Origin of the sequence: Pseudomonas sp. NPDC087612, assembly GCF_044743505.1 — a bacterium.
In the GTDB taxonomy this organism is placed as follows: Bacteria; Pseudomonadota; Gammaproteobacteria; order Pseudomonadales; family Pseudomonadaceae; genus Aquipseudomonas.
Map to the genome: position 1 here is coordinate 471,284 of NZ_JBIUWO010000004.1, position 45,332 is coordinate 516,615.

Here is a 45,332-nt window from a genome sequence, read left to right on the forward strand (position 1 = left end):
GGTGACCTCGGCGACTCTGACGGCACTGGGCAAGTTCGATCGTTTTCGCATGCGTGCCGGGCTGCCCAAGACCGCCGTTACCAGTGTTGTGCCGAGCCCCTTCCACCACGTTGACGCCGGCGTGCTGCGGGTGCCAGACCTGCGTGCCGACCCGCGCGATGCCGCCGCCCACACCGCGGCGATCATCCGCGACCTGCCGGAGCTGGTGGAAGGCTCGCGCGGTTCGCTGGTGCTGTTTTCCTCGCGCAAGCAGATGCAGGACGTGTTCGATGGCCTGGACCGCGACTGGCGCAAGCAGGTGTTCATCCAGGGCAACCTGTCCAAGCAGGAAACCCTCAACAAGCACAAGGCGCGGGTCGATGGCGGTGATTCCAGCGTGCTGTTCGGCCTCGCCAGCTTCGCCGAAGGCGTCGACCTGCCGGGCGCATATTGCGAGCACGTGGTGATCGCCAAGATTCCTTTCGCCGTGCCGGATGACCCGGTCGAAGCCGCCCTGGCCGAATGGATCGAGGCCCGTGGTGGCAACCCGTTCATGGAAATTGCCGTGCCGGACGCCTCGTTGCGGCTGATCCAGGCCTGCGGGCGGCTTCTGCGCACCGAAGAGGACCGCGGCACCATCACCCTGCTTGACCGGCGGGTGGTCACCCAGCGCTACGGCAAGGCTATTCTCAATGCGTTGCCACCGTTTCGCCGGGAAATTTCCTGAAAACCCGGAGCGCAATGCTCCGGGCGTTGTCTATCACTCAGTTCAAGGCCCCATGGGCCCTCAAGGAGAGCTCCAGCCCTATGATTCGCCGTACCTTGCCTGCCGTATTCGCACTGTTGTTCAGCACGCCGTTGCTGGCTGGGCAACAGACGCTGTTCAGCTTCGTTCGCCCGGCCGCCGTGGTCAATGTGCTGACCGAAGATGCCAGCCTGCCGCAGTACAATGCAGAGCAGACGGCCGAGGGCGAGGTGCTGCGCCGCGTGGTGTTCAACCCGGTGGCGCAGCCCAAGCTGCGCCTGACTCCGCAGGCCGGGGCCTGGGACTGGTCCAGCGCCACGGCCCTGACCTTGCGTCTGCAAAGCGCCATGGACTGGGCGCTGACCGTCGATGTCACGGTGCTAAGCAGCGACGGCAAGACCCTCACCAGCCGCATCGACCTGCCGGCGGGCCCGGCGCAAACCGTCTATGTACCGCTCAAGGCCAGTTCGCCGCTGAGCCAGGGCATGCGCGCCGGGCCGCCGATGCCTTGGGTGCACGAGGGCCAGCGGGTACTGCTGACCAGCAGCGCTGGCGAGGTCGATCTCAAGCAGGTGGTGTCGGTGACCTTGTCGATGAACAAGCCCAACGTCGCCCAGAGCATCCTCATCGAGCGCGTCGGCACCCAGGATGACGAGCAACTGCAAAAGGCCGTGTACACCGGCCTGATCGACGGCTATGGCCAGTCGACCCGCGGTCGCTGGCCGGAAAAGATCGTCAGCGATGACCAGCTCAAGGCCGCCGCCGGCCGCGAACAGCTGCAGCTCAAAGGCTGGCTGGGCGAACGCAGCAAGCTCAAGCTCGACAAGTTCGGTGGCATCAGCGAAGGCCCGGCGTTCGAGGCCAAGGGCTTCTTTCGCACCGAGAAACGCGAAGGTCGCTGGTACCTGGTGACCCCCGAAGGCCATCCGTTCTATTCCCTGGGCGTCAACACCGTGGCAGCCGACGGTGGCCGCACCTATGTGGCAGGGCGCGAGAGCATGTTCAGCGCACTGCCGCAAGCAGGTGAGGCGCTGGCGCAGTTCTACGGTGAAGGCAACAACAACGACGGCAATGGCTCGGCCCGTGGTCGCAACTTCAACCAGGGGCGCTGGTTCGACTTCTATGCCGCCAACATCGAGCGCAGCCACTCCACCCCATGCACGCCGGTGGCGGCCAGTGACAAAGGCGCGGCGGTGGACTGTCCACCCGCCAGCTTCGACAAGCAGCGCTGGCAGGGCCACACCCTCGACCGCCTGCAAGCCTGGGGCTTCAATACCCTGGGCAACTGGAGCGAGCCGACGCTTGGCCAGGCCAATCGCATGCCGTACACCTTGCCGCTGTCGATCGTTGGTGACTACACCAGCATCAGCACCGGCATGGACTGGTGGGGCGGCATGCCTGACCCGTTCGACCCGCGCTTTGCCATGGCCACCGAGCGTGCGGTGGCGATTGCCGCCCGCGATCACCGCGACGACCCCTGGCTGATCGGCTACTTTGCCGACAACGAGCTGGCCTGGGCCGCCCCCGGTGACGATCCCAAGGCCCGCTACGCCCTGGCCTACGGCACCTTGCGCCTGACCACCGATGTACCGGCCAAGCGTGCCTTCCTCAAGCAGTTGCGCGACAAGTACCGCAACCAGGCCGGCCTGTCCAAGGCCTGGGGCATCGATCTGCCCGCTTGGGAGCTGATGGAAGACCCAGGGTTCGAACCGCCGCTGCCAAGCCCTGAGCACCCGGAAATCGAGGCCGACTTCAAATACTTCCAGAAGGTCTTCGCCGAAACCTATTTCAAGACCATTTCCGACTCGCTGAAGTGGCATGCGCCCAATCATCTGTTGCTTGGCGGCCGTTATGCCGTGAGCACCCCGGAAGCAGTCGGCGCCTGTGCCGAGTACTGCGACGTCATCAGCTTCAATTTCTACACGCCCAAACCGCAGGACGGCTACGACTTCAACCAGCTCAAGGCGCTGGACAAGCCGGTGCTGGTCTCCGAGTTCCAGTTCGGTTCCCGCGACCGTGGCCCGTTCTGGCCGGGGCCGATGGAGGTGGCCAAGGAAGAGGGCAGGGCGCCGGCCTATGCCAGCTTCATCAAGGCCGCGCTGGATGAACCGTCAATCGTCGGTGTGCACTGGTTCCAGTACCTCGACCAACCTGCCAGCGGGCGCCTGCTCGATGGCGAGAACGGCCATTTCGGCCTGGTCGGCATTACCGATGTACCGTTCCAGGGCTTTGTCGACGGCGTGCGCAGGAGCAATCTGCAAACCCAGGAACAGTTCGGTAGAACCCTGGTGACCCCGGAAAAAGCGCCGAAGACTCCCTGACACCTGCTGCCGGGCATGCACCGCCCGGCTTCTGTCTGTTCCCAAATCGTGCGCAGGCTGAAACAATGCACAGCCATTTGATAAGCCGGTTTCGCGGGAGTTGCTGGGTGCAGATTCAGGGTCATTACGAGCTTAAGTTTGAAGCGGTACGTGAAGCCTTTGCGGCGCTGTTCGACGATCCTCAGGAGCGTGGCGCGGCGCTGTGCATCCAGGTTGGCGGCGAAACCGTCATCGACCTCTGGGCCGGCAGCGCCGATAAAGACGGCGCCGAGGCCTGGCACAGCGATACCATTGCCAACCTGTTCTCCTGCACCAAGATGTTCACCGCCGTGACCGCCCTGCAGCTGGTCGGCGAAGGCAAGCTGGCCCTGGATGCGCCGGTGGCGCGGTACTGGCCGGAGTTCGCCCAGGCCGACAAGCAATCGATCACCTTGCGGCAACTGCTCAGCCATCGCGCCGGTGTGCCGGCCCTGCGTGAGCTGATGCCGGCCGAAGCCCTCTACGACTGGCACGCCATGGTCCAGGCACTGGCTGGCGAATCACCGTGGTGGACCCCGGGTACGGCCCACGGCTATGCGGCCATTACCTTTGGCTGGTTGATCGGCGAACTGATTCGCCGTGCCGATGGCCGCGAGCCAGGCGAATCGATCGTTGCCCGCACGGCCAGGCCGCTGGGCCTGGACTTTCATATCGGCCTTGGCGAAGAAGACTTCCCCCGCGTTGCACATATCGCCCGCAGCAAAGGCAACATGGGCGACGAGGCGGCCCAGCGCCTGCTCCAGGTCACCCTGCGCGAGCCGCAAGCCCTGTCGACCCGGGCCTTTACCAATCCGCCGGGGATGCTTACCAGCGTCAACAAACCCGAGTGGCGGCGCATGCAGCAACCGGCGGCCAACGGCCACGGCAACGCCCGCAGCCTCGCCGGTTTCTACGCAGGCCTGCTCGATGGCAGTTTGTTGGAGTCGCAGCTGCTCGATGAGCTGACCCGCGAGCACAGCCTTGGCCAGGATCGGACTTTGCTGACCTCGACCCGTTTCGGTCTTGGCTGCATGCTTGACCAGCCGAGCGTCGCCAACGCGACCTTTGGTCTGGGCGCGCGCGCCTTCGGTCACCCGGGGGCGGGCGGTTCGGTGGGCTTTGCCGATCCGGAACACGATGTTTCCTTTGGTTTTGTTACCAATACCCTGGGCCCTTACGTGCTCATGGACCCTCGGGCGCAGAAGCTGGTGCGGGTATTGGCCAGCTGCCTTTGATCGGTTAACCCCCATGGGGCCTGAACCCTTTGGCTATTCTGAATTCCAAAGCCCTGCATTGCTGGGCCAAATTTCTTTCATTTTCATGGTGTATCGCTGATGTCTTCGCATAAATCCTTAGCTCTCGCCCTGTGCCTGGCCGTGACCGGCTGCGCGCAGCATCCTCAGAAAGATGGCGCCGCAGATGCCGGCTTCAACTGGTGGCCGTTTGGCTCGGACCAGGTCGTCGACAAGGAAGTTAAGGAAGTGGTCACCGAAAAAGTCGCCAAGGCCGACGCCAAGTCGGAAAGCGCCAGCCGCTGGTGGTGGCCGTTTGGTGACGACGCCAAGGGCAAGACCGCTGCCGTACCGAAAATCGACCACAAGGCCACCCAGGCCTGGCTGGACAGCTACGAGCCAAAGCTGCGCGAAGCGATCAAGGACAGCAAGTTCGAAGTCGAGCGCCGTGAAGACGTATTGGTCGTGACCGTGCCGGTCGACAGCTCCTACAACCCGGATCGCCCAGCGATGCTGCTGCCGGTCACCCTCGGCCCGATCACTCGCGTAGCCAAAGCCGTCGAGGCCGACAAGCAGACTGCCGTGCTGGTCCTGGGGCATGCCGACACCAGCGGTGTTGCCGCCGCCAACACCAAACTCAGCCAGGAGCGCGCCGGTTCCGTGGCGGCGATCTTCCGCCTCAGCGGCCTGGAGCGTGATCGCCTGATGCTGCGCGGCATGGGCTCGCAAATGCCGCGTGCCGCCAACGACAGCGTTGAAGGCCGCGCCTTGAACCGTCGCGTTGAACTGGTACTGACCCCGCAGAACACCATGGTTGCCCTGCTGGCCAAGTACAAGCAGCCAACCCCGAGCCCGGCCGAACTGGTTGCCGTACAGGATGCCAAGGCTCCGGCCAAGGCTGCTGCGAAACCGGCTGCCAAGCCTGCAGCCAAGGCCCCAGCGAAAAAGGCCACTGTGGCCAAGAAAGCCGCGCCGGCCAAGGCCGCTGCCAAGAAGCCTGCCGCCAAGCCTGCGGCGAAGAAGGCGGCGGCACCGGCGGCGAAAAAAGTCGCCGCCAACACCAGCCCTGCGAAGACTAACTGATCGTCAAGGAACGCAGTAATGACCCAGTCCCTGGCCGATATGCGCCGCGATTACACCCGCGATGGCCTGACCGAAGCCCAGGCTCCGGCGCAGCCGTTCGCGTTGTTTCGTCAATGGTTCGATGATGCCCTGAACACCGAGCAGCCGCCGGTTGAAGCCAACGCCATGACCCTGGCGACGGTGGATAGCGAAGGCCGCCCGCATTGCCGGATCGTCCTGCTCAAGGGCCTGGACGAGGAGGGTTTTACCTTCTTCACCAACTACGACAGCGCCAAGGGCCAGCAGTTGCTGGCCAACCCGTTCGCGGCCATGACCTTCTTCTGGCCGGCGCTGGAGCGTCAGGTGCGTATTGAGGGCCGGGTGGTCAAGGTCAGCCCGCAAGAATCGGACGAGTATTACCAGGTGCGCCCGCTGGGCAGCCGCCTGGGCGCCTGGGCCTCACCGCAGAGCCGGGTGATCGCTAACCGCGCCGAGCTCGAGGGCCTGGTCAAGGCCACCGAACAGCGCTTTAGCGACAACCAGCCACACTGCCCGGAGCACTGGGGTGGCTACCGCCTGCTACCCGAGCGCATCGAGTTCTGGCAGGGCCGCGCCAGCCGCCTGCACGACCGCCTCAACTATCGCTTGCAGCAAGGTAACTGGCTGCGTGAGCGCCTCGCGCCTTAATCGGCCTGGTAACCGGCGGCCTCGCGTTCCAGCCAGGCCGCCAGTTCACTGCGTTTGACCTTTTGCGCCTTGGCGCTGTCCAGACGTTGTAGCATGAAGGCTTTCTTGCCTTCGTCCTGGCCTGCCAGCGACAAGGCCAGGTCACGGTCCATCCAGCGCTTGATGCGAACGTAGATCCACCAGTGGAAGTACAAGCCTGCCACGGTGGTTATGACGACGATGAAGTAATCCATGTCTATCCTTGCGCTAGAAGTTTCTACAGGCTGCCCCGATAGCAACAGGCTGTACGGAAGCTGAATGGAAGCAATTTTACCCCGCATGTGTCGTGACAGTCGTCAATGCGCGGAGTCTAATGAGCATCTGTCTTACGGAGATCATCCAATGCGTAAATCTGTTCTGCTGGTGGCAAGCTTCACCACAATGTCGCTGCTGCTTGGTGGTTGTGCCTCGAGCCTGACCGGCGATTCGTACTCCCGTGATGAAGCGCGCCGTGTGCAGACCGTGCGCATGGGCACCATCGAGTCCCTGCGGCCGGTAAAAATCGAAGGGACCAAGACCCCGATCGGCGGCGGCGCCGGTGCCATCGTCGGCGGCGTCGCCGGCAGTGCGGTAGGTGGTGGCCGCGGCAGTATCGTTGCCGCCGTGATCGGCGCCGTGGCCGGTGGCCTGGCAGGCTCCGCCGCCGAAGAAGGCCTGACCCGCACCCAGGGCGTGGAAATCACCGTGCGTGAAGATGACGGCAGCATGCGTGCCTACGTGCAGGCCGTGCAGCAGAACGAGATCTTCCGCGTCGGCGAGCGTGTGCGGATCATGACCGTCGACGGCACCAGCCGCGTCACTCACTGAGTTTTGCACCACCCATTAAAAACCCCGACTCGGCAAAGCCGGTCGGGGTTTTTTATTGCCTTGAGACTCAGGCCGTGACGGGCTTGCGACTCGACAGCGCGGTGATGCCATAGCCGATCAGCGCGGCCAGAATGGAGCCGGTGAGAATGCCCATGCGGTCCATGCCGGCGTATTCGCTGCTACCCGGCACGAAGGCCAGGGAGCCGACAAACAGGCTCATGGTAAAGCCGATGCCGCAGAGAATCGCCACCCCCAGCACCTGGCCCCAGTTGGCACCCGCCGGCAAGGCGGCCATGCCTGCCTTGATCATCACCCAGGCGAAGCCGAACACGCCGAGGGTCTTGCCCACCAGCAAACCTACGGCAATGCCCATCGGCACGTGATGGGTGAAGCTTTCGAGGCTGACCCCGGCCAGTGACACACCGGCGTTGGCGAAGGCGAACAGCGGCAGGATGCCATAGGCAACCCAGGGGTGCAGGGCATGCTCCAGGCTCAGCAGCGGCGAAGGCTCGGCGTTCTTGGTGCGCAGCGGAATGCACAGCGCCAGGGTGACACCGGCCAGGGTGGCGTGCACACCGCTCTTGAGCACGCAGACCCAGAGGATCAGGCCGACCACCATGTACGGGCCAAGCTTGACCACGCCCATGCGGTTCATCGCGATCAGTACCAGCAGGCAAGCTGCCGCCAGGCCCAGCGACAGGCTCGACAGGGTACCCGAGTAGAACAGGGCGATGACGATGATCGCCCCCAGGTCGTCGATGATCGCCAGGGTCATCAGGAACAGCTTGAGCGAAACCGGTACGCGCTTGCCGAGCAAGGCCAGCACGCCGAGAGCGAAGGCGATGTCGGTGGCCATGGGGATTGCCCAGCCAGCCACGGCAGCCGGGTTGTCCTTGTTGAGGAACCAGTAGATCAGCGCCGGTACCACCATGCCGCCGATAGCGGCTGCGCCGGGCAAGACGATCTGCGAAGGCTTGGACAGATGCCCGTCGACCACCTCGCGCTTGACCTCCAGGCCAATCAGCAGAAAGAACAGGGCCATCAGCCCGTCGTTGATCCACAACAACAGGGGCTTGGCGATTTTCAGCGCGCCAATCTGGGCGACTACGGGAACATCCAGCAAGCCGTTGTACAGGTACGACAAGGGCGAGTTGTTGATGATCAAGGCCAGGGCAGCTGCAGCAATCAGTAATAGACCGCTGGCAGCTTCCAACTGAAAGAAACGAGTGAAAGTGCTACGCAGGGGCAAGGGCGCTCTCCATCCTGAAGGTTCTGATAGGGGCACACCCTACCCTGTGGTGATATTCTTTAAAACAAAAACTATATTCTTTTTTGTTATAAGCTGTAACCAACTCACGCCATGCAGCCTAGCAGTTGCAGTCGATAATTCACCGTGGCTGTATCTGTAGCAATTATCAGAATTTTCCTAACATGTTCTGCTGAACTTCGAACTTTTTGCCCGAGAATCGACCATGACCGATCACCGCCAGTGGGCCCGTGAAGCCATCCGCATCATCGAAGCGGACTTCCAGCGCAGCGCCGATACCCACCTGATCCCGCTGCCGCTGCCTGGGTTTCCTGAGGTCGAGCTGTATTTCAAGGATGAGTCGAGCCACCCCACCGGCAGCCTCAAGCACCGGCTCGCGCGTTCGTTGTTTCTTTATGCCCTGTGTAACGGCTGGTTGCGTCCGGGCGCGCCGGTGATCGAGGCGTCGAGCGGCTCGACGGCGATTTCCGAAGCCTACTTTGCGCGCTTGCTTGGGCTGCCCTTCATTGCCGTGGTACCGGCCAGTACCTCGCAGGAAAAGATCGCCCAGATCGCCTTCTATGGTGGCCAGAGCCACCTGGTGCAGGATCCGACGCAGATCTACGCCGAGTCCGAGCGTCTGGCCCGGGAAAGCGGCGGACACTTCATGGACCAGTTCACCTATGCCGAGCGCGCTACCGACTGGCGGGCCAACAACAACATCGCCGAGTCGATCTTTGCCCAGATGCGCTTCGAGCAATTCCCCGAACCGAGCTGGCTGATTTCCAGCCCCGGTACCGGTGGCACTACCGCGACCCTGGGTCGTTACGTGCGTTATCGCCAGCACGCCACCCGGGTGTTGTGCGCCGATGCCGAGCGCTCGGTATTTTTCGACTGCTACAAGACCGGTGACCGCTCGCTGCGCCTGGACTGTGGTTCGCGCATCGAAGGCATCGGCCGACCGCGGGTCGAGGCGTCGTTCCTGGCGCAGGTGATCGACGCCATGGTCAAGGTGCCGGACGCCCTGTCACTGGCGGCCATGCATTACCTGGCCCAGCGCCTGGGGCGGCGGGTCGGCGGCTCCAGCGGCACCAACCTGATCGGCGCCCTGGCGGCGGCGCAACACATGCGCGCGGCGGGGGAGGCCGGCTCGATCGTGGCGATCCTCTGCGACGGCGGCGATCGCTACGCCACTACCTACTATGACCAGGACTGGTTGAGCGGGCAGGGGTATCAGCTGGAGGGGATGATCGCGGCGGTGACGGCGTGTGTCGAGCGCGGTGAAGCGCTGCCGGCGTCGGTGTTGCGCGAGGGTGTTTGAAGGCGGGGCTGATTTACAGCCCATCGCCGGCAACGCCGGCGATGGCTTTATTGCGATATGAATCAGGCCTGCAGGCCCAGCATGCTGCGCGCCACCGCTTCAGCAATGCGAATCCCGTCGACACCTGCCGAAAGGATGCCGCCGGCATAACCAGCACCTTCACCCGCCGGGAACAGGCCCTTGAGGTTCAGGCTCTGCATGCTGGCATCACGGGTGATGCGCAGCGGCGATGAGGTGCGGGTTTCGATCCCGGTCAACACCGCGTCTGGCAGGTTGTAGCCCTTGATCTGCCGATCGAAGGCTGGCAATGCTTCGCGAATGGCTTCGATGGCAAAATCCGGCAGGCTTGGCGCCAGGTCGCCGAGGTTCACCCCCGGTTTGTAGGACGGCTCGACACTGCCGATGGCGGTGGACGGCCGCCCGGCAACGAAGTCACCGACCAGTTGCGCAGGTGCCTGGTAGTTGCTGCCGCCCAGCACGTAAGCGTGGGCTTCGAGTTTTTCCTGCAGCTCGATACCGGCCAGCGGGCCACCCGGGTAGTCCTGCTCGGGGGTAATGCCGACAACAATACCGGAGTTGGCATTGCGCTCGTTACGCGAGTACTGGCTCATGCCGTTGGTGACTACCCGGCCCGGCTCGCTGGTAGCGGCAACCACGGTGCCGCCCGGGCACATGCAGAAGCTGTAGACCGAACGGCCGTTCTTGGCGTGGTACACCAGCTTGTAATCGGCTGCACCGAGTTTCGGGTGGCCGGCATACTTGCCCAGGCGCGCCTGGTCGATCAGCGATTGCGGGTGCTCGATCCGAAAACCGATGGAGAACGGCTTGGCTTCCATGAACACGCCACGGGCGTGCAGCATGCGGAAGGTGTCACGGGCACTGTGGCCCAGGGCCAGGACGACGTGGCGCGAGTGCAGCTGTTCGCCACTTTCCAGGACTACGCCATTGAGCTGGCCGTCGTCCATCAACAGGTCGGTGACCTTCTGTTCGAAGCGTACTTCGCCGCCCAGCGCCTGAATTTCCTGACGCATGTTTTCGACCATGCCGGTCAAGCGGAAGGTACCGATGTGCGGCTTGCTGACGTAGAGGATCTCGTCCGGTGCACCGGCTCTGACGAACTCGTGCAATACCTTGCGGCCGTGGTGCTGCGGGTCCTTGATCTGGCTGTACAGCTTGCCGTCGGAGAAGGTCCCGGCGCCGCCTTCGCCGAACTGCACGTTCGACTCGGGATTGAGCACGCTTTTGCGCCACAGGCCCCAGGTGTCCTTGGTGCGCTGGCGAACTTCCTTGCCGCGCTCGAGGATGATCGGCTTGAAGCCCATCTGCGCCAGCAGCAGGCCGGCGAAAATCCCGCAGGGGCCGAAGCCAACCACAATGGGCCGCTCCTGCAGGTCGGCAGGTGCCTGGCCAACCACTTTGTAACTGACATCGGGGGCGACGTTGACGTTGTGATCGTCGGCGAACTTTTGCAGCAGTTCGGCTTCGTTGCTCGCCTGCAGGTCGATGGTGTAGATGAACAGCAGCTCGCTGTTCTTCTTGCGCGCATCGTAGCTGCGCTTGAACAGGGTGAAGTCCAGCAGTTGCTCGTCGCTGATCCCAAGGCGTTGCACGATGGCCTCGCGCAGGGCTTCATCAGGATGATCCAGCGGCAGCTTCAGTTCGGTGATTCGTAACATGGCAGGGTCCAGTATCCCGGCCATGAACGGCCGGCGGCTTTACACAAACCGCCAAGTATAAGCTGTTCGCCGCCTTTGCAGGCAGGTTAAACGCAGGCGCCGATGATCAGTCGTTGCGTGAGCCACCGTAGTAGGCGCAGCCGCGCAGGGTCTGGCCGTCCACCCGTAGCTCGGCGATCAGATGCTGGACACTGCCGGTGGCGCTGTCGACACAGCGTTGCGGAGCGACCCAGAGCTCGACTTTCTGGCCGTTGGCCTCGGTGTTGAGGCTGAAGCGCCCGTCGGGCAGCTGTTCTTCCAGGAAAGGGACCGCCAGCGTTGGCTGGCCGAGGCGTTCGAGGACCATGCCCTTGCCGCCGGCCTTGAGGTTCCAGTCCGGCTCGTGGCCACTGGCGCGCAGGGTCAGGCGCTTGAAGTTGGGGTCGCTGCAGGCGCTGCTGGAGTGTTCGATGCGGTACAGGCGTTGTACGTTCAACTGGCCGTCGTTGCCGGCCTTTGCGCTGGCCGACAAGGTACCGCGCACGTCGGCGAACAGGGTGCCGGGGGTGGCCGCCAGCGCGCTGGCTTCCTGCAGCAGGCCGGTGTTGCCGCTGTCGGTCACGGCAAAGCGGCGGGTCTCTTCACAGGGCTTGAACAGCAGTTGTCCGCCCTGGGCCGTCAGTTCGCCCTGCATGCGGGTCTGGCCGGCGGTAGAGGCGGCTTGCGGCTTTTCAGCCAGCATCTGGCAGCCGGCGAACAGCGGCAACAAGGCGACAAGCAACAGCGAAGGGGCGGCACGCATCAAGCAAACTCCAGCATCTCGAGCAAAAGGTGCCGCCACGTTACGCAGGCTGGTCGCCGATCACAAGGCCTTAGCCCACCTGGTAGGTCTGGCCGGTTTGCAAACCTTCGACGCTCTTGGCATAGGCCAGCGCCACGTCGGCGGCCGGAACGGGTTTGAAACCGCGAAAATATGGCGCATAGGCCGGCATGGCTTCGACCAGTACAGTGGGGCTGATGGTGTTGACCCGCAGGCCACGGGGCAATTCGATGGCGGCAGCCTTGACGAACGCATCGAGGGCGCCGTTAACCAGCGCGGCCGAGGCCCCGGTGCGAATCGGGTCGCGGTTGAGGATGCCGCTGGTAAAGGTGAACGAGCCGCCATCATTGATGAACTCGCGGCCGATCAGCAGCAGGTTGACCTGGCCCATGAGCTTGTCGTTCAGGCCCAGGGCGAAGTGCTCCGCGTTCATTTCATCGAGGGCGGCGAAGGTGACATTGCCGGCGGCGCAGACCAGGGCGTCGAAGCGGCCGGTTTGCTCGAACAGGCGCCGGATCGAGGCGCTGTCGCTGATGTCCACCTGATAGTCGCCGCTGCTGCGGCCGATGCGCAGCACTTCATGACGTTGCTCCAGCTCTTTGGCAACCGCCGAACCGATGGTACCGCTGGCGCCGATCAACAGGATTTTCATTGAGCCATTCCTCGTAGGGTGTGTAGACAAGGCTCAAGTCTAGGGTGGATTTTTCTGTAGATAAGCGTGCTAATAGGCAACCTTTGGTTTTCATATGGAAACAATCCATGAGCGACCTCGATGACCTGGCGGCCTTTGCCGTGCTGATGGATGCCGGCAGCTTTACCTTGGCCGCGCAACAACTGGGCTGGAGCAAGGGGCAACTGTCCAAGCGCATCAGCGCCCTTGAAGCTAGCCATTCGGTGAAGTTGCTGCACCGCACTACCCGGCGGCTGAGCCTGACCGCTGCCGGCGCCATGTTGCTGCCCCAGGCGCAGGCACTGGTGCGGCAAATGGAAGGGGCGCGGCAGACCCTGGCCATGCTCAAGGACGAACTGGCGGGACCGGTGCGTATCACCGTGCCGGTGTCGTTGGGCGAGACGTTTTTTGAAGGATTGCTGCTTGAGTTCGCCGCTCGCTACCCGGACCTGCAAGTGGAGCTTGAGCTCAATAACGGCTATCGCGACTTGTTGGGCGACGGCTATGACCTGGCGATTCGCACCGATGTCCAGGATGACGCGCGACTGGTTGCCCGCCCGGTGCTGGCCATGCAGGAGCTGACCTGCGCCAGCCCGGCCTACTTGCAGCGCTATGGCGAACCGATGGTGCCGGGCGAACTGAGCAGCCATCGCTGCCTGCTCAACAGCCATTACAGCGGCCGTGAAGAGTGGTTGTATCACCAGCAGCACGAACTGTTGCGGGTGCAGGTGGCGGGCAGCTTTGCCAGCAATCATTACAGTTTGCTGAAGAAGGCGGCGCTGCTGGGCGCCGGGGTCGCCCGTCTGCCGTCGTACATGCTCCATGCAGAACTGGCTGACGGCCGCTTGCAGTGGTTGCTGCGCGACTATCAGACGCGCAGCGTGCCGTTGTTCCTGGTGCACCCCTATCAAGGCGGGATGCCGAAGCGGGTCCAGGTGCTGGCTGATTACCTGCTGGCCTGGTTCAGGCGCAGCAGCCAGGCCTTGCGGACCCTGTAGGGGTTACATCTTGTCGTCGTGCATTTCGTTTTTCATCATCTTGTCGTTCTTGTCCATCTTCATGTCGTTGCTCATGTCCATCTTCTTGTCGTCGGCCATTTTCTTGTCCATTTTCATGTCTTTCTCCATGCTTGCTTCCTTGCTCATTTTCATGTCGTCGGCGGCGTGGACAACAGGCAGGAAGGCCAGGCTCGAGCCCAGGGAGAGGATAAGTGCGGCGGCGCTGAGGGACTTGTTCATGATGAGGCTCCAGTAGTAAGGGGAGGTTAGAGCCAGCGCTTCTGGCCCACCTGCAGCACTAGAGTCCGGTGCCCTGGAGGCGTTACAGCAGGCAAGAAAAAAGGCCCGAAGGCCTTTTTTCATTTGTGGCATACAGCGTCTGACATCAACCGCCCAGGTAGGCGTCGCGGACTTTCGGGTCGGTCAGCAGCGCTTCACCGGTGCCTTCCATCACCACCCGGCCGTTTTCCAGCACATAGGCACGGTCGGCGACTTTCAGCGCCTGGTTGGCGTTCTGTTCGACCAGGAACACCGTCACGCCATCACGGCGCAGTTGTTCGATGATGTCGAAGATCTGCTGGATGATGATCGGTGCCAGGCCCAGCGATGGCTCGTCGAGCAGCAGCAGCTTGGGTTTGCTCATCAGCGCCCGGCCGATGGCGAGCATCTGCTGCTCGCCGCCGGACATGGTGCCGCCACGCTGGCTGAAGCGCTCCTTCAGGCGCGGGAACAGTTGCAGGACCTTGTCCATCTGCTCCTGGTAATCGCCCTTGTCGGTGAAGAAACCGCCCATGGCCAGGTTTTCTTCCACGGTCAGGCGGGCGAACACGCGGCGGCCTTCAGGGACCACAGCGATGCTCTTGCGCATGATGTGCGAGGACGGCTGGCCGACCAGCTCTTCACCCAGGTAGCGGATGCTGCCGCTGCTCGCTTGCGGCGAGCCGCAGAGGGTCATCAGCAGGGTCGATTTGCCGGCACCGTTGGCACCGATCAGGGTGACGATCTCGCCCTGGCGGATCTCGACGTTGACGCTGTGCAGTGCCTGGATCTTGCCGTAAAAGGTGGAAACGTTTTCGAACTGCAGCATTTACGCTTCCCCCAGGTAGGCTTTGATCACTTCAGGGTTGTCGCGGATCTGTTCCGGCGTACCGTCGGCCAGGGGCGTGCCCTGGTTGATCACCACGATGTGGTCGGAGATGCTCATGACCAGTTTCATGTCGTGCTCGATCAGCAGCACGGTGACGTTGTGCTCTTCACGCAGCACGCTGATCAGCGCCTTGAGGTCTTCGGTCTCTTTCGGGTTGAGGCCGGCCGCCGGTTCGTCGAGCATGATGATCCGTGGACGGGTCATCATGCAGCGGGCGATTTCCAGGCGCCGTTGCTGGCCATAGGCAAGTGTACCGGCAGGGCGGTTGGCGAACTCGAGCAGGTCGACCTTCTCCAGCCAGTACCGTGCGTACTCTTTTGCTTCGAGCTCGCTGCGGCGGAAGGACGGGGTCTTGAGCAGGCCGGCGAAGAAGTTGGTGTTCAGGTGCCGGTGCTGGGCGATCAGCAGGTTTTCCAGGGCGGTCATCTCTTTGAACAGACGCACGTTCTGGAAGGTCCGCACCACACCCTTGCGGGCGATCTGATGGCCGGCCAGGCCCTGGATCGGCTGGCCGTCGAGCAGGATGCTGCCGGCGCTCGGCTTGTAGAAACCGGTCAGGCAATTGAACACCGTGGTCTTGCCGGCACCGTTCGGGCCGATCAACGCCACTACCTGTTTTTCCTTGACGGTCAGGGCCACGCCGTTGACCGCCAACAAGCCGCCGAAGCGCATGCTCAGGCCGCTGACTTGCAGAATTTCGCGGCTCATCGACGCAGCTCCATATGTGGACGTTGCATAGGCAGCAGGCCTTGCGGACGCCAGATCATCATCAACACCATCAGCGCACCGAACATCAACATGCGGTATTCGCTGAATTCACGCATCAGCTCAGGCAGCAGGATCATCACGATGGCCGCAAGGATCACGCCCAGTTGCGAGCCCATGCCGCCGAGCACGACGATGGCGAGGATGATGGCCGATTCGATGAAGGTGAACGACTCCGGTGTCACCAGACCCTGGCGTGCGGCGAAGAAGCTGCCGGCGAAACCGGCGAAGCAGGCACCCAGGGTGAACGCCGAGAGCTTGATGATGGTCGGGTTCAGGCCCAGTGCGCGGCAGGCGATTTCGTCTTCACGCAGGGCTTCCCAGGCGCGACCGATCGGCATGCGCAGCAGGCGGTTGATCACGAACAGCGCCAGCAACGCCAGCAGCAGCGCCACCAGGTAGAGGAAGATCACCTTGTTGATCGAGTTGTACTGCAGGCCGAAGAACTCGTGGAAGGTCTGCATGCCCTCGGCGGCCTTGCGTTCGAAGGTCAGGCCGAAGAAGGTTGGTTTCTCGATGTTGCTGATCCCGTTGGGGCCGCCGGTAAGACCGGTGAGGTTTCGCAGGAACAGGCGGATGATTTCACCGAAACCCAGGGTCACGATGGCCAGGTAGTCGCCGCGCAGACGCAATACCGGGAAGCCGAGCAGGAAGCCGAAGGTCGCCGCCATCAGGCCGGCAATCGGCAGGCAGATCCAGAAGCTCAGGCCGTAGTAGTGCGACAGCAGGGCGTAGCTGTAGGCGCCGACGGCATAGAAGCCGACGTAACCCAGGTCGAGCAGGCCAGCCAGGCCGACCACGATGTTCAGGCCAAGGCCCAGCAACACGTAGATCAGGATCAGGGTGGCGATGTCGACCGCGCCGCGTGAGCCGAAGAACGGCCACACCAGTGCAACCATGATCAGGCCGATGATGATCCAGCGCTGGGTCTTGGGCAGGGTCAGGAAGTTGCTCATGGCCTGCGAGATCAACTTACGGCCCGAACGGCGGCTGGTTGCCGCGCTCCATTGCTTGTCGAACAGCACGCGCAAGAACATCAGCACCGAACACACGGCGATGACCGTGAGGGTGAAAGGCCCTTGGCTGTGAACGATCAGGTTGATGCCGTCGATGCTGAGTTTCAGGCCCAGCACCGGGAAGGCGACAGCCCAGACCAGCAAGGCGCTGAAGAACGCCTGTTTAAGATTTTTGTTCATACTTTTTCAACCTCCGGACGGCCGAGGATGCCGGTCGGACGGAACAACAGCACCAGAACCAACAGGCCGAATGCCACGACGTCCTTGTACTGGTCACCGAAGATATCGGCGCCAAAGGCTTCAGCCACCCCCAGCACCAGCCCGCCGAGCATGGCGCCCGGAATGCTGCCGATGCCGCCCAGCACAGCCGCGGTAAAGGCCTTCAGGCCCACCAGGAAACCGGCGTTGGGGTTGATCACCCCGTACTGCATGCTCAGCAGCACGGCCGCCACGGCCGCCAGGGCGGCACCGATGACGAAGGTCAGGGCGATGATGTTGTTGGTGTTGATGCCAAGCAGGTTGGCCATCTTGATGTCTTCGGCACAGGCCCGGCAGGCCCGGCCCAGACGCGAGCGGGAGATGAACAGGGTCAAACCGGTCATGGCCACCAGGGTGACTACGAAAACCAGGATCTGCATGTAGGAGATCAGCACTTCCTCTGCGCCGCCCGGGCCGAAGGAGATACTCCCAGGGATCAGGTTGGGGATGGACTTGTCCTTGGAGTCCTGGGATAGCAATACGGTGTTTTGCAGGAAAATCGACATACCGATGGCAGAAATCAGCGGGATCAACCGGTTGCTGTTACGCAACGGACGGTAGGCGACCCGTTCGATACTGTAGCCATAGGCACTGGTAACGAAGATCGTGGCGACGAAGGCGACGGTCATCAATATCGGCAGTGAATCGATCCCCATCATGGCCAGGCCCGCAAGGGCGATGAAGGCCACGTAGGAACCGATCATGTACACCTCGCCATGGGCGAAGTTGATCATTCCAATGATGCCGTAAACCATTGTGTAGCCAATGGCTATCAAGGCATAGGTGCTGCCAATGGTCAGGCCATTAACCAGCTGTTGGAAGAAGTGATAGATCTCAGGCATTACAGCGCTCCTAAAAACCTGATACGCATTTCACTGGTGGGGATGCCCCCGGCCTGGTCTTGTGGTCTTGGCCACTTCGGCACAGGCAACTGCCAGCGAACCGCTGGTGACGGTTTTAAGATTTTCAGGTGAACCTGCTCCCGGATCGCGGGAATCAGGCCCATGAACCTCGTAAAACAAAGCCCACTGCTCGCACAGTGGGCTTGTAGTCATATAGTCAGACGGGATTACTGAGGGGAAACTTCGGTTTTAGGTTTGCCGAAATGCCATTCGTAGACCACGAATTTGAAGTCTTTCAGGTCGCCTTTGGCGTCGTACGAAAGGTCGCCGGTCGGGGTCTTGAAGGTGCCGGCATGGATGGCTGCAGCCACTTTGTCGGTGTCTTCGGACTTGGCCGCCTTGATGCCTTCGGCGATCAGCTCGACAGCCGAGTAGGCCGGGAACACGAACGGGCCGCTTGGGTCTTTGCCGTCAGCCTTGATGGCATCGGCGATGGCCTTGTTCGCAGGGTCGGCGTCGAAGGATTTCGGCAGGGTCACCAGCAGGCCTTCGGAAGCGCCTTGGGCGATCTGCGAGATGGAGTCATTACCGACACCTTCAGGGCCCATGAACTTGGCGTTCAGGCCTTTCTCTTTGGCTTGACGCAGGATCAGGCCCAGCTCTGGGTGGTAGCCGCCGTAGTAGACGAAGTCGACATTGGCTTGCTTGAGCTTCTGGATGATCGAGGAGAAGTCCTTGTCGCCGGCGTTCAGGCCTTCGAACACGGCAACCTTGACGCCTTTGCCTTCGAGGGTGGTTTTGACCGCGCTGGCGATGCCTTCACCGTACTGCTGTTTGTCGTGCAGTACCGCAACCACTTTCGGTTTCACATGGTCGGCAATGTAGTTGCCAGCCGCAGGGCCCTGGGCGCTGTCCAGGCCGATGGTGCGGAAGATCAGCTTGTAGCCGCGGGAGGTGATTTCCGGGCTGGTGGCAGCCGGGGTGATCATGATCACGCCTTCGTCTTCGTAGATGTCGGACGCAGGCTGGGTGGAGCTGGAGCACAGGTGGCCGACCACGTATTTGACGCCGTCGTTGACCACTTTGTTGGCGACTGCCACGGCCTGTTTAGGGTCGCAAGCGTCATCGTATTCTTTGGCTTCAAGCATCTTGCCGTCGACGCCGCCCTTGGCGTTGATGTCCTTGATGGCCTGTTTTGCACCGATGAACTGCATGTCGCCGTACTGAGTGACCGGGCCGGTTTTCGGGCCGGCGATGCCGATCTTGATGGTATCGGCTGCAAACGAATGGCTGGCAACCCCGGCCAGAACCATTGCGGCAAACAGTTTGGAAATCTGCTTAGTAGCCTTACTCATAGTGCTCCACTCATTCTGTTGTAATTTTTATAGTCCTGGCGGCCAGAGCTTGAGGACCGGATCAGGTTCCATGAGAGGCCACGCCTCGTCACGGACCCGGATAACCCCCGGAACGGCCCTGGCAACTGTACCGGTACAGTGTAGAGCGCTGCTTTGTCGCTTGAAAAGCAGGCCCGCCGGGGCAAAAACCAGGGGTGTCGCCTAATCGACAGAAAGTTATAGAAAAACGCCACTGGCTAGCCAGTTTTACTGGCCCATCCCGGGCATTTACCACCTTGTCGATCAATTACTTATTTTGAAACTGGGTTTTTCTGCAAAAATACCGACCTTTATCGCGGTCGAATTATTTCTGGTAGGAACCCATGACAGATCAACCAAGCACCCTCTATGCCAAATTGCTCGGCGAGACAGCAATAATCGAGTGGAAAGCGCTGGAGCGTTTTTGGGCCAAGGGTGACCTGATTTGGGTCGAGCCGACCCTGGACCTGATCGATGTTGCACAGGCAATGGCCGAAAACCGTAGCGAAAGCGTCGCTGCATGGCGTAATGCTGGCACTGTCGGAGCGGTCACTGCAGAGCAGGCACTAGACCTTCAGAGCCGCGATCCAGAGATCTGGGCTGTGGTGGTCTCGCCGTTTATTGTGATTCAGGAAAAGACCAACGGCTGATCACGCGCCAAAATGGTGCGTGAAAATGCACAGCAGGATGGTTTTGGTGCGCGGGACTGTTCAGCCGGGGTGGCTGTTGGTAACAGTTGGGTGTGCCAAGGCAGTGCGGTAACAGTCTGATCGCGGGGCAAGCCTGCTCCTACCGATGTAGGAGCAGGCTTGCCCCGCGATGCTTTCAATCAGTAATCCACTTTGCCGGTATGGCTGTTCAACGAGATCACCCGGGTCTTGCCGATGCGGTGACGGTAGATCTCACGCAGGTATTTCACCGCTTTCTTCACGCATTCGCGTGACAGCCGGATGTCATTGATCGAGACGAACTTGCTCTTGTCGTTGATCAGCTCGCGGTATTTCTTCTCATACATCGGTTTGATCGCGTACCAGTTGGTATCGAGGATCTTCGCCGGGTTCTCGAACTCGTTGAGCAGGTCATCGATACGGTCTTCATCGAAGGCATCGCTGGTGATGAACTCAAGGATGGCATTGTCCAGGGTATCGTCGAAGCGGTACGGGTTACGCGCAAAACAGCGCTTGATAAAGGCCACGATCAGGGTCAGGAAGTCGTCCGACAGGCACGGGCTCTTGGCGATCAGGGTGGTCAGCGACAGGTTCGCCGAGGCACCGATCACCAGCGCATAGCGCTTGAGCGTGGTGTTGGGGAACAGGCTGTTGAGGTGAGTCTTGAGCCGGTTCAGATCCATGTACGACAGCTTGTAGTCCTTGGGCAGCGACACGATCGACACCACCGACGAGCAGTTCTTGAAAAAATGCAGGTCGTGCAGCGCCGCCGCGTCGTAGCCGGAGGCCTGGTATTGCTCAAGGGCGGCGCGGTAGCGGCGGGATTCAATCGGCAGCAGGCTGATGCCTTCGATCGCCTGGGTCACCTTGTTGAAGTGCGGCAGGTCGATGGAGCGGAAGAACAGGTCGTCGATGTTCAGCCGCGGCTGCTCTTTCTCGAACACCTTGAATTTGTCCGAGCTGGGCGAGGGCTGTTCCGGCACTACCGATTCGGCGTAGGCGATGGCCACGGGGCCTGCCAGGCTCATGAACAGGTCGTTGGCATCCAGGCGGATGGTTTCGCCGATGTCGATGCCGGCACGACGGAAGTAGTTCTGGTCGTAGTCGGTGGTCACTGCCTGGGCGGTGAGGATGTTGAAGATCTGCTGGGAGATGTACTGGTTGGCGTGCTTCTCCATGGCGTTGACGTCGATGTTCTGGATGTTGCCGTCATCGTTCTCTTCGGCGTAGCGCATGATGTCGTTGGAGATCAGCATCATGGCGTTCCACGGGCGGATGCGGCCCATGACGCTGGCTTCACTGCTGTCTTCATTGTCGAAGTTGTACGAGAAGTCCCATTCCTCGGACAGGTACTTGCACAACAATCGGCCGGCGTTGATGTGCAGGGCTTCGGACATTTCGCTGCGGTGATCGGAAATATTCGGCAGCACGCAGATGCCGCTGGTGAAGATCGGCTCGAAGACGAACGAATGGCCGCTCTTGCCGTCATTCTCGTCGGCCGGCTTGGTGTCGAACGTCTTGTTCATGTACGAATATTGCTGGGCCAGGCCGAACTCCGAAGCCATGCCCGAGCCGGTACCGCCACCGGCGCTGAAGATGTAGAAATACAGGCGTGACTGGTTGGCCTTGATCCCGCAGGAGTCGATCAGGTACGAGTGGATCAGCTTCCAGTCGGCGCTGGAGAAGCGGTGGGTTTCCTTATTGAGGATGATCTTGGCCAGGTACTGGCCGAGGATCGGCGCGTTACCGGCGCCACCGGCATGGACTTCCGACAGGTCCATGATTTTCATCTTGCTGTAGTCGCGGATAAAACCGCTCTTCTCACCCTTGCGCGAAAAACGGATGCGCCCGGCGATGTCCTTGTCGAGGTCGCCGAGCATCACCAGCGGCTCTACCAGGAACACCGGCTTGGTGCCCTTGTTCTGCACCAGGCGCAGGTTGTTGCGAATCCAGCGCGCCGGGCTGTAGTTCGGTTCGCTGCCGGCGCGGTCTTCGTTGTTGAATTCGTTGAGGTAGAAGGTCCTGGCGTTGTATACAAGTTCTGCGACATCCAGGGCGATGTTCGAGCCACAACGGCCCAGGCCAATCAGGCACACCGAGGGGAACTGCTGGTCCAGGCGCAGCTGGGTGTCGTCTTCGACATGCACGCTGGGCGGGAACACCAGGTCACGCAGGCCATCGAGGTTGTCGAGGATGCGCTGGATATCGGTTTCGGTGAAGTACAGGTACTGCTGCGGGTTGAGCGCCCGCGGGCTGTAGTAGCTCGAGCCGGGAGCGCTGTACGCGGGAGTGGGTGATGTCAGCTCGGAAACCGCGTTGGCAGAAGTAGTCTTGGAGGTCATTTTGCGCCATTTGCCTGGGGGTGGGTGGCTGTTCTAGTAGGTAGCATAGAGCCATCACTGGATGAGGTTCGCGACTGTATCAGTGCGCATTTGGCGTGGGCGATAGGGGTTAACCCGATGCCTGTGTAGGAGTTTTCCTTGCCACGCCTGCAAACTGAATCGTCCGATCAGTCAACTTCTTTAATCTGTCTGGAGCTGTACATGAGCACTGCACGTCCTTCGTTGGGGTTTGCCGGTATCGGGCTGATGGGCTTGCCCATGTGTCGGCGGTTGCTGGCCGCGGGTTATCCGCTGACGGTGTGGAACCGCTCGGCGGACAAATGCGCCGAACTGGTCAAGGCCGGTGCCCGCCAGGTGGCGACTCCGGCCGAGCTGTGCCAGCACGCCGAGGTGCTGATGCTGTGCCTGGCCGACACGGCGGTGGTGCGCGAGGTGGTGTTTGGTGAGCAGGGCATTGCTGGCGCAGGCAAGGCCGGCCAGTTGCTGGTGGATTTCTCCAGCCTCGAGCCGACCGCTACCCGTGATATGGCCAGCGAACTGGCGGCGAAAACCGGCATGCACTGGCTCGACACCCCGGTCTCCGGCGGCACTCCAGGCGCCGAAGCCGGCACTTTGGCGATCATGGTCGGTGGTGAGGCGGCCGACCTTGAGCGCGTGCGCCCGCTGTTGTTGACCCTTGGTCAACGCGTGACCCACATGGGGCCGGTCGGGGCAGGGCAGGTAACCAAGGCCTGCAACCAGATGATCGTTGCCTGCAATGCGCTGGTGATTGCCGAGGTGGTGGCGCTGGCCGAGCAATCAGGCGTCGACGCCAGCCTGATCGCCGAGGCCCTGGCGGGTGGTTTCGCCGATTCAAGGCCGCTGCAGATCCTGGCCCCGCAAATGGCCGCCAGTCGCTTCGAGCCGGTGAAGTGGCACGTGCGCACCTTGCTCAAGGATCTGGATAGCGCGGTGAAATTTTCCCGCGAACAGGGTTCGTCGACCCCGATCAGCGGCCTGGCCGCCCAACTGATGCGCTTGCATGGTAGCCAGGGCTATCTGCAAAAAGATCCGGCGACACTGATTGATCTGTACCGGCGTAAGGATTGATGCTGCTCAGCGCCTGTTCATGGCGCTGGTTGAGTTCGCCCAGGATCGGCCGCAGTTCACCCAGTGGCACGGGCCGGCTGAGCAGGTAGCCCTGGAGGTAATCGCAGCCTTGCTGGGCGAGGAACTGGTACTGTTCGGTGGTTTCAACGCCTTCGGTGATCACCTGCAGGTGCAGGGTGTGGGCCATGACGATGATGGCCTGGACGATTTCCATGTCCTGGCGGCAACGCGGTACATCCTGAATGAACGAGCGATCGATCTTCAGGGTGTCCAGCGGCAAGCGCTTGAGGTAGGCCAGTGACGAGTAGCCGGTGCCAAAGTCATCGATCGACAGCGACACGCCCTGGGCGCGGATGCGCTTGAGCAGGGCGATGGTGTTGTGGATGTTGCCCATCAGCGCGTTTTCGGTGACTTCCAGCTCCAGCTGGCGCGCCGGAATGCCGGCCTGACGCAGGGCATCTTCGACTTCCTGGGCCAGTTCTTCGCGGGCCAGGGTCAACGCCGAGCAGTTGACGGTTACCTTGAGCCCGTCGTAACCGTGGCGGTTGAGCTGGGCCAGGTCTTCGCAGGCATGGCGCAACACCCATAGGTCGAGTTCGGCGATCAGGCCGTTGGCTTCGGCAATGCCGATGAAGCGGTCCGGGCTGAGCAGCCCGTGCTGTGGATGTTGCCAGCGCACCAGGGCCTCGAGCTTGGCCACCTGGCCGCTGTGAAGGTCGAAAATCGGTTGGTAGTGGATGCGCAGGCCACGTTCTTCGAGCAGGGCGATGCGCAGTTCTTCTTCCAGTTGCAGCTCGAGGGTGGCGCGGGTTTTCAGGTTGCTGTTGAAGAAGTTCAGGTTGTTACGCCCGCAACCCTTGGATTGATACAGGGCCAGGTCGGCGTTTTTCAACAGCTCGTCACAACTGCGGCCATCATCGGGGAACACGCTGATACCAATGCTGGTGGTCATGACCATGCGCCGACCGGCCAGGTCGATCGGCTCCTTCATCTTCTGCATGATGCGCTGGGCCAGGTGCCGGGCCTCATCGCGGCTGTGCAGGGCGGTGAGGATGCAGAACTCGTCGCCACCGAAACGGGCGACCACATCCTGGCTGCGGGTGGCGGTCTTGATGTGTGCGGCAATCACCTTGAGCAACTCGTCGCCAGCATCATGGCCGAGGCTGTCGTTGATGCGCTTGAAGTGATCGATGTCGAGGAACATCACCGCCAGCATGCCGTCATTGGCGGTTTGCTCGGCCAGGCGCTCGGCGAACACCTGGTTGAAGCCGCGGCGGTTGACCAGGTTGGTCAGGGCGTCGTAGTGGGCGGCCTGCTGCAAGGACACCCGGGCCTGGTCGAGCTGGCTGAGCAGCACGTTGACCCGGCGCAGGTCGTGCTCCTTGCTTTGCAGCTTCTTGTCCGAGAGCGCGGCGCTGATGCTGCTGGCGCTGATCAACAGGGTAATGAAGGCGATGGTCAGGCTCAGTTGCAGGCTGTTGTCGCTGACCGGCAGCGACAGCGCGGTGTCCGCGGGTAGTACCAGGGTCAAGGCGGCCATGCCCAGCAGATGGGTCGCGACAATGCCGCCGGCCATCAGCAGGCTGGCGCCGTATTTCATCAGTTGAAAGAGGGTGCCGCTGCCATTGCGCAAATAACGGGCGAACAGCAGCGCCGCGAGGCTGGTGGCGATGGCGGCAGCGACCGAGGCGGCGAACAGGTCGGGGCGATAGAACTGCTGGGCGCTGGAGCGCATGGCGGCCATGCCGGTGTAGTGCATGGCAATGATCCCCAGGCCGAAGCACACCGCCGCTTGCAGGTAGTGGCGCGGCAGCAGTTGCTGGCGGCTCAGGGTATTCATGGCCATCCAGCCGGCCAGCAGCATGATCAGCAGCGAGACCCCGGTCAGGGCCACATCGTAGTGAACCTCCAGCGGCGTTTGCAGGGCCAGCATGCTGATGAAGTGCATGGCCCAGATGCCGCCAGCCAGACAGCAGGCGCCGAGCAAGCGCCATTGCCGCTGGGCCGCGGGTTGCTCGACGTGGTTCAGGCGCTCGGCCATGTCGAGGGTGGCGAAGCTACCGGCACAGGCGATCAGAAAGGCAAGCAACACCAGGTAGGGGTTGTGCCTGCAATCGAGAAGGATCTGTCCGGTTGCCGGAAGTTCGGCGAGCATTTGTAGCCCCAGCCACTCCATAGCATGCCTCTTTTTCGAGTTGGCACTCGTCCCCCTATAGCCCGCTTGGAGACCGTTGTGCAGGAGTATAGGAACTCAGCATTAGTCCATCCTGAATAATGGCATATTGATTCCTACGATTTGGTCATTGAACCAATAGCGTCGGGTTCTAAAACCGCGAATGGTTACAATTACCCGGTATCAGTCCGGTCAATGGTGGCAGACAGATCGGCAAGTGCCCTCTAGATTCAGTTCGGCGTGCTGGAAAGCCCCGAACAATAATAACGAGGGACTGATCGATGCAGAGCTCCACTCAAGCGGCCAACGCCTGGCGAATCCTGTTCCTGCTGTTTCTGGCCAACCTGTTCAACTTCTTCGACCGCACCATTCCCGCCATCATCATCGAGCCGATCCGCCTGGAATGGCACCTGAGCGACTTTCAGATCGGCTTGATCGGTACCGCCTTCACCCTGGTCTATGCCATTGCCGGCCTGCCGCTGGGGCGCCTGGCCGACAACGGTTCACGCAGCAAACTGATGGGGTGGGGGCTGATGGCCTGGAGCGGGTTGACAGCTGTCAACGGCATGGTCGGCAGCTTCTGGAGCTTTTTGCTGGTGCGCATGGGCGTAGGCATCGGTGAGGCCAGCTATGCGCCAGCCGCCAACTCGCTGATCGGCGACCTGTTCCCCGCCGAGAAGCGCGCGCGGGCCATGGGCATTTTCATGCTCGGCCTGCCGTTGGGCCTGTTGCTGGCGTTCTTCACCATCGGTGCGATGGTGCAGGCCTTTGACAGCTGGCGGGCGCCGTTCTTTATCGCCGCAGTGCCCGGGTTGTTGCTGGCCCTGTTCATGTTCATGATCCGCGAGCCGGCGCGCGGCGCGGCGGAGTCGGTGGCGATCTCCCAGGCGCCCGTGGACCGGCCGTTGCGCCGGGTTCTGAGTGTGCCGACCTTCTGCTGGCTGGTGCTTGCGGGCCTTACCTTCAACTTCGCCACCTACGCCTGCAACTCGTTCATGGTGCCGATGCTACAGCGTTACTTTTTGCTCTCGCTGCAGCAGGCCGCGGTGGCCACCGGGGTCATTGTCGGCCTGACCGGGCTGGTTGGCCTGACCCTTGGCGGCTGGATTGCCGACAAGGTACACCAGCGCTTTGCCAACGGGCGCTTGTTGTTCGGTGCCCTGAGCATGCTGATCGCCACCCTGGCCACCGCCTGGGCGTTGCACGCCGGGCGGATCGAGATCGGCGTGTTCGTGGCGGTGTTCGGTGTCGGCTGGTTGTTTGCCTACAACTTCTATACCTGTGTCTACACCGCGATTCAGGATGTGGTGCAGCCGCGTCTGCGGGCCACGGCCATGGCGCTGTTCTTTGCCGGGCTTTACTTGCTCGGTGGCGGCCTGGGGCCGGTGGTGGTGGGGGCGCTTTCGGACCATTTTGCCGTGGCGGCCATGCAGGCAGCGGGGGCGGTGCAGATGAGCGAGGCATTCAAGGCTGAAGGCCTGCACGGGGCGATGTACCTGATACCGGTGGCGTTGATGTTGACGCTGGTGTTTCTGCTGCTGGCCTCGCGGTGCTTCAGCCGGGATGCGCAGAGGATGCGCGAGGGGATGGTGGCTGACAGCGAGGAGGCAGCGGGCAAGCTTGCACAAGCGTGAGGGGCCTCATCGCCAGCAAGGCTGGCTCCCACAGGGTTCGATCTCTGCCAAAAGATCCTGTGGGAGCTGGCTTTGCCAGCGATGAATACGACGCGGTTTATCCGGCGACCAGCACCCGAATCGCTTCCAGGCGCAGCGCCGCTTTATCAAGCATCGTCAGGCCTTGTTCACGCTGCTTGCGCAGGGCGTCGATTTCGCTGTCGCGAACGGTCGGGTTGACCGCTTGCAGGGCGATCAGGCGCGCCAGCTCTTCATCGGTTTGCGCCGCCAGCCGGCGTTGGGCTTCGGCGACACGTTCGGCATGGCGCGGCATGATCTTGGCTTCGCCGTCGTTGATCCGCGGCGCCAGCACGTCGCGCTGGGCCTGGATGAACTTGTTGGCGCTGGCCTTGGGCACGCTCTCGAGCTGGTCGTTGAGGGTCTCGAAGGACACCCGCGAAGCCAGGTCGTTGCCGTTGGCGTCGAGCAGGCAGCGCAGCGCGGCCGGCGGCAAGTACCGGCCCAGCTGCAGGGCGCGCGGAGCCACCACTTCACTGACGTACAGCAGCTCCAGCAGCACGGTGCCGGGCTTGAGCGCCTTGTTCTTGATCAGCGCCACCGAAGTGTTGCCCATCGAACCGGACAGCACCAGGTCCATGCCGCCCTGGACCATCGGGTGCTCCCAGGTGATGAACTGCATGTCTTCACGCGACAGCGCCTGGTTGCGGTCGTAGGTGATGGTCACGCCTTCGTCGTCGCCCAGCGGGAAGCTGGCGTCGAGCATTTTTTCGCTCGGCTTGAGGATCAGGGCGTTTTCCGAGTGGTCTTCACTGTCGATGCCAAACGCGTCGAACAGGGTTTCCATGTAGATCGGCAGGGCGAACTGGTCATCCTGCTCAAGGATCGCCTCGACCAGCTCCTGGCCTTCACCGGCGCCACCGGAGTTGAGCTCCAGCAAACGGTCGCGACCACTGTGCAGCTCGGCTTCGAGGCGCTCGCGTTCGGCACGGGCCTCGTCGACCAGCGCTTGCCACTCATCGTCATCGCCGCTTTCGAGCAGCGGCAGCAGGCGCGGGCCAAACTGGTGCTGCAGGGCGTTGCCGGTCGGGCAGGTGTTGAGGAAAGCGTTCAGGGCCTGGTTGTACCACTGGAACAGGCGCTCTTGCGGGCTGTTCTGCAGGTGCGGCACGTGCAGCTCGATGGTGTGCTTCTGGCCGATGCGGTCCAGGCGGCCGATACGCTGCTCGAGCAGGTCCGGGTGGGCTGGCAGGTCGAACAGCACCAGGTGGTGGGCGAACTGGAAGTTGCGGCCTTCACTGCCGATTTCCGAGCAGATCAGCACCTGGGCGCCGAATTCTTCGTCGGCGAAGTAGGCCGCAGCGCGGTCGCGCTCAAGAATGCTCATGCCTTCATGGAACACCGTCGCGGGGATACCGGAACGCACGCGCAGGGCGTCTTCCAGGTCCATGGCGGTTTCGGCGTGGGCGCAGATCACCAGGACCTTGACCCGCTTGAGCATCTTCAGGGTGTCGATCAGCCAGTCGACCCGAGGGTCGAAGCGCCACCAGCGCTCTTCTTCGCTGCCTTCGCTCTGGGACTGGAAAGCAACCTCAGGGTACAGCTCGGCGTGCTCGCCCAGCGGCAGCTCCATGTACTGGTCGGGGTTGGGCAGCGGGTAGGGGTGCAGGTTGCGCTCAGGGAAACCCTGGACCGCCGCGCGGGTGTTACGGAACAGCACGCGGCCGGTGCCGTGGCGGTCGAGCAACTCGCGAATCAGGCGGGCGCTGGCCTGGGTATCGCCATCGTTGACCGCAGCCAGCAGGGTTTCGCCTTCGGCACCGAGGAAACCCTCGATGGTGGCGTGGGCCTTGGGCGACAGGCGGCCTTCGTCGAGCAGCTCCTGGACCGCTTCGGCTACCGGGCGATAGTGCTCGCTTTCGGCGCGGAACGCGGCCAGGTCGTGGAATCGGTTCGGGTCGAGCAGGCGCAGGCGCGCGAAGTGGCTGTCCTGGCCCAGTTGCTCCGGGGTCGCGGTGAGCAGCAGCACGCCGGGGATGACCTCGGCCAGTTGCTCGACCAGGGCGTACTCGGGGCTGACCTGGTCTTCATGCCAGACCAGGTGGTGCGCCTCGTCGACCACCAGCAGGTCCCAGCCGGCGGCAAACAGCGCGTCCTGGGCCTTTTCGTCTTCAGTCAGCCATTCCAGGGCAACCAGCGCCAGCTGGGCATCCTCGAAGGGGTTGCTGGCGTCGCTTTCGATAAAGCGCTCGGCATCGAACAGCGCAACCTGCAGGTTGAAGCGCCGGCGCATTTCCACCAGCCACTGGTGCTGCAGGTTCTCCGGGACCAGGATCAGCACACGGCTGGCGCGGCCCGAGAGCAACTGGCGATGGATCACCAGGCCGGCTTCGATGGTCTTGCCCAGGCCTACTTCGTCGGCCAGCAGAACCCGCGGGGCGATACGGTCGGCCACTTCACGGGCGATATGCAACTGGTGGGCAATCGGTTGCGCGCGGGTGCCGCCCAGGCCCCAGAGCGACGACTGCAACTGACGGCTGGTGTGCTCGAGGGTGTTGTAGCGCAACGAGAACCACGGCAGCGGGTCGATCTGCCCGGCGAACAGGCGGTCACTGGCCAGGCGGAACTGGATGAAGTTCGACAGCTGGGTTTCCGGCAGGGTACGCGCCTGGTTCTGCGCGTCGAGGCCGTGATAGACCAGCAGGCCGTCGACATCCTCGACCTCGCGCACGGTCAGCTTCCACCCTTCGAAATGGGTGATCTGGTCGCCAGGCGAGAAGCGCACCCGGGTCAGGGGCGCATTGCGCAGGGAGTACTGGCGGGTGTCGCCAGTGGCCGGGTAGAGCACGGTCAACAAGCGGCCGTCCTGTGCCAGAACGGTCCCCAGACCTAGCTCGGCTTCGCTGTCGCTGATCCAGCGTTGCCCCGGTTGATACTGCTGCGCCATACTGCCTGACTCCCGCCATGAAAAAGCCGACTATCTTAACGGATAGCTCTGTGCAGACCAAAGAGTCTAGCAACTTCATCGACGAAAACCGCTGTCGCCATTGAGGGCCCGATACAGCCATGCCGATCTCCAACCCGTGGTTCATCCGAACGCTGGCCGTGGCGGGCGTGCTTCTGCTGGCTGCCTGTGACAACAAAGGTTTCGAAATTCTGGCGCCGATTCCCGCTGCGCAACTCGAGGCCCTGGGCGTGCAATCGCCGCTGCAGAGCGTGCATTACCACGACCGCGAGGGCGAAGGTTTGCTGGTGCTCAGCCGCAATGACGACCAGGTCAGCGATGAAGAGACCGATCAGGACGTCGATCGCGTGGTGCTCACGGCAACGCTGTATGAGCGCCAGGGCGATGGCAGCTTCAAGCCGCGCTGGAAGATCGAGAACGAGACCACCTGCTCCGGGCTCGACCTGGATGTCGGCTTTTATACCGACGTCAGCGGCGTCAGTGACCTCGACAACAACGGCCTGGCCGAGCTGACGGTCGCCAGCCACGCCTTTTGTGGCGGCGGCGTCGACCCCCATGAACTGCGTGTCGAGTTGCGTGAGGGCCAGGCCAGCTATGCTATCAATGGCCAGTCGCTGATCGCTATCGAGGGCGAGCAGCCATATGGCGGTGAGCGCGAAGACAGCCCGTCGCTCAAGGATGCACCACAAGTGTTGCGCGATCACGTGAACGACGTCTGGAACAAAGTGCTCAAACGGCCGTGGAGCGAAGCCCAGCCCGCCCCGACGGACGAGGACGAAGAACAGTAGCCGGCAACTGTGAAGCGCCCCGCACATTTTGCCGGCACTGGCTCAAGGCCCGTGGCCATCAGCCGACACACTGGCGACAGGAGATCATCCCATGCTGCCGCCCCTCATCCCGCTCAGTGCTGCACCGGTGACACAACAACTGGACCCGGTAAAGCCGACGCCAGACATCAAGCCCGTGGTCCCGGCGCAGCCAAGCTCCAGCGACAGTACCATTGACCTCAAGCAGCGTGACCCGGAGCAGGCAGCGATCCTTTTGCGCGAAGAGCAGCGTCGCCAGCAGCGCCGACGCCCGTCGAGCCAGGACGAAGAGCTGTACCAGGCGTTGCCCGGCGATGAAGTCAACGCCGACAACACCGTGCCGGTGGCACCCTTGATGGGTGAGCAGCCGCGCCAGGGGCTGCTGGTGGACATCGAAGTCTGAAGATACAAGCGCCACTGGTCAGCGCCGGCTGCAGCCTTCATGATTGCAGCACTGCAGTCAGCTTTCCGAGCCCGCCATGAGCCAAGAAAACAACCTGATCGACCTCGGTGCCGAACGTGCACGCCGGGTCCACGACCTCAATGAAAAGCGTCTGAACGAAGTTCGTCAGGCGTTCGAGCAGGCCATGCCGCTGGGCAAGGCCAAGAAGAAAAAGCCCAAGGGCAAACCCAAGAAGCGTTGAAAACTTGATGCAGGTCAAGCCTGCACCCGCCTTGCGCGCCCGGTTCCGGGCGCTATTGACCTCGGTCAATTTCCTCCCCCGAACCATTCGCTACCTTAAGCCCATCGGACAGGTTCAGGCGAATGGAGGCCGACATGTTCTTCGATAATGTGGTTATCGCTGGAGTGATTACGGTCGGTCTGATGCTGATGTTCTTCGTCGGATTCGGAATATTCATCTGGAAAGACTCGAACAAGCGCAAAGAGCGCTGATCCTTTCCAGTCACGAGCACGCAAGGCATTTAGGGCGACTTCGGTCGCCCATTTTTTTGTCTGGTGAAAAAACCTTTCAGCTCCTCTGGACTATTAATAGTTAGCTAGCTAATAATTAAGCCCTGAACTTCTCGCTTCATCCTGACTATCTTAACTACACCGTCGTTCAAGGTGCGTCCCGTGCCCATCACGTTGCAGGCCCTGCTGGCGCCAAACAAAACCGCTGTGCAATTTGCCCTCAAAACCCTGCTTGGTGGCGGCCTGGCCCTGTGGCTGGCGCTGCGCTGGGGGCTTGAGCAGCCGGCCTGGGCACTGATGACCGCGTTCATCGTTGCCCAGCCGCTGTCGGGGATGGTGGTGCAGAAGGGCCTGGCGCGCCTGCTCGGCACCCTGGTCGGCACGGTCATGTCGGTGCTGTTCATTGGCGCCTTCGCCCAGACCCCGTGGCTGTTCCTGTTCGCCCTGGCCTTGTGGCTGGCGCTGTGCACCGCCTGCTCGACCTTGCTGCGCAGTGCCTGGGCTTATTCGTTCGTGCTGGCCGGTTACACCGTGGCAATCATCGCTTTGCCGGCCATCAACCATCCGCTGCTGGTGTTCGACCAGGCGGTGGCACGCTGTACCGAAATCTGCCTGGGGATTGTCTGCGCTACGGCCACCAGCGCCTTGCTCTGGCCGATGCGCGTCGAGCAACAGCTGAGCGGGCAGGCGCGCCAGGCCTGGCAAAGCGGGCTGCAGGCCGCCAGCGCCGCCTTGAGTGGTGAAGAACAGGGGCGCAAGGGCCTGCTGGAGATTCTCGGGCGCATCGTGGCGGTGGATTCCCAGCGTGAACATGCCTGGTTCGAAGGCAGCCTCGGCCGTCAGCGCGCCCGGGCGATTCGCGGGCTGAGCCAGAAACTGCTGGTGCTGCTGCGCATTTCCCGTTCGGTGCGCCGGCAATGGCGGCAACTGGATGAACAGCAGGCGCAGCACCTGGCGCCGTGGCTGGAAGAGGTTCAGGCGCTGCTGGCCAGCCCCGACCAGGCCAGCCTGTTGCTGTTGCGCCAGCGCGTCTGGGATGCAGCCCACGATGAGCAAATCAGCTCCGCCGAGCATTACTGCCTTGCGCGCCTGACCTTGCTGCTGGACAACGCCATGGCCGCGACCCTGGCCCTGCGTGGGGTAGAGGAGGGCAAGCCGGCCGTCGATGTGCCCGACAGCCTGGCGGTTCACCGCGACGTATCGCTGGCGCTGCTGTTCGGCTCGCGCAGCGCCCTGGCGTTCCTGGCCATGGCCAGCTTCTGGTTGGCCACTGCCTGGCAAGCTGCCCCCGGTGGCCTGGTGCTGACCTGCGTGGTCTGCAGCTTGTTCGCCAGCCGCGAGAATGGCGCGCAGATCGGCATGAGTTTTTTGCGCGGGATACTGTTGGCGATACCGGTGGCGTTCGTGGTCGGGCAGATCCTCCTGCCGGAGCTCAGCGGTTTTGCCATGCTCTGCCTGGCCATGGGCGTGCCGCTGTTCTTTGGCGCCCTGGGCATGGCCAATCCGCGTATTGGCGCCACCGCTACTTCTTATTGCCTGCACTTTATCGTGCTGGTGGCGCCGCTCAATGTCATGAGTTTCGATGTCGCCAACTTCTTCAACAGCGCCCAGGCCATGCTCATGGGTGTCGGCGCCGCAGTGCTGGCGTTCAAGTTGCTGGTGCTGCGCAACCCGGCCTGGCATGGCAAACGCCTCCGCGCTGCCACCCAAAGCGACCTGGTGCGCCTGACCCGCCGCGACCTGCGCGGCGCCGACAGCTGGTTTGGTGGACGCATGGCCGATCGCCTGTTGCAACTGGCCCGGCACTACGGCGCCTTGCCCGAACAGGAGCGCGGGCGTTGGGACGATGGCCTGCACGGCCTGGATATCGGCGACGAGCTACTGCACCTGCGCATGTGCCTGGCAGTCGCCCAGGCGCCGGTAGCGGCGGCTGAGCGCCAGTACCTGCAACAACTTGAATCAGTATTGGCCAGCGGCCCGGCCCCGGGGCGTGGCCAGCGCCTGGATGCGGCCAGCGAGCAGTTCATCGACGCACTGCAGAGCGTGCCTTCGAGTGACCCGCTGCGCCTGGCCATCGGTGCTGTGCTGCAATTGCAGAAGAGCTGGGGCAAGTGGTGCCGTCGACAGGAGGAAATCCATGGGCTTGCGTGAATGGGCGCTGGGCGGTGTGTTGCTCAGTCCGTTTCTGCTGTATGTGTTGTTGGCCTTGCTGCTGACCGGGGTGTTGCGCCTGTTGTTGCGCTACACGCCGTTGGGGCGCTGGGTCTGGCATGAGGCGTTGTTCGACTGCGCGCTGTTCGTTTGTATTCTGACCCTGGTGACCCACGTGCTGGGGCCGTTATAAGGAGTGTGACCATGCGTGCTGCTGTACGTATCGCAGTAACCCTGTGCCTGGTGGCGGTGGCGATTTTTGCCGGCTGGAAGCTCTGGCAGTACTACATGCTCACGCCCTGGACCCGTGATGCGAAGATTCGCGCCGACGTGGTGATCATTGCCCCGGACGTATCTGGCTGGGTACGTGAGCTGAAGGTGCGTGACAACCAGCAGGTCAAGGCCGGCGAGTTGCTCATGTCGATCGACCGTGACCGCTTCGAGGCCGCCCTGGACAAAGCCAACGCCGTGGCCGAAACCCGCCAGCAACAACTGCGCCTGCGCGAACACGAAGCCTCGCGCCGTGCCGCCCTCGGCCCCCAGGCGATCAGCGCGGAACTGCGCGAAAATGCCCAGATCAACGCCGCCGTTGCCCGTGGCGAATTGCGCGAAGCGTTGGCCGAGGTCAAGGTCGCGGCCATCAACCTGGCGCGCAGCCAGGTCAAGGCGCCGCGCAGCGGCCATATCACCAACCTGCGCCTGGCCGAAGGCAACTACGTCAATGCCGGGCAGGCGGTGATGGCCCTGGTGGACGACTCGACCTTCTACGTCCAGGCCTACTTCGAAGAGACCAAGCTGCCACGCATCCGCGTCGGTGACCCGGTCAAGGTCTGGCTGATGAGCGCTGGCGAGCCGATGCAGGGGCATGTCGAGAGCATCAGCCGCGGCATCACCGACCGCAACGCCAACCCCGACAGCCAGTTGCTCGCCGAAGTAGAACCGACCTTCAACTGGGTGCGCCTGGCCCAGCGCATTCCGGTGCGGATCAAGCTTGATCAGGTACCTGAAGGGGTCAACCTCAGCGCCGGCATGACCGCCAGTGTGCAGGTGCGCGAGGACCAAGTGCAGCGCTGAGCGCTTAAAGAAACATGCCGCCGGAGACTTCCAGACGCTGGCCGGTAATCCAGCCGCCGCCATCGCCAAGCAACAGGGCAACCGCGGCGCCGATATCGACCGGCAGGCCGACCCTGCCCAGGGCGGTGTTGCCGGCGATAAAGTCATTGACCTCGGTGTTGTCGCGTACCACGCCGCCGAAATCGGTTTCGATCGCCCCCGATGCCGGTGTCATTACTCTACGCCGGGCAACTACACCTGCCGCAACGGGTGCGGGCATTCATGGACTGGCTGGCGCAGTTGCTTCAGGCACCACTCGATCAAGCGGCAAGCGAAAGGTAAACAGCGTACCGGCTTCGGCGCTCGACACCACCTCCATGCGCCCGCCGTGGGCCAGGGCAATCTGGTTGGCGATATACAGGCCCAGGCCCAGGCCGGGTTGCGGCGCATCATCGCGTGGCCGTGAAAAGGGCTGGAACAACTGCGCCATCACCTGGGGTGCAATCGGTTCACCGAGGTTGTGCACACCGAGGACGAACACCCGCTCGCGGATATCGGCCATGACATTTACCGGGCTGTCGGCGGCGCCGTGGGTGAGGGCGTTGGCAATCAGGTTGGACAGCAATTGGGTGACCCGTTCACGGTCGCATTGGATGTCGCCGAGATCGCCGATGTTCAGCCGAATCAAGCGCTGCGGATGCACCCGTTGCAGCTCCGAAGCCACGTGGCTGAGGGCGTCGGCCAGATCCGGGCAGGGTTGGACGTTGATCATGATGCCGTTGCCCAGGCGGCCACGGGCAAAATCCAGGACATCGCGGACCAGCTGGTTGGCGCGCCGGCCACAGGTCAGGATGTGCTGGGCGATGGCGCGGCTTTTTTCGTCCTGCAGGCGCTGGCTGAGCAGTTCGGCACCGGCGGTGATGGCGAACAGCGGATTGCGCAGGTCGTGGCCGAGCACGGCGATGAACTGTTCACGCAAGTCGGCGATGGCGCGTTCTTCTTCCAGGGCCTGTTCGGTTTGCTGGGCGTTCTCTTCGCTTTCGATCTGGATCGACAGCAGGCGGGCGAAGGACTCCATCATCGGCTGGATGGCGCTGCCCTTGAGATTGGCCGGCAATGGGTCGAGGGCGCAGATGGTGCCGAAGAAGCTGCCGTCGGTGCGAAACACCGGCACCGAAATATAGCTTTCGAACTTGTAGATACGCGGGGTGTGGTGGTTGCAGTACAGCTCGTCTTCGCTGGCCTTGTCGATCACGATGGTCTGGTGGCTGGCGCGGATCTCGTGACACAGGGTGGTGATCAGGTCGAGTTCGCCGCCGACCTCCAAGCCAAAGCCCAGCGAGTCGAGCACCGCGCAGGCCGTCCAGCTGCTGTCGGTGACCCGGGCGACGGCGGCGAAACGCAAGCCGGTGGTCTCGCAGATCACCTGCAGGATGGCCGGTACTGCGTTGATTCGGCTGATCGTGGCGATATCGGAAGTGACGGCGGTGCTCATGAATCATCCACGTTCGCTGACTACTGGAAGGCGTTGAGAAAGATAAGTCTAGCGAGCAACTGCCGCTTGGGTAAAAAAATCCTTTACCGAATGCGATGAATTTCCATTAACCTTGATCCCCGAGTTGCCCGCCAGAGCGCAACCCCTATCGCCCAGCGTGCCAATCCCCTTTTTCAAGTGAGGTTTGACATGCACATCACATCCCAGGACATCTGCGCCGCTGCTGACCAGCTCAAGGGCTTTGTCGGCTTTCATCGCAAGCTTGGCAAGCACATCGTGCGTTTCAGCGAAGACTCGTTCGGCATGGACGTGGCTGACGATAGCATCACCCCGAGCAACGAATTCGTCTGGCAGGCCGCCGAGGCCGAGGTCATGACCTTGAGCCGAGCCTTGATCGAGATTCTTCTGGCGCAGAACGTCGATGAACGGTTGAATGTGACCGAGCCGCTGCGGGTTTACCTGCGCCGCAAGGATTTGCCGGAGATCGCCGCGCAGCGACGGCTGCGGGCCTGAGCGGCCACATCGCCGGCGTTGCCGGCGGTGCTTTTCAACTATGCGCCGCCCAGACCGGCGGGGTGCGCCCCCGCCAGGGCAACGCCTGCTCCAGTTGCCCGGCCAGGCTCAGCAGCAGGCGCTCCCCCGCAGCCCCGGCGGTAAACTGCATACCCACCGGCAAGCCGCTGGCCGGATCCTGATACAGCGGCAGCGACATCGACGGCGTACCGCAGATGTTGGCCAGGGCGGTGAAAGGCGAGTGGTTGAACACCCGATGCATCCAGCCCAACCCGTCGAGCTGTTCCTGGCCGGCGTTGTAGGCGCCGATCACCGGCGGCAACTGGCTCAGGGTCGGGCTCAGCAACAGGTCAAAACGCTTGAAGAACCCGCCCAGTTGCCGGCTGACCTGATTGCGCTGGTCCATCGCCGCCAGCAGGTCGGTAGCCGGCAGCGCCTGGCCGTAACGGTTAAGCGCCAAGGTTGCCGGTTCAAGCCAGTCAGCATCGAGCGGGCGACCCGTCTGGGCACTCAATGCGTCCAGCCAGGCTGCGGTATTGCTGGCCCAGAAGCGCGCGTTCATCTCGACAAAAGCATCCCACGACAGGCCGATGTCCAGGTCTACCTGCTCGCACCGGTGGCCAAGACCTTCAAGGGTGCGGACCAGGCCCTGTAGCGCCTCGAGCATCAGCGGATCGCTGCGCTGGCCATTGAGCGGATGCAACTGCACGGCAATTTTCAACGGCCCAGGCGCTTGCTTGAGCGCACTCAGGTAACTGCCCTGTGCTGGCGCCACCTGGAACGGGTCACCGGGTTCTGCCCCGGCCATGCAATCGAGCAGCAGGGCGCTGTCACGCACCGAACGGCTGAGCACCCCCTGTACCGCCAGGCCGTTCCAGGCCTCGTCCAGGAACGGCCCCATGGAGATCAACCCGCGGCTGGGCTTCAAGCCAAACAAGCCGCAGGCTGCAGCCGGCACCCGGATCGAACCGCCGCCATCGGTGGCATGGGCCACCGGCACCATGGCGCTGGCTACCGCTGCTGCCGAACCGCCGCTGGAGCCACCGGCGCTGCGGTTCAGGTCCCAGGGGTTGCGGGTCGGGCCGCACAGGCGCGATTCGGTGGTGGTGCTGATCGCCAGTTCCGGGACGGTAGTGCGCCCCAGGGTGAGCAATCCTGCGCGGCGAAACCGCTGCATCAGGAACGAGTCGGCAGTGCTGCCGGTGCCCTGGGCCAGGCGGCTGCCGAACTCATGAGCACGGCCCTGCATGCTGATCGCCAGGTCCTTGATCAGAAACGGCACGCCATACAACGGACCTTCAGCAGCGCTTGGCAGAGGTTCGTCGTGCCAATGTTCAGCCAGCGCATTGAGCCGGGGTTCGACGTTGGCGATGGCCTGTCGCGCCGCCGCCTGCACTTCAACGGCACTGACTTGCCTTCGAGCAATCAGCTCGGCCAGGCCAATGGCATCGAATTGCACATATTCACTCACCTTCATTGCGCACTCCCGGGGCAATTGACGATAAAATACCGATGGGTATCGAGCGATACTCAAGAGTATAGAGTGATACTGATTAGTATCGTCGTCAACCGGAGTCTGCCCATGCGTTCGCAACGAATCGCCCGCTTGCCCCCGCGCGAGCGGGTCCTGGATGCCGCCCACGAGCTGTTTTTCAACGAGGGCATCAGCCGCGTCACCGTCGATGCCATTGCTGCCAAGGCAGAAACCACCAAGATGACCGTGTACCGGCATTTCGAATCCAAGGACGTGCTGGTAGTGGAGTGGTTGCGTCTGTTGATGGCCGAATACGATGAACTATGGGCGCGCCTGGCCGAACAGTTCAACGGCCAGCCGACGCGACAGATCCTCGGATTTGCCGAATTCCTGGTCCAGGAACCGCTGCTGTCTTCGCACCGTGGCTGCGCCTATACCAACACCCTGGCGGAGTTGCCGGTGTGTGACAGCCCGGCACGCGAGTTGATCGAGGCGCACAAGCGTCGTCAGGCGGCGCGCCTGGTGCGCTTGTGCAAAGAGGCAGCGATGGTCGAACCGCAGCAGGCAGCGTTCGAACTGACCCTGCTGCTTGAGGGGGTACAGATCGTTGCGCAGAACAAGGGCTTCGACCAGGTCGGGCCGAACCTGCTCAAGCTGGTGCGGGCGCGGTTGGGGTTACCTGCGGCCTAGGAGACGCTGGCGCGGTTGTTGTCGGCAGATTGCAGCAGCGCCTCGAAAGCCAGTTTGTCGATCGGTTTGCTCAGGTAGTAGCCCTGCACCTCGTGGCATTGCTCCTTGCCCAGGGCCTTGAGTTGCTGCTCGGTCTCCACCCCTTCGGCGGTCACGGTCAGGCCCATGGCCTTGCCCAGGTTGATGATCGCCTGCACCACGGCGCGGTCGTTGCCATCGCTGCTGAGCCCGGCGATGAAGCGCTTGTCGATCTTGATGCTGTCGAACGGGTAGGTACGCAGGTAGCCCAGCGACGAGTAACCGGTGCCGAAGTCATCCATGTTCAGGCGCACGCCCAGTTCCTTGAGTGCATTCATGGTGCCCAGCGCACCTTCGATATCGTTGAGCATCACGTTCTCGGTGATCTCCAGTTCCAGGCGCTGGGCCGGGAAGCCGGTCTCGACCAGAATCTGGTGAACATCCCTGACCACGTCGCTGCGCGAGAACTGCGCAGGCGAAAGGTTGACCGAAACCAGCAGGCCGGCCGGCCAGTTGCGCGCGGTTTCACAGGCTTCGCGTAGCACCCAGCGGCCCAGGGGCACGATCAGGTCGGTCTGCTCGGCCAAGGGGATGAAGGTGTCCGGGCCTAATAGACCCTCGACTGGATGCTGCCAGCGCACCAAGGCCTCGACCGAGACGATCTCGAGGGTCTCGAGGCGGTAGCGGGGCTGGTAGTGAAGGATGAACTCGTTGTTTTTCAGCGCCTTGCGCAAGTCGTTTTCCAATTGACGGCGGTACTGGATCTGCTCGTTCATCTCTGGCGAGAAGTAACGCCAGGTGTTCTTGCCCTCGGCCTTGGCCTGGTACAGGGCGATGTCGGCGCAGCGGATCAGCTCGCCGGCATCGAAGCCCTGCAGGCGCGTTTGCGCCACACCGAGGCTGGCGCCGATGTGCAGGGCCTGTTCTTCGAAGTAGATCGGCTGGTGCAGGCTGTCGATCAAGCGCGCGCAAAAGCGGTCGATTTCGTTGCGGCTGTCCATGCCGTTCATCACCAGCACGAACTCGTCGCCACCCAGCCGCGCCACCAGGTCGCCGTCGCGGGTCGACTCGCGCAGGCGCGCGGCTACCTCAAGCAGCACGGCGTCGCCGGCAGCGTGGCCGAGGGAATCGTTGATCGGCTTGAAGCTGTCCAGGTCAAGCAACAGCAAGGTCAATGGAGTGGCGTCCTGGCCCTTGAGCAATGCCTGATCAAGAAAGCGTGAGAGCTTGTTGCGGTTGGCCAGGCCCGTCAGCGCGTCGTGCATCGACAGGTGCTGGATGCGCGCATGGGCCGCCACCTCATCGGTAATGTCGCTGGCGGTGCCGCGATAGCCGACCAGCTTGCCATCGAACACGATCGAGCGCGCCGAGACCCGGCAGAAGCGCACCTGGCCGGTATGGTCGCGGTAGGCGCAGCGCAGGTTGGCGACCTGCTGCGAGTCGGAATCGGCCTGGTTGTCGAGCCACTGGATCAGCGGCGTGGTCTCGCAACTGAGCAATTGATTGAGCGGCTGGCCCAGCCAGTCTTCACTCTGAAAACCGGTCACGGCGACGAAGCGCTGGGACAGGTAGCTGAGGCGGTGATGGCGGTCGGTTTCCCAGATCCAGTCCGAGGCCGCCTCGGCCACGGCGCGAAAGCGTTGCTCGCTGGCTTCCAACGCCAGGTTGCTGGCTTGCAGGCGGCGCAGGTTGGCATCGATTTGCCGTGAAGTGCGCAGGGCATAGCGGAAGAAGTACACCATCAGCAGGCCCAGCACCAGCATGGCGCCAAGCAGCGGCGGCAACACGGCCCAGAGCAGTTGGTCGCCAGGGCGCGGGGTGATCCAGTCGAGCCGGTAGCCGGTGTCGCCGAGCATCAGGCTGGGCTGGTCCGCCAGCGGCGCGTCGGCTTTTTCGATGTGCATGCCGGCAAGGCCGACACCGGTGCCCAGGCGGGTGAGTTTTTCCGGGGTCAGCTGATCGACGAAGAGCATGACCGAGGTGGTTTGCGGGTCGATGCTCAGCACCTCGTCGTCCGGGCGAATGGCGGCGGCAACCAGCACGGCGGGCCAGCCGTTGAACAACACATGCTCGGTGATCTGCTGGCGCTCGGCTGCAACTTTGCGCGCCTTGGCGATAATCGGGCCCAGCGGGTTCTCTATATAGGTGCTCGCTGGCGCCTTGCTCAACTGGCCTTTGAACAGGGCGTATTTGGTGGTTTGGTCATCGACGACGAACACCCCTTCGTAGCCGCTGGCGGTGTACAGCGAATCGCCGACGTTCTTCTCGTCATAGGCCCAATGCAGGTCGGGGCTGGCATTGAGGTGCTCGTAAGCGGCGTTCCATACCGCGTAGCTGGAGAGAAACTGGCGCGACGACTCCAGGCGCTGGTCCAGGGCTTTATGGGCGTAGAAACTGCTTTTTTCCCGCTCGTTGGCATTGAGCGTGGTGGCGATGTTGAACAATGCCCCCAGGGCGATCAGGCAGGCCAGGGCGAACAACGCGGCAATCGCGGCAATAAGCTTGCGCGTCTGCAGGCTAGGGCGCTGGCTGGCTGGCGGAACATCGGCAATCCTGTCCATACGCGAGCTGTTCCTTAATGAAGCAGCATCCCTGCGGCCGTACCGCAAGGACGAACGTTCAGTCAGGATAGGCCAGCTTCAGCGCGCTGAGGTCCGAATGGGCGAAATTGACCTGGTTACGCCCGGCTTTCTTCGCGCAGTACAGGGCTTTGTCGGCCTCGTTGAGCCAGGCTTCCGGGTCGGGCAGGGCCGCGCTGCAACTGGCCAGGCCGATACTGAGGCTGATGCGCAGCTCCGGCAGTTGCGGGTTGCGGTAGCTGCCAACCCGCTCGCGCAGGCGTTCCATGGCCTGACTGGCGTGTTCCATGCGGGTATCCGGCAGAATCACGCAGAACTCGTCACCGCCGTAGCGTCCGGCCAGGTCATCTTCGCGCAGGGTGCGTTTGAGCTCGTTGCTCAACTGGTGCAGGACGCAATCGCCGACCACATGGCCGTAGGTGTCGTTGATGGCCTTGAAATGGTCAATATCGATGATCGCGATCACCGCCTCGCGGCCTTGCTGCTGGCAGATCTGGAACTTGAGCTGCAGCAGGTCCTTCCACGAGCCGTGATTGAGCAGGCCGGTGAGGCTGTCGGTGCGGCTCAGGGCGCTTAGCCGGCGCTTGTGCTCAGACAGCTTCATCGCCAGGCGGTAGCAGACCCAGCCAACGGCCATGGGATACAGGGTCAGCATCGGCAGGCAGGCATAGACCTGCAGGGTGCTGGCATGCAATTGCAGCCCGGGGCCGAACAGGGCCATCGACAGCAGCATGCCCAGGCCCTGGATCAGCAGGCCCTTGATGAACAGGCGCTGGCCGCCGGCAGCGAAGTTGTTCATGGCCATCATCGCCAGGATGGTCACGCTGGGCAGGGGATTGAACTGCAGGGTGGCGGTCCAGAACCCGCCCATCAGCGAGTCCAGTTGCAGGTTGCGGTACTCGGCGTGATACGGAACCTTGGCGCGCAAGGCAATCTGATAAGCCAGGTGCGGCCACACCAGGCCGTTGAACAGCAGCAGGCCCCATACCCAGGCGGGCACCGGCAGGCTGGAAATCCCGGCCATAACGCTGAGCATGCCGATCCCCAGGCCGATGATGCGCGGCAGGTAGATCCGCTGTACAAATGAAAGTCCCTTGCCGTTTTTCTTTTCCATCATGGATGCTGGTCTGTTCCGGGGCGCCGTTTATCGCATAAATGCTGTCAATATTGTTGAACAATCGCAGGCTGTTGAAAAATGGCCTTACAAGCCATTTCACGGTTGATGCAATCACTGTGGGGTACCATGAAACTTACCTTCATCCTTGGAGTGTTTCTGCTCATGGCCCCGCTGACTCCCCAGGCCGGTGAACCGGCGCAACGCCAGGATGGGCGTTATCGCAACCAGGCGCAGTTGCCCCAGGACGGGGTGATGAAAAAACTGCGTATCGGCCTCAAGTACCTGTTCCTGAAAAAGCCCGCCGATACCCGCCCCAGTGTCAGCATCGCCGTGCAGCCACTGAGCCGCCAGCAGTTGCTCGAGGCCCCGGACCACAGCGTCTGGCGCCTGGGGCATTCCACGGTATTGCTGAAACTGCGCGAGCGCTTCTTCATTACCGACCCGGTGTTCGCCGAGCGCGCCTCGCCGGTGCAATGGGCCGGGCCCCTGCGCTTTCACCCGCCACCGCTGAAACTCGAGGAGTTGCCGCCGTTGACCGCGGTGATCCTCTCCCATGACCACTTTGACCACCTCGACGAGCAGGCCATACGCCAACTGGCCGTTAGCGCCGAGCACTTTATTGCGCCTTTGGGGGTGGGCGATATTCTGATCGGCTGGGGCGTACCGGCGGCCAAGGTCAGGCAGCTGGATTGGTGGCAGGAAACCAGCGTCGAAGGTGTGCGATTTGTCGCCACCCCGGCGCAGCATTTTTCTGGCCGCGGCCTGTTCGACAGCAACAGCACCCTGTGGGCCTCCTGGGTGATGATCGATGACCAGCTGAAAGTGTTCTTCAGTGGCGATACCGGCTATTTCGACGGCTTCAAGGAAATCGGCAGGCAGTACGGTCCCTTTGACCTGACCCTGATCGAAACCGGCGCCTACAACGTCAATTGGCCTGATGTACACATGCAGCCCGAGCAAAGCCTGCAGGCGCACCTCGACCTGCGCGGGCGCTGGCTGTTGCCGATTCATAACAGCACCTTCGACCTCTCCACCCACAGCTGGCATGAACCCTTCGACCGTATCCTGGCCCTGGCCAACGCGGCGCAGGTACCTTTGAGCACGCCGCAGATCGGCGAGCGGGTCAGTATCGAGCAGCCACACAGCGGGCCGGCCTGGTGGCAGCCCAAGCCACAACGGGAATTACGCAAGGGCGGTGAGCGGGCGCTGGCGGCGCGCGAGCCCTAGGGCTCCTTGTCTGCCGACGGTTGTTTGTGCTGCTCACGGCGGGGCAGGGCGGAGGGTGGCTTGCCGCTATCGCTGCGCACTTGGGCGTGGCTAATCAGGGCGAATATAAAGCTGCCGCCTATGATGTTGCCGATCAGCGTCGGTGCTGCGAAGTCCAGCCAGAAGGCCGCCCAGCTTATCTCTCCGGCCCAGACCAGGTAGGAAACTTCCACCGAGCCTACAACAATATGGGTGAAATCACCCAGGGCCATCAGGTAGGTGATCATCAGGATGATCCATACCTTGGCAGTCTCCATCGACGGGATCATCCACACCATGGTGGCGATCATCCAGCCCGAGATGATGCCCTTGGCGAACATCTGGTTCAGGTCGTTCTCCATCACCTTGCGGCCAACGTCGAGAAAGGCGACGTCGGTCTTGCTGTCGAAGATCGGCAGGTTGAGCATCACGTAGGACACCAGGATGGTGCCGGCCAGGTTACCGACCAGCACCACCGACCATAAACGCAGCAAGCGGCCGAAGTTGCGCACGGTCGGTTCGGTCATTACCGGCAACACCGCCGTCAGGGTGTTTTCGGTAAACAGTTGCTGGCGGGCGAGGATCACCGCGAGAAACCCGGCCGAGTAGCCGAGGCTGGCAATCACTTGGCTGCTGTCGCCTTGCGGCAGGCGCGAATAGAACAGCCCCATGGCCATCAGCGACAGGCCCATGGTCAGGCCGGCAGCCAGCGCCGACCAGAACAGTGCGGCAATGGTGCGCTCCAGTTCCTGGTCACCCTGATAACGGATGATCTCGTGTAGCACCGCCGCGCGGGGCGGCTGGTTGTGGCTGACTTCCTGCTCTTCGTCTGCAGACAGGCCCGGGGTCTTGCCGCGTTGCGCTTCACTCATGGCGGTGGCTCATCTTGTAGGGTGCCTTATCTACAGATCAACGCGGCTTTGAATAGTTGCTTTAAAGGATGGTAGCTGCAAGCTACAAGCTTCAAGTTGAGCGCGGTGTTACTGCTTTTACTTGTAGCTTGAAGCTTGTGGCTTATAGCCAAAACGCCCCCGCTGAAACAAAGTTGAAATAAGTCCTTGACGCCCCCTCAGATCTCTCTATAATTCGCCCCACTTCCGGCGCAGTCGGAACTGAAAACTCCTTGAATTTCAAAGGGTTAGCGGTTCCAGGGTCATCCGGAGGTGCTTCGATCGAAAGATCGGCAGCGGTGAAAAAAGGCAGTTGACAGCGGTTTGAAACGCTGTAGAATTCGCCTCCCGCTACGAGAGATCGCAGCGAGTCAAGTGGTTGAAGTTGAACGAAAAACTTCAAAATAAACGCTTGACAGGCCCTGAGGAAAGCGTAGAATGCGCGCCTCGGTTGAGACGAAAAGCTCTTAACCAACCGCTCTTTAACAACTGAATCAAGCAATTCGTGTGGGTGCTTGT

At 62.3% G+C, this 45,332-nt stretch carries 41 protein-coding genes and 1 pseudogene (1 of these 42 cut by a window edge); 21 read left to right on the top strand and 21 right to left on the bottom strand.

The genetic code is table 11. The features are described from left to right. The 5 genes from dinG to pdxH all read left to right on the top strand — a co-directional run. On the top strand, nt 1-706 hold the final stretch of the coding sequence (gene dinG, locus ACIOVF_RS11025) for an ATP-dependent DNA helicase DinG (protein WP_045197794.1). Its footprint begins 1,439 nt before the window's first position; only the last 706 of its 2,145 coding nucleotides appear in the window; its start codon lies off the left edge, out of view; the stop codon is at nt 704-706. A gap of 80 nt (nt 707-786) precedes the next feature. Continuing rightward, entirely contained in the window at nt 787-3,045 is a 2,259-nt protein-coding gene (locus ACIOVF_RS11030) for a beta-agarase (RefSeq protein WP_401289375.1), read from the top strand. 107 nt (nt 3,046-3,152) lie between these two features. Continuing rightward, a complete protein-coding gene (locus ACIOVF_RS11035) occupies nt 3,153-4,298 on the top strand; it encodes an EstA family serine hydrolase (protein WP_045197799.1) in 1,146 nt (381 codons plus the stop codon). Between the two features lie 99 nt (nt 4,299-4,397). After that, entirely contained in the window at nt 4,398-5,378 is a 981-nt protein-coding gene (locus tag ACIOVF_RS11040) for an OmpA family protein (protein WP_045197802.1), read from the top strand. A gap of 18 nt (nt 5,379-5,396) precedes the next feature. Next, the gene (pdxH, locus tag ACIOVF_RS11045) at nt 5,397-6,044 is read left to right on the top strand and encodes a pyridoxamine 5'-phosphate oxidase (protein WP_045197804.1); all 648 of its coding nucleotides are present in this window, start codon (nt 5,397-5,399) and stop codon (nt 6,042-6,044) included. Here pdxH and ACIOVF_RS11050 read toward each other — a convergent pair. Next, entirely contained in the window at nt 6,041-6,277 is a 237-nt protein-coding gene (locus tag ACIOVF_RS11050) for a hypothetical protein (protein ID WP_038999159.1), read from the bottom strand. The two genes, pdxH and ACIOVF_RS11050, sit on opposite strands and share 4 nt — an antisense overlap. A gap of 148 nt (nt 6,278-6,425) precedes the next feature. Here ACIOVF_RS11050 and ACIOVF_RS11055 point away from each other — a divergent pair, with 148 nt between their 5' ends. Then, nucleotides 6,426-6,890, top strand: coding sequence for a glycine zipper 2TM domain-containing protein (locus ACIOVF_RS11055; protein WP_010221079.1), 465 nt, complete (start codon nt 6,426-6,428; stop codon nt 6,888-6,890). A gap of 67 nt (nt 6,891-6,957) precedes the next feature. Here the strand turns inward: ACIOVF_RS11055 and nhaA are convergent, their stop codons facing one another. Further along, entirely contained in the window at nt 6,958-8,139 is a 1,182-nt protein-coding gene (gene nhaA / locus ACIOVF_RS11060) for a Na+/H+ antiporter NhaA (RefSeq protein WP_093380192.1), read from the bottom strand. A gap of 223 nt (nt 8,140-8,362) precedes the next feature. Here nhaA and ACIOVF_RS11065 point away from each other — a divergent pair, with 223 nt between their 5' ends. Further along, on the top strand, nt 8,363-9,457 hold the full coding sequence (locus tag ACIOVF_RS11065) for a PLP-dependent cysteine synthase family protein (protein WP_401289379.1): 1,095 nt from the start codon (nt 8,363-8,365) through the stop codon (nt 9,455-9,457). Between the two features lie 62 nt (nt 9,458-9,519). On the opposite strand, the gene ACIOVF_RS11070 is transcribed toward ACIOVF_RS11065, so the two are convergent. The 3 genes from ACIOVF_RS11070 to ACIOVF_RS11080 form a co-directional block, all read right to left on the bottom strand. Then, complete coding sequence (locus ACIOVF_RS11070; RefSeq protein ID WP_045197811.1) at nt 9,520-11,133, bottom strand: NAD(P)/FAD-dependent oxidoreductase; 1,614 nt, start codon at nt 11,131-11,133, stop codon at nt 9,520-9,522. Between the two features lie 106 nt (nt 11,134-11,239). Next, nucleotides 11,240-11,914: a COG3650 family protein gene (locus tag ACIOVF_RS11075; RefSeq protein ID WP_045197813.1), complete on the bottom strand. Its 675-nt coding sequence runs from the start codon at nt 11,912-11,914 to the stop codon at nt 11,240-11,242. A gap of 70 nt (nt 11,915-11,984) precedes the next feature. Further along, a complete protein-coding gene (locus tag ACIOVF_RS11080) occupies nt 11,985-12,584 on the bottom strand; it encodes a short chain dehydrogenase (protein ID WP_045197815.1) in 600 nt (199 codons plus the stop codon). 107 nt (nt 12,585-12,691) lie between these two features. Between ACIOVF_RS11080 and ACIOVF_RS11085 the strand changes: the two genes are divergently transcribed. After that, nucleotides 12,692-13,600: a LysR family transcriptional regulator gene (locus ACIOVF_RS11085; RefSeq protein WP_401289383.1), complete on the top strand. Its 909-nt coding sequence runs from the start codon at nt 12,692-12,694 to the stop codon at nt 13,598-13,600. 3 nt (nt 13,601-13,603) lie between these two features. On the opposite strand, the gene ACIOVF_RS11090 is transcribed toward ACIOVF_RS11085, so the two are convergent. The 6 genes from ACIOVF_RS11090 to ACIOVF_RS11115 all read right to left on the bottom strand — a co-directional run bounded on the left by ACIOVF_RS11090 (nt 13,604) and on the right by ACIOVF_RS11115 (nt 18,983). Then, nucleotides 13,604-13,840, bottom strand: a complete 237-nt coding sequence (locus ACIOVF_RS11090; protein ID WP_401289386.1) for a hypothetical protein — start codon at nt 13,838-13,840, stop codon at nt 13,604-13,606. A gap of 145 nt (nt 13,841-13,985) precedes the next feature. Then, nucleotides 13,986-14,687 (bottom strand): ABC transporter ATP-binding protein, encoded by a 702-nt coding sequence (locus ACIOVF_RS11095; RefSeq protein ID WP_045197821.1) that lies wholly within the window; start codon nt 14,685-14,687, stop codon nt 13,986-13,988. Beyond that, the gene (livG, locus tag ACIOVF_RS11100; protein ID WP_045197823.1) at nt 14,688-15,455 is read right to left on the bottom strand and encodes a high-affinity branched-chain amino acid ABC transporter ATP-binding protein LivG; all 768 of its coding nucleotides are present in this window, start codon (nt 15,453-15,455) and stop codon (nt 14,688-14,690) included. Further along, the gene (locus ACIOVF_RS11105) at nt 15,452-16,708 is read right to left on the bottom strand and encodes a high-affinity branched-chain amino acid ABC transporter permease LivM (protein ID WP_401289391.1); all 1,257 of its coding nucleotides are present in this window, start codon (nt 16,706-16,708) and stop codon (nt 15,452-15,454) included. The genes livG and ACIOVF_RS11105 overlap by 4 nt, the downstream gene beginning before the upstream one ends. Further along, entirely contained in the window at nt 16,705-17,628 is a 924-nt protein-coding gene (livH, locus tag ACIOVF_RS11110; protein ID WP_028943524.1) for a high-affinity branched-chain amino acid ABC transporter permease LivH, read from the bottom strand. The genes ACIOVF_RS11105 and livH overlap by 4 nt, the downstream gene beginning before the upstream one ends. Before the next feature lie 227 nt (nt 17,629-17,855). Further along, a complete protein-coding gene (locus ACIOVF_RS11115) occupies nt 17,856-18,983 on the bottom strand; it encodes a branched-chain amino acid ABC transporter substrate-binding protein (protein WP_045197827.1) in 1,128 nt (375 codons plus the stop codon). A gap of 362 nt (nt 18,984-19,345) precedes the next feature. Between ACIOVF_RS11115 and ACIOVF_RS11120 the strand changes: the two genes are divergently transcribed. After that, complete coding sequence (locus ACIOVF_RS11120) at nt 19,346-19,651, top strand: DUF2288 domain-containing protein (protein WP_045197829.1); 306 nt, start codon at nt 19,346-19,348, stop codon at nt 19,649-19,651. A gap of 179 nt (nt 19,652-19,830) precedes the next feature. Here the strand turns inward: ACIOVF_RS11120 and ACIOVF_RS11125 are convergent, their stop codons facing one another. Further along, entirely contained in the window at nt 19,831-22,011 is a 2,181-nt protein-coding gene (locus ACIOVF_RS11125) for a hypothetical protein (protein ID WP_045197831.1), read from the bottom strand. Nucleotides 22,012-22,212: 201 nt separating this feature from the next. Between ACIOVF_RS11125 and ACIOVF_RS11130 the strand changes: the two genes are divergently transcribed. Next, nucleotides 22,213-23,100: an NAD(P)-dependent oxidoreductase gene (locus ACIOVF_RS11130; protein WP_401289397.1), complete on the top strand. Its 888-nt coding sequence runs from the start codon at nt 22,213-22,215 to the stop codon at nt 23,098-23,100. On the opposite strand, the gene ACIOVF_RS11135 is transcribed toward ACIOVF_RS11130, so the two are convergent. Then, a complete protein-coding gene (locus tag ACIOVF_RS11135; protein ID WP_401289400.1) occupies nt 23,000-25,276 on the bottom strand; it encodes a putative bifunctional diguanylate cyclase/phosphodiesterase in 2,277 nt (758 codons plus the stop codon). The genes ACIOVF_RS11130 and ACIOVF_RS11135 overlap by 101 nt on opposite strands. A gap of 278 nt (nt 25,277-25,554) precedes the next feature. Between ACIOVF_RS11135 and ACIOVF_RS11140 the strand changes: the two genes are divergently transcribed. Next, nucleotides 25,555-26,907 carry an MFS transporter gene (locus tag ACIOVF_RS11140; protein ID WP_045197838.1) on the top strand — a complete coding sequence of 451 codons (1,353 nt, stop codon included), beginning with the start codon at nt 25,555-25,557 and terminating at the stop codon, nt 26,905-26,907. Between the two features lie 97 nt (nt 26,908-27,004). On the opposite strand, the gene rapA is transcribed toward ACIOVF_RS11140, so the two are convergent. Continuing rightward, nucleotides 27,005-29,851, bottom strand: a complete 2,847-nt coding sequence (gene rapA / locus ACIOVF_RS11145) for an RNA polymerase-associated protein RapA (RefSeq protein ID WP_401289404.1) — start codon at nt 29,849-29,851, stop codon at nt 27,005-27,007. A 119-nt stretch (nt 29,852-29,970) separates the two neighbouring features. On the opposite strand from rapA, the gene ACIOVF_RS11150 reads away from it, so the two are divergent. The 7 genes from ACIOVF_RS11150 (at nt 29,971) to ACIOVF_RS11180 (ending at nt 34,813) form a co-directional block, all read left to right on the top strand. Next, nucleotides 29,971-30,657: a M949_RS01915 family surface polysaccharide biosynthesis protein gene (locus tag ACIOVF_RS11150; protein WP_401289407.1), complete on the top strand. Its 687-nt coding sequence runs from the start codon at nt 29,971-29,973 to the stop codon at nt 30,655-30,657. A gap of 91 nt (nt 30,658-30,748) precedes the next feature. Beyond that, a complete protein-coding gene (locus ACIOVF_RS11155) occupies nt 30,749-31,078 on the top strand; it encodes a hypothetical protein (protein WP_045197844.1) in 330 nt (109 codons plus the stop codon). 76 nt (nt 31,079-31,154) lie between these two features. Beyond that, a complete protein-coding gene (locus ACIOVF_RS11160; RefSeq protein WP_093380215.1) occupies nt 31,155-31,319 on the top strand; it encodes a hypothetical protein in 165 nt (54 codons plus the stop codon). Nucleotides 31,320-31,453: 134 nt separating this feature from the next. Next, on the top strand, nt 31,454-31,570 hold the full coding sequence (gene ccoM / locus ACIOVF_RS11165) for a cytochrome c oxidase subunit CcoM (protein WP_010221102.1): 117 nt from the start codon (nt 31,454-31,456) through the stop codon (nt 31,568-31,570). A gap of 180 nt (nt 31,571-31,750) precedes the next feature. Further along, nucleotides 31,751-33,739 carry an FUSC family protein gene (locus tag ACIOVF_RS11170; RefSeq protein WP_093380218.1) on the top strand — a complete coding sequence of 663 codons (1,989 nt, stop codon included), beginning with the start codon at nt 31,751-31,753 and terminating at the stop codon, nt 33,737-33,739. Next, on the top strand, nt 33,726-33,932 hold the full coding sequence (locus ACIOVF_RS11175; protein ID WP_045197848.1) for a DUF1656 domain-containing protein: 207 nt from the start codon (nt 33,726-33,728) through the stop codon (nt 33,930-33,932). Before ACIOVF_RS11170 ends, ACIOVF_RS11175 begins: the two co-directional genes overlap by 14 nt. A gap of 11 nt (nt 33,933-33,943) precedes the next feature. Continuing rightward, nucleotides 33,944-34,813: an HlyD family secretion protein gene (locus ACIOVF_RS11180; RefSeq protein ID WP_045197850.1), complete on the top strand. Its 870-nt coding sequence runs from the start codon at nt 33,944-33,946 to the stop codon at nt 34,811-34,813. 4 nt (nt 34,814-34,817) lie between these two features. Here the strand turns inward: ACIOVF_RS11180 and ACIOVF_RS11185 are convergent. Together ACIOVF_RS11185 and ACIOVF_RS11190 are read right to left on the bottom strand one after the other, a co-directional pair. After that, nucleotides 34,818-35,033: pseudogene (locus ACIOVF_RS11185) on the bottom strand (SDR family oxidoreductase); the annotation flags it as partial. A 39-nt stretch (nt 35,034-35,072) separates the two neighbouring features. Next, on the bottom strand, nt 35,073-36,287 hold the full coding sequence (locus tag ACIOVF_RS11190; RefSeq protein WP_045197854.1) for an ATP-binding protein: 1,215 nt from the start codon (nt 36,285-36,287) through the stop codon (nt 35,073-35,075). A gap of 189 nt (nt 36,288-36,476) precedes the next feature. Between ACIOVF_RS11190 and ACIOVF_RS11195 the strand changes: the two genes are divergently transcribed. Next, nucleotides 36,477-36,800, top strand: a complete 324-nt coding sequence (locus ACIOVF_RS11195; RefSeq protein ID WP_045197857.1) for a DUF2025 family protein — start codon at nt 36,477-36,479, stop codon at nt 36,798-36,800. 34 nt (nt 36,801-36,834) lie between these two features. Here ACIOVF_RS11195 and ACIOVF_RS11200 read toward each other — a convergent pair whose 3' ends face one another. Next, complete coding sequence (locus ACIOVF_RS11200; RefSeq protein WP_401289414.1) at nt 36,835-38,277, bottom strand: amidase; 1,443 nt, start codon at nt 38,275-38,277, stop codon at nt 36,835-36,837. A 105-nt stretch (nt 38,278-38,382) separates the two neighbouring features. On the opposite strand from ACIOVF_RS11200, the gene ACIOVF_RS11205 reads away from it, so the two are divergent. After that, complete coding sequence (locus ACIOVF_RS11205; protein ID WP_401289417.1) at nt 38,383-38,964, top strand: TetR/AcrR family transcriptional regulator; 582 nt, start codon at nt 38,383-38,385, stop codon at nt 38,962-38,964. Here the strand turns inward: ACIOVF_RS11205 and ACIOVF_RS11210 are convergent. Beyond that, nucleotides 38,961-41,543, bottom strand: coding sequence for an EAL domain-containing protein (locus ACIOVF_RS11210; RefSeq protein ID WP_045197863.1), 2,583 nt, complete (start codon nt 41,541-41,543; stop codon nt 38,961-38,963). The genes ACIOVF_RS11205 and ACIOVF_RS11210 overlap by 4 nt on opposite strands. A gap of 58 nt (nt 41,544-41,601) precedes the next feature. Further along, nucleotides 41,602-42,675: a diguanylate cyclase gene (locus ACIOVF_RS11215; protein ID WP_195885916.1), complete on the bottom strand. Its 1,074-nt coding sequence runs from the start codon at nt 42,673-42,675 to the stop codon at nt 41,602-41,604. A 129-nt stretch (nt 42,676-42,804) separates the two neighbouring features. Here ACIOVF_RS11215 and ACIOVF_RS11220 point away from each other — a divergent pair, with 129 nt between their 5' ends. Beyond that, nucleotides 42,805-43,905 (top strand): MBL fold metallo-hydrolase, encoded by a 1,101-nt coding sequence (locus ACIOVF_RS11220; protein WP_045197868.1) that lies wholly within the window; start codon nt 42,805-42,807, stop codon nt 43,903-43,905. On the opposite strand, the gene ACIOVF_RS11225 is transcribed toward ACIOVF_RS11220, so the two are convergent. After that, entirely contained in the window at nt 43,902-44,795 is an 894-nt protein-coding gene (locus ACIOVF_RS11225; RefSeq protein ID WP_401289420.1) for a formate/nitrite transporter family protein, read from the bottom strand. The genes ACIOVF_RS11220 and ACIOVF_RS11225 overlap by 4 nt on opposite strands. 142 nt (nt 44,796-44,937) lie before the next feature. Next, nucleotides 44,938-45,332 (bottom strand): hypothetical protein (locus tag ACIOVF_RS11230; protein ID WP_401289423.1); only part of this gene is annotated, 395 nt, incomplete at its 5' end.

Excerpts from the sequence above, each read along its gene's own strand:
- ACIOVF_RS11030 (WP_401289375.1), top strand. The coding sequence starts at position 787 with ATGATTCGCCGTACCTTGCCTGCCGTATTCGCACTGTTGTTCAGCACG.
- ACIOVF_RS11040 (WP_045197802.1), top strand. The coding sequence starts at position 4,398 with ATGTCTTCGCATAAATCCTTAGCTCTCGCCCTGTGCCTGGCCGTGACC.
- pdxH (WP_045197804.1), top strand. The coding sequence starts at position 5,397 with ATGACCCAGTCCCTGGCCGATATGCGCCGCGATTACACCCGCGATGGC.
- ACIOVF_RS11050 (WP_038999159.1), bottom strand. The coding sequence starts at position 6,277 with ATGGATTACTTCATCGTCGTCATAACCACCGTGGCAGGCTTGTACTTC.
- ACIOVF_RS11055 (WP_010221079.1), top strand. The coding sequence starts at position 6,426 with ATGCGTAAATCTGTTCTGCTGGTGGCAAGCTTCACCACAATGTCGCTG.
- ACIOVF_RS11065 (WP_401289379.1), top strand. The coding sequence starts at position 8,363 with ATGACCGATCACCGCCAGTGGGCCCGTGAAGCCATCCGCATCATCGAA.
- ACIOVF_RS11070 (WP_045197811.1), bottom strand. The coding sequence starts at position 11,133 with ATGTTACGAATCACCGAACTGAAGCTGCCGCTGGATCATCCTGATGAA.
- ACIOVF_RS11075 (WP_045197813.1), bottom strand. The coding sequence starts at position 11,914 with ATGCGTGCCGCCCCTTCGCTGTTGCTTGTCGCCTTGTTGCCGCTGTTC.
- ACIOVF_RS11080 (WP_045197815.1), bottom strand. The coding sequence starts at position 12,584 with ATGAAAATCCTGTTGATCGGCGCCAGCGGTACCATCGGTTCGGCGGTT.
- ACIOVF_RS11085 (WP_401289383.1), top strand. The coding sequence starts at position 12,692 with ATGAGCGACCTCGATGACCTGGCGGCCTTTGCCGTGCTGATGGATGCC.
- ACIOVF_RS11090 (WP_401289386.1), bottom strand. The coding sequence starts at position 13,840 with ATGAACAAGTCCCTCAGCGCCGCCGCACTTATCCTCTCCCTGGGCTCG.
- ACIOVF_RS11095 (WP_045197821.1), bottom strand. The coding sequence starts at position 14,687 with ATGCTGCAGTTCGAAAACGTTTCCACCTTTTACGGCAAGATCCAGGCA.
- livG (WP_045197823.1), bottom strand. The coding sequence starts at position 15,455 with ATGAGCCGCGAAATTCTGCAAGTCAGCGGCCTGAGCATGCGCTTCGGC.
- ACIOVF_RS11105 (WP_401289391.1), bottom strand. The coding sequence starts at position 16,708 with ATGAACAAAAATCTTAAACAGGCGTTCTTCAGCGCCTTGCTGGTCTGG.
- livH (WP_028943524.1), bottom strand. The coding sequence starts at position 17,628 with ATGCCTGAGATCTATCACTTCTTCCAACAGCTGGTTAATGGCCTGACC.
- ACIOVF_RS11115 (WP_045197827.1), bottom strand. The coding sequence starts at position 18,983 with ATGAGTAAGGCTACTAAGCAGATTTCCAAACTGTTTGCCGCAATGGTT.
- ACIOVF_RS11120 (WP_045197829.1), top strand. The coding sequence starts at position 19,346 with ATGACAGATCAACCAAGCACCCTCTATGCCAAATTGCTCGGCGAGACA.
- ACIOVF_RS11125 (WP_045197831.1), bottom strand. The coding sequence starts at position 22,011 with ATGACCTCCAAGACTACTTCTGCCAACGCGGTTTCCGAGCTGACATCA.
- ACIOVF_RS11130 (WP_401289397.1), top strand. The coding sequence starts at position 22,213 with ATGAGCACTGCACGTCCTTCGTTGGGGTTTGCCGGTATCGGGCTGATG.
- ACIOVF_RS11135 (WP_401289400.1), bottom strand. The coding sequence starts at position 25,276 with ATGGAGTGGCTGGGGCTACAAATGCTCGCCGAACTTCCGGCAACCGGA.
- ACIOVF_RS11140 (WP_045197838.1), top strand. The coding sequence starts at position 25,555 with ATGCAGAGCTCCACTCAAGCGGCCAACGCCTGGCGAATCCTGTTCCTG.
- rapA (WP_401289404.1), bottom strand. The coding sequence starts at position 29,851 with ATGGCGCAGCAGTATCAACCGGGGCAACGCTGGATCAGCGACAGCGAA.
- ACIOVF_RS11150 (WP_401289407.1), top strand. The coding sequence starts at position 29,971 with ATGCCGATCTCCAACCCGTGGTTCATCCGAACGCTGGCCGTGGCGGGC.
- ACIOVF_RS11155 (WP_045197844.1), top strand. The coding sequence starts at position 30,749 with ATGCTGCCGCCCCTCATCCCGCTCAGTGCTGCACCGGTGACACAACAA.
- ACIOVF_RS11160 (WP_093380215.1), top strand. The coding sequence starts at position 31,155 with ATGAGCCAAGAAAACAACCTGATCGACCTCGGTGCCGAACGTGCACGC.
- ccoM (WP_010221102.1), top strand. The coding sequence starts at position 31,454 with ATGTTCTTCGATAATGTGGTTATCGCTGGAGTGATTACGGTCGGTCTG.
- ACIOVF_RS11175 (WP_045197848.1), top strand. The coding sequence starts at position 33,726 with ATGGGCTTGCGTGAATGGGCGCTGGGCGGTGTGTTGCTCAGTCCGTTT.
- ACIOVF_RS11180 (WP_045197850.1), top strand. The coding sequence starts at position 33,944 with ATGCGTGCTGCTGTACGTATCGCAGTAACCCTGTGCCTGGTGGCGGTG.
- ACIOVF_RS11190 (WP_045197854.1), bottom strand. The coding sequence starts at position 36,287 with ATGAGCACCGCCGTCACTTCCGATATCGCCACGATCAGCCGAATCAAC.
- ACIOVF_RS11195 (WP_045197857.1), top strand. The coding sequence starts at position 36,477 with ATGCACATCACATCCCAGGACATCTGCGCCGCTGCTGACCAGCTCAAG.
- ACIOVF_RS11200 (WP_401289414.1), bottom strand. The coding sequence starts at position 38,277 with ATGAAGGTGAGTGAATATGTGCAATTCGATGCCATTGGCCTGGCCGAG.
- ACIOVF_RS11205 (WP_401289417.1), top strand. The coding sequence starts at position 38,383 with ATGCGTTCGCAACGAATCGCCCGCTTGCCCCCGCGCGAGCGGGTCCTG.
- ACIOVF_RS11210 (WP_045197863.1), bottom strand. The coding sequence starts at position 41,543 with ATGGACAGGATTGCCGATGTTCCGCCAGCCAGCCAGCGCCCTAGCCTG.
- ACIOVF_RS11215 (WP_195885916.1), bottom strand. The coding sequence starts at position 42,675 with ATGGAAAAGAAAAACGGCAAGGGACTTTCATTTGTACAGCGGATCTAC.
- ACIOVF_RS11220 (WP_045197868.1), top strand. The coding sequence starts at position 42,805 with ATGAAACTTACCTTCATCCTTGGAGTGTTTCTGCTCATGGCCCCGCTG.
- ACIOVF_RS11225 (WP_401289420.1), bottom strand. The coding sequence starts at position 44,795 with ATGAGTGAAGCGCAACGCGGCAAGACCCCGGGCCTGTCTGCAGACGAA.